The sequence below is a fragment of the Planococcus sp. APC 3906 genome (genome assembly GCF_030407685.1).
Lineage (GTDB): Bacteria > Bacillota > Bacilli > Bacillales_A > Planococcaceae > Planococcus > Planococcus koreensis.
Genome location: NZ_JASDCW010000004.1, coordinates 115,344 through 172,101, shown reverse-complemented (window position 1 = coordinate 172,101; position 56,758 = coordinate 115,344). Strand labels below are relative to the sequence as shown.

The window sequence follows — 56,758 nt, the reverse complement described above, 5'->3', positions numbered from 1 at the left end:
TGAAAATTTTAATTTTGCGGATACAGCTTTGAATAATTCACAGAACATCTATAGTTTAACTTTGTGAGGAAATCTTATGTATATTGTTTAGATGATGAAAATGTTAAAAGGGCTCCTATGTACATTGAACAAACTACACAGATTACTGTTGTAAGCGCAGCAACGTCATTTAATGCTTACCATCACATACTTAGCGTTTATTAAGATAGACAGTTGATAGTGTTGTCTCTTCATTGCTGTTCACTTGATTAAATTTGAACGAACCGGTTTATTGTTGAAATCTAGTAAGTTAATTTGAAAGTAAACAATTCGTATAAGTACACTTAAACGAACAGCAAAGGAAGTGACCTCAATAAAATCACTTCCCTATCGATAATTCCTCATATATTAACTTCATACACTATAAGAATTCCTTGCATAGTTATTTACACAAGATATTTAATGCTCTCCAATTCATTAAAGGTTAAATGTAACTTAACTGCACTTTTATTACTTTCAAATTTATTAAACACTTATATCTATATATTAACATTAATTTCCACAAAGTTAGAAATCACCTGAGTAACTTTTATACTAAAGATAAAACCGTTCGTAAAAGTACACTTTTCCGAACGCCCTGAAAACTGCCAAAAAAGAGGCAAAAGAACGTTCGTAAACGTGCCAAAACACTTTACGAACGTTCACCAATCCCCCATACTTTTACGAACACATTCACTTAACCCAAAACGACTCCATTTAAAAAACACTCTGGCAAAATGCGCCAGAGTGTTTCTTTGATATGATTACGCGCTTGCTTTAAATACGGTAACGCGGTTACGACCTTGTCGTTTGGATTGGTACAATGCTTGATCGGCTTCTTCAATCATGTCTTCGAGGCTTTTCAGATCCATAGGACAGCTCATGCCCATGGAGACAGTCAATGTCCCTTCAGGCTGTTTGGCTTCTCCTTCAAATTGATAAGCTTCGACATTTTGTCTGATTCTTTCCGCCATCAATGCAGCTTCTTGGGTATTGTTTGGATTGTTCAGGCATACGATGAATTCTTCTCCGCCGTAGCGCGCGACAAAGTCTTCTTTGCGCGTCGAATCTTTGAGGATTTGCGCAATGGAACGCAGCACAGCGTCGCCTTTTTGATGTCCGTGCGTGTCGTTGTAGACTTTGAAATAATCGACATCCAGCATGACGATCGCCAGCGGTGTCCCATTATCGACTAATTTGCCCACATGGTTTTTGAAATAGCGGATGTTCGGCAAGTGTGTCATGGGGTCTTGATTGGAGTAGAATTCCAATTCTTTCCGCAAAACAAGATTGCGGTTTTCACCGTTGAGGATCAACCCCATTGCCAGCACGGCAATCGCCGCAAAAAAGACCATGCCTAACGTGACAATAGTATTTGCCGGGGTCGCGAGGTACATCCAAATCGATTTAATCGCTTCAAAAACAACAAAGGCGCCCATCATTCTTTTGATGTTCAAGATGACAAAAAATTGGTTAGCCGGTTTTCTGTCATGGAAAAGGCCTCCGATTAATACCGGCAGCAAGATCGACTGGATGATGCCGATCACCACGGTCGGCCCACCCATCGAACCGCGGTAGAATGCGGGCAACACCGCTGACAACAAGCCCGCTTGCCAACCGCCTACGTATGAAATGAAGAATAGCGGAACTTCTCTCAGATCCAAGCGCATCCCTTCATACATGAACGGGTTATACATAATTGAAAATGTCAGAAAGCCGATAAAGATGGAGATGGCCCATCGCTGCCTGACAGGATTTGTCCAGTCGAGGAATAAAGTCTCTTTCGTTTTTAAGCCCAGGTACATGAGCGCGATAATCAGCGCCATGTTTTCAAGAAAGAAAAAAAGTAAAGCAGTCATCAATACAACTCCCATGCAGTAAGTCTTGTTCAAGTTGCGGTCTTGATTGGTTCACAATTAGTTTAATAGAGGGGTATTTTTATGTATTGCTTTGATAGCTTGTCCGGCGCTCGGGCCTTTCGCTGACCGATGCAAGTTCAATCGCTGCGCAGTAGAAATGCAGTGAGTTGTCTTCGTAATCTCCCACTTCAAATCGCGTGTCTTCCCATCCGAATTCGGTTAAATCCATCATGTATATGGAGATATCAAACGTTCTGCCAATCCCTGAAAGATCCAGGCTTAGGGGATTAAGGAAGTGCAGCAGCACATCGAATTCCCGCTCTTCTTCCTCGTAAAGAAAGTTGATGGCTAAAAGGGAATGCGGTTCGCCGAAGTCGATGGTGAATTTCAATTCAAAGTTTGTGATCGATTGGAAGCCTCCAAAATAAAAGTCTTTAAGATGCTCATTCAGCAAGCCAATATTGCGGATTTTACTTGTGGCTTTCCGTTCTTCTACTCTATTTCTTACTGGGGTATCCAGTTTTTCTTGATTTCCATTGCCTTCTTCTTCGGTGTCATCCTTGAAAAAGAGAGCCAAGATTTTGTTAAACATGCAGGCACTCCTTATCATTTTGGCTTGCGTTTATTGATCTGCTTTTGCAGGTAATGTTCAAACGACTTCTGCGCTTTTTCAGATACCAGCAAGCGCTTAACGTACATGCGGTTCTGGAGTTTCTTCCTTACATGGACGTTGCCAAAGAAAAGGCTGCGGTATTTTTCATCTGTATAGAAGCTGTTGAACCATTGTTGTCCATTAAGCTCTTTTATATGGCTGTCTATTTTTTTAGAGTCCAATCCCGCAAAGCTGCCGGTTCCTGATACAGCCACTTCAAATAGGAAAGAGATAAATGTGGAAAACAAAACAAATCCCCCAGTTTCAACATCTTTTTAATTACCTTATAGCATACAAGAATCCCTAATATTAGCAACTTTTAGCTGCATATCGATTAATTATATAGGAAGTTTTATTTTACAGATAGAGGTAGCGGAAAAATCAATGCGTTCATTTACTCCTAGGCAGAATGATTGTCGCTTTTATTGCGACAAGATAGTATATAGTAATAATAATATAGCTAGAAAATGCTGCGGCATGGCGTTTCAAGGAGGAACAATGAAAAAAATTCAGTTTGGGATCAAAGAAAACTTCGTCAATTTCGCCTTGCTCGTCGTAACCAATTTCTTTGTCGGCTCCATGGTCGGGCTGGAGCGGACCATTTTACCGATCATCGGTGAAGAAGAATTCGGTTTGGCTTCAACAAGTGCGGCATTGTCATTTATCATCAGTTTCGGTTTTTCAAAAGCCATCATCAATTATTTTGCAGGCGCTATTGCAGACCGGCTTGGCCGCAAGAAAGTGCTATTGCTCGGCTGGAGTTTCGGGCTGCTCGTTCCGCTAATGGTCATTTTTGCATCTTCATGGTGGATGATTGTGGTGGCGAATATTTTCCTCGGCATCAACCAAGGGCTTGCCTGGTCAATGACCGTCAATATGAAAATTGATATCTCCAAGCCGTCACAGCGCGGTTTGGCTGTGGGGCTGAACGAGTTTGCGGGGTATACAGGCGTTGCAGCGATGGCTGTTGTTTCCGGTTTTATCGCATCCAGCTATTCTCCACGCCCAGAGCCTTTTTATCTAGGCATTGGGATTGTCGCCATCGGCTTCATCTTGTCATTACTTGTAAAGGACACGAAAGAATTCGTCAAGCTGCAATCCGCCAAATCGCCTGCCGCACCTAAAATGACTGCTGGCGAAGTGTTTATGGAAACGACGTTCAAGAACAAAAACTTGGCCAGTGTCACTTTTGCGGGTCTCAGCACGAATTTGAAAGACGGCATGGCGTGGGGGCTATTCCCTATTTTCTTCGCCGCTTCCGGCCTTGGGGTCCCCGAAATCGGCCTTATTGTCGCGATTTATCCAGCGTCTTGGGGATTTTTCCAATTGTTCACCGGTGCGCTCAGCGACCGTTTCGGACGCAAATGGTTCATCGTCGGCGGCATGTGGCTGCAGGCGCTTTCACTTTGGCTGATTTTGGCCGCTTCCACGTATTCCTTGTGGATTGCCGGGGCTGTGTTGTTGGGTCTCGGAACCGCGATGGTCTACCCGACGCTGCAAGCGGCTGTCAGCGATGTGGCGACACCGGAATGGCGCGCCTCTTCGATGGGCGTTTACCGGTTCTGGCGGGACAGCGGCTATGCATTCGGCGCTTTGTTCGCCGGAATCTTAACGGATGTCATTAACATTGAATGGGCAATCGGTTTGGTTGCCATTTTGCCGTTCAGCGCTGGGCTGATTGCGGCTTTCCGTTTGTCGGAAACCTTGCCTGCTGACAAGAAATAGAAAAATCGTAAAAGGCCGGGCAAAGGGGTAATTCCCTTTGCCCGGCCTTTCTATGTACATTCATTTTAGCTGTAGATGCTGAATGCTTTTTATTTTTCATTAATGCATGTGATCGCTAAAAACAGCCCGTCGTACATCGGCTTCACTTCGAGGACCGTTAATCCGGATTTACGAATCAGCGCTAAAGTGTCTCGATTGAGATGGCAGCCGCCAGCCACTTTCTGCCACAATGGTGTCATGGCATCTTGCAGGAAGCCTATGGGTTTTTGATCCATCCGGACGTGTTCGAAAAAGTATAATTTCGCACCATTTTTGGCACAGCGCTGGATTTCACGCAATGCTTTTTCCGGTTCGGGAATCGTGCAGAATACCAATGTCGCTACGACTGAGTCAAAAATATCATCCCCAAACGGCAATGCTTCAGCTTTGGCCGCGTATGTTCGGATCGGCACTTCAGCTTCCGCTGCGCGTTGCTGGGACCGGCTCCGCATCGCTTCATCCGGCTCGATTGCCGCGACCGAATCCGCTTTTCGGTAGAATGGAAAGTTGATGCCAGTGCCAGAGCCGATTTCAAGCACCGTTCCTTGCGCATTGCCCGCGATGGATTTTCGGATTTGGTAAAACCGGCTCTTTTCAAAAGGTTTCATTGCGATATCGTAAAGTTTCGGAGTTAGATTTCCCATATCCGCCCGCCTTTCCGGTTCATTGGTAATGTTCGTGCAAGGCCATTTTGAACTTTGGTTTTAACGTGATTTCAATCGTATTGTAATAGCTTTCTGATATCGCATGGATAATCCGCAATGATGCAGGCATATCTTCTACAATTTCCATCTTTTCGACTGATCGCAATTTGATGGTCGATACGGCTTCTTGGTCGTCTTTTTCCGTGACGATCAATGTGAATTCATTGTAAAACGGAGACACGACGGCCATGATGGACTGCCTTTCATTTTCGGCAGTGAATGTCGAGGTGTCGTAGTAAAATTCCACCAGCTCATCGCTTCGTTTCGGCGGCGCTTCGAATAGCGCGGTTAGTTCAGATTCCTTTGGCATGTCCATTGACAATCTCCCCTGTTTCTTCGTTAAATTCCACGATGTAGCTTGGGCTGCAAAGCGCTTATTATCTCTAAGATACGCTATTTTCCAGTTCAATTCCTGCAAAAACCTTTATACTGCTGAATTCCGCGGCTGCTGGCTAAGTTTCGAACAATTCCCCACTCAATGCCGCGACATAACGCTTCGCTGATTTCTGGGCTTTCTCTGCCGCTCTAGCTTCTATGATGCGGTGGAACGCGTCGTATATGCGGTCGAATTTCATTTCTAGCATCTGGTCTGCCATGCGCGAAACAGTGGACGCCGGCAATGGGATAAAATTCGGGTAGCTGTACATGAACGTCAGCCAATCACGGTCTGCAGCAACCCTCACAATGTCGCCCGTCAGCAGTACTCCTTGGCTGTGATTGCCGCCGTGCCATTCCAGCACTGCCGCCCCTTTAAAATGTCCGCCGATGCGGTGAAGCGTGATATCACTGTCCAACTCAATGGATTCGCCGGACCAGAACTCGATCCGTTCACTTGGGCGTGTGACCCATTGCTTATCGTCCTCGTGGATGTAAATTTTGGCATCAAATGCTTCGGCCCACTCGACTTGTGTTGAATAATAATGCGGATGGGACAACGCAATCGCGTTTATTCCTCCGAAATCCTGAATTTCCGCAATCGTTGCCGGGTCCAGGTAAGTGACACAATCCCATAACAAATTGGAAGTTTTCCCTTCAATCAGGTACGCCGTTTGCCCAATCGCAAAATCAGGTGTCGTATGGATGCTGTGGAGGCCCGATTCTTCCGGATGTATCACGTTGACGTAATTGCCTTGCTCTAGCATGTCCTCCAATGTTAGCCAGTTTTGGCCTTTCGGATTCACGTATTGGCGCTCTTCACTGCAGATCCGGCAATGATCGGGCGATTGTTCGGCCGCTTCGTACTGCACGCCACAGGTGGTGCAAATGTAATTGTTCATGAGGATCATCCTTTTCTTTATCATCTTCTAAACTGTTTCCCATAAAATTTTAGACAAGCTATGTAAATCATCGCGTTGAAATCCTATACTATCCTTAAAGCGATTACTCGGGGGTGAGTGCATGATCACGCGAAAAACGATATGGTTTTTAGGACTGTCGCAGCTGATTGGCTGGGGTGTCTCCTATTACCTCATTGCCGCATTCGGTGCCAGGATTGGAGCGGATATGGGATGGAGCGGCACACAAGTCTACGGCGGATTTTCAGTGGCGCTTGCCGTCATGGGCCTCACTTCCCCTTGGATCGGACGGTTGATCGATTTGTACGGCGGACGGCCAGTCATGTCTGCGGGTTCTTTGCTTCTGGCAATCGGCTGTTTCGGCATCGCTCTTTCCCATTCACTCGCAAGCTATTATTTGTCGTGGATTGTGTTGGGGCTCGCGATGCGGCTCTCACTTTATGATGCCGCATTCGCCTCGCTTGCACGAATTGCCGGTGCCGGGGCAAAACGCCCCATTTCCCAAATCACGCTTCTAGGCGGCCTTGCTTCCACCATTTTTTGGCCGATCGGCTTTTTTCTGGCAGAATCCATCGGCTGGCGCGCTGCGCTCTATGTCTATGCCTTATTTGCACTATTGACCATCCCGCTCCATTTGGCGATACCAAACGGCAAGTTTACCGACAGCCAAAACGAGGGCAGCAGTACGCTTCCTGCCATGAAACCGTTGGCTGCCGATGGCTCAGAAAGGGTCACTGCCGGTACCGTTTACGCGTTCATCTTCATGGTGCTGAATTTCCTGAATTCCGGCATGTCGACCCATATGATCAATATACTGTCCGGCCTAGGCGTAGTGGCGGGCATTGCTGTTTGGGCGTCGACGCTTCGCGGCATCGGCCAATCGTTCGCGCGGGTCTGTGAAGTGCTGTTCGGCAGCCGGGTCCATCCGTTGACTTTGACGGTTCTAGCCTCAGCCATCCTGCCGATTTGTTTCTTGTTCGGTCTGGCAAGCACCGAGATTGTAATCAGCGCATTCATTTTCGCGTTCTTATTCGGTGCCGGGAACGGCTTGATGACGATTACACGCGGTACGTTGCCGCTCGCCCTGTTCGACCACAAAACCTATGGTACATTCGTCGGCAAATTGCTGGTGCCAAGCTTTTTGGTATCGGCTGCGTCCCCCCTTGCTTACACCGTGGCCATAGACCGCTGGGGAGAAACCGCGGCGCTGCTGGCTTCCCTTCTGCTGGCTGGGCTAGTGTTTGCCTCTTCTTTATACCTGAAAAAGCGCTTTCCTGTTCCAGAATGAGTTTATACAGCCGTTATTTTTCCCCTGCCCAAATAACAGCGAACAGTACGAGCATAACAGCAGCGCTGAGGATTTCATGCCAATACGCTTTTTCCGGACGATGCAGCAGCCATTGTTCGATCGCGTGGTTAACGCCGAGCAAGAAAGGCAAAGCAAATAGCGGAATGATCGCGACGATGCCTGGGAAATTGCTTATGTCATTTTCGACGAATAAAACCATCATGCCAATCACAAACAACAGCAGCAAGCCACCATCGATGGCGATAAACAGCTTCTTCCTGTCCTGATGGAATATGCTGCCAGTGTCCGCTTTTATTTTCAATTTTTTCTTTAAAATAAACTGGCTGGCTAAGAAATACAAAGCCAAAACTGCGATAACGGCAACAATTGTACTGGTGTTCACCTAATTCCTCCGTTCTAAAATCAATTTCATCTTTATACATTCTCTTCCGACAGCCAGTTTCCTTCCAAAAAAAGCACTCAGTGAAATTTTCACTGGGTGCTTTGCTGATGGTTCACTTTAACGAAGCAAGGGATCTTTTGAAGCGTTCAAAGGTTTGTGGACCGTATTTGGCCGGGTCACTGCCAAAGAATGTTTCAAAAGCGAAGTTCTCCGCTCATGCCGCGTCGCACTCCCTTGAAATCATGATGAGCTTCAGGTAAGAAATGAAATATGCCTCATTGAGATTCCCGCCGTGATTGACAGTCATCCGAATTCCTCCTTTAACAGCATGCTGCAGATGCGCTGTTAAGATTTGTGCTGCAGACGCCGGTTTCGGGCAACTCCAGTTCAACGTTTGCAGCGGACTCGAAGTCGCCGGTCAGATGCGCAACGATTGACCGCACCTGTTCGTAACCGGTTGCCATCAAGAACGTCGGCGCGCGGCCATAGCTCTTCATCCCGACGATATAGAAATCTTTCTCCGGCTGCCGCAATTCCTTTTCGCCGTGGGGGCGGACGGTTCCGCAACTATGGAGATTCGGGTCGATCAGCGGCGCGAGCGCTTCAACGCTTTCGGTCGCCGGGTCGATGCTTATGCGGATTTCACTGAGGAGAGAAAAATCCGGCCGGCTTCCCGCATTGACAATGATATGATCAATGCCGCTCAGAACAAATGGCTGGCCTTTCATTTCGCCTTCCAGCGAAATGGCTTCCCTTTTTTTTCAGCATGCTGAACATGGAAAGGCGTGTAGACGTTTATGCGGCCGGAATCCACCAGCTCATGGATGCGCGAACCAAGTTCGCCGCGTGCTTCCAATGCATCTTTTTCCTCTCCGCCGTAAGCTTGCTGGACGTTGTTCTTGCGCAATATCCAACTGATTTTTACATCATCAAATTCCGCCAGCTCCAAAATCGTGTTGATCGCCGAATGGCCCCCTCCCGCAACCGCAATATGTTTCCCTGCGTATTGTTGCCGGTTCGGTCCCTTCACATCGGCTATGCCGTAATGAATTCGATTATGCAACGCTTTTTCCTGGCGAGTCCAGACACCGGAAGCGTTGAGTGGATTGGGCTGGCCCCAAGTGCCGCTTGCATCGATGACAGCTTTTGCTTCAATCCGGCGCGGCTGTCCTTGTGCATTTTCAATGTAAAGGATGAACGACAGCGATTCCCGGTTGGCCGTCTTCATCTTGTCCTGCCCTTTTCTGCTGATTGCGACCACTTTCGCATCGGTCCAGATGGATGGAGCGATTTCAGGCACATGTGCAAGTAGAATCAAATAATTCTCTGCCAGTTCTTTCCCAGTAGGAAGTTCTTCATCTTCCGGTGCGGACCAGCCGCTGCGCTCCATCAATTCCTTTGCGGTTTTGTCTATGTTATAGCGCCATGGCGAAAACAAACGCACGTGTCCCCATTGCAAGACATGATGGGCAATCGATGGCCCCGCTTCCAACAGGATGAACGGTTCACCCGCTTTCACCAGATGTGCGGCTGCCGCCAATCCTACAGGGCCTCCTCCGATGATCGCAACCGGCAGTGATCGATTGTCTTTTTTCGGCAACGTGAAATGGATGGGAGTTTTTGAAACAACTGGGTTACAGCAATTTTTAAAACTGGACATGTTCTTTACCTCCTTTAATTTACGGACCGTTAAAACTTGATTTTTGCAAGTATTAATTTTGCTTAAAAAATCGGTTTGCAGCAGACACTCGATTTAGCCATTGCCTGATTCAATAATGCCATCGACCGCAGCACCGTTTCTTTTTCAAAGTCGTTCATATGTGAAAATATTTCTTCCAGATGGGCTTCCATTTCCCTTTGGATTTCTTGTGCCACTGTAGCGCCTTGTTCGGTCAGCGACAAGAGATAGATGCGCTTATCCCCTTCAGAAGGCGACTTCTTCACCAAGTCCAATTTGATCATGTTCTGGATTTGGCGGCTGAATGTTGATATATCTGTGCCCAACGCATCAGCGACTTCCTGCATTGGTGCATGTTGGCGCTTGCTGATTTCATATAGGATCTGGCTTTGAACCATGGTAATGTCCAAGCTTCCTACTTCACAGCAATTGCGGTTCAATAGCCCAAAACGTTTAACCATCGTCTGGAACAATTCTCTTTTCGTTTCCATGTTGTTCACCTCAGGTTTATTCTACATTTATTATTTGCATTTTGCAAGTATATTTAAATGACTTTCTATACTCCGAAAAACTGCCTCGCTTGCCGCGGGCAAGGCATGGACCGAAGCTAGCGAGGCCCATGTCTTTGCGACGAAGCGCAAAGCGCTGCAACTGTTTTTATGTCTCGAAGCTAGCGCAGCGATGCAGAGACAGGAGCAGAGCTCTTTTTGTAGGCGTCTCGGCAGTTTTTCCCCGTATCTACAAGATAGCTGATTTTATCAAGTACTTATCTAGCGTAAAAATGTAACGGGGTTTCATTAAAGCTAGAGCAGTGTTGCAACGGTTTTTCATGTCTCGAAGTTAACACAGCGTTGTAGAGACAGAGGCAGAGACAAAGAAATCCTCTATGCCATTCTCAAAGCGATTTGAGCGGAGTCCAAAGAATCTCTTCTTTTATTCAACTATTATAGAGATCGAAGAGAGTACCATCTAAATTTAATTATCAACCAAAAAAATAGCCAGTTGCTGCACTTAACAGCAACTGGCTATTTCTCATTCTTCTCTTCTGCTTAACAGCAACCGGGAGCACCGACCATGGTCAGGCCAGACTGTTCGCCTGTTGTTTCAAAATCCAATGTCATGTCTTCAGTCGCTGATAGGGCTTGTGGGGCAATCGCGATTTTGATGCCGTTGATTTCGGAAACTTGGTCGTCCGTTTCCGGAGCGTCCAGCGATAAGCCGATTGACGGACCGCAGCAGCCGCCTTCAACGGCGTACATGCGGATTCCTTCGGCTTTATTGTCTTCAAGGACTGTCTCGATGTATTTTTTTGCTTCGTCAGTAATAATCATCGTCCATCTCTCCTTACACGTTTATGCTTCTGGGAAAATCCGTTTCAAGGATTCTTTGAATTCTGGTCTTACGTTGATTTTTGAACGGATCGCCGTTGCGTCTTTCTCAGCTTGTTCAATAGTATCTGCTTTTCCGAGGGCCAGCAAGGTGCCGACTGCTACCGTACCTGCGCGGTTGCTTCCGCCGCCGCAATGGAAAAATACTTTTTGGCCGCTGTCATAGGCTTTTTTAACTTGGTCGATCGCTTTTTTGATAGACTCGTCTTGATGCTCTTCTGAGTCTTCAATGATCGGACAGACGATGCGGTTGTAATCCGTATCTTCTTGCGTAGCTTCGGCGCGCAAATCGATGACGACGTCCACTTTTTCGTTATCAGCCGCTGCTTGTGCATCTGCCGCTCCGCCAACATAAATCTTGTCTTTAACCAATTCCTGATACGCTTTTTCCATTGTCCATTCCGCCTTTCGATTCTCAAGTTTTAGTTGCTGAATTCCTTCAGTTTATCATAGCCGATTTTTTCTTCAGCAAGCCACGGAATCACAGCGTACTTGGCTGCAAGCTCATCCACCACTTTTTGAATCCACTGTTTTTCAGAAGCGGCGCGCCCTCTTAATACTGGATCTTCGGTTTTAGCGGCATAAAGGCTTTGATTGATGATCCACCACTTCGGATTGATCTGCGCCCGTTTTAAATCTTCCTGCAAACGTGCCGCTTCCAGCACGGGTGTCGCTTCCGCCAATGTGACGATGACGACGCCGGTTTCCTTCGGATTGCGCAGACGCGGCAGCAGCTTTTTCACGCTGTCTGGCACGTCTCCCGCCGAACGGCTCATTTCCTTGTGGTACGCTTCGGTTGAATCGAGCAATAACAAGGTATGGCCGGTTGGAGCAGTGTCGATGACGACGATTTCATCGTCCGCTTTGTCGACAACGGTGGCAAACGCCTTGAACAAGGCGATTTCTTCGGTACACGGCGATTCCATGTCTTCTTTCAAATAAGCAAGTTCTTCTTCGGTCAGGCCGTCACCGGCAGCTTGGAGAACTTCAGCTTTGTAATTAGCGACTTCTGCCGCAGGATCGATGCGGCTGATGGACAAACGCTCATTGACTTGCCCGCTGCCGAATGTGTAGCCTAAATGGGCAGCTGGGTCGGTTGTCGTCAAATGGACGCGATGGCCCCTTTCGGCAAGCCCTACAGCAATGGCGGACGCCACTGTCGTTTTGCCCACTCCGCCTTTGCCCATCGTAAAGATGACGCGGGTGTTATTGGCTTCGAAATCAGCGATGACGCGGTCCAGTCCGGGCATTTCTGCCGTTTCTGACGTATTCGCTTCTGCAGCTGTTGTTATGCTGTAAAAGCTGAATAAATGGCGCAAGTTGTCGGCTCCGGTCAATGAATACGCTACGAATGGCAAAGCATATGTCATAACTTGCTTTAAAAGGGTTGGCGCATCTTTCAATGCACGGCGCTGCCGGTCATAGAATGCGCTGGAAACAGCGTCTTCCGGATGCCGCGTTTGGAGAACGCCATTGACGATCAGGAGTTGGTTTTCAACGCCGATTTCTTTCAGCTCATGGGCTGCGCGGGCTGCTTCATTTAACGATGACACATCCGGCCGGGCAACAAGCAGCAAGGTCGTCTTTTTGAAATCCGATAACGCGGCAACTGCTTTTGCGTACATTTCCTTCTTGCCTTCAAGTCCGGCAAGCGGACCGAGGCACGAAGCACCGTGTGTACTCGTTTCCAAAAAACCGCTCCATGCGGACGGCAATTGCAAAAGCCTTAAAGTATGGCCTGTCGGTGCTGTATCGAATACGACATGATCATATTGTTCGAGCACCGCTTCGTCTGACAGCAGGCGAGAAAACTCGTCAAACGCGGCAATTTCCACCGTACAGGCACCGGACAATTGCTCTTCCATCGTTGCGAGCACCGCATCCGGCAATTTGCCGCGGTACGGGCCGACCGTTTTTTCACGGTAGCTTTTCGCAGCTGCTTCCGGATCGATATTCGCAGCCGACAAATTTGGTATCGCCGGGATTTCGACAGGTTCGCCCGTCAATTCCACACTCAGCACATCCTGCAAGTTTGAAGCAGGATCGGTGCTCACCAACAGCACTTTTTTCCCTTGGTCAGCGAGCGCAACTGCAGTCGCACAAGCGACAGACGTTTTACCGACGCCGCCTTTGCCGGTATAAAAAAGGAAAGGAGTCAGTTCGACATTTTTCGGATTGAATAACGGGTACATGAAACTCCTCCTTAGAGTGAAAACTTGATGGATTGTTTCACTTTCGGTTTTTCCTGCAACTGTTCCGGCGTTAGGCCGAACCATTGCGCGAATTCATCATTTGTCGGGTAAGCCGCCACTTTGACAATTTCGCCGTTCAACAACACCAACGGCAACGCTTCCGGCCCTTTATCGGCCAATGCCTGGTTGACTACCGCATTTTCCACAAATGCAGCCGGTTCGTTCGCTAAATTGAAACGCTTGATATCAAAGCCTTTTTTGTCAAGTGAATAAACAGCTGATGCCAGCCGCGTCAATTCCGGGTCCACACTTGGTCCGCAGACGCCTGTCGAGCAGCACATCGCTGGGTCGTAAATTTCTATTTTGTTCATCATTGGCACCTCTTTCAGCTTAGGATGTCCATGGCTTCAGCTTATTTCCGGATTTATTCGCCAGTGTCCGCGAATTTCTGAATGCGTGCACCGATGTCGTCGCTTACGCGCTGAAACACAGCCCATTTTTCTTCGTCCGTCCCTTGCGCTTTTGCCGGATCTTCAAAGCCCCAATGGTCGCGCTTTACATGCGGCGGCGTCATCGGGCATTTGTCTGCTGCGTCGCCGCACAGCGTCACAACAAAATCCGCATTGTTCAAAATGTCTGTATCGATGATATCGGATGTCTGGTTTGAAATATCGATTCCCACTTCATTCATCGCTTTAACGGCGTTCGGGTTCAAGCCATGCGCTTCAATTCCTGCGCTCAGGACGCGCCATTCGTCGCCTAGAATCTTTTTTCCCCAGCCTTCAGCCATTTGGCTGCGGCATGAATTGCCTGTGCATAGAAAATACAATGTTTTTTGTGTCATGTGAAAATCCCCTATTCTGTCAGTAGTTTTATATGGAGCAATTGATGCGGAGCCCTTGCTTTTCGAGCTCTTTGAGGCGGCTGTTTTGATCTGGAACGAATTCCAGGACCTTTAAGACGAGCTCATACATTTCACTCGACGTGTTCAATGAATAAAAAATCCATTGGCCTCTTCGGTTTTCCTTTACGAGCCCCACATCCCGCAATTTGCGGAGATGCTGGCTGATGGCGGATTGGCTGATTCCAAAGATTTCCACGAATTCACAAACGCAGCATTCATTGTTCTCCAGCATTTTCACCATCGACAGCCGTGTTTTGTCGCCGAGCAATTTTAGGGCCATGCCGGTCTTCTCGATTTCCAGTTCTTTCACTTTTATTGCCATGACGGTTCCCTCCTTTGCCGATTGCTCGAATTGATGAATCAAACTCTATTTTCTCTAATAGCATATCAGCATATGCTTATATGTTCAAATGATTCTTTTTTGTCTAATAAAAAAAGAGCTCCGCGTTGGAACCCTTTCATCCATTATATTCTTTCAAGCAACCCGGAACGCCGTTATAATCAAAGAAAAAAGCTTTTTGAAAGGAGTTGAGCTTGTGATGAACTTACTGAATTTATTCCGCCGGCCGCGGTTTTTGAAAAACCTATCGCCGCAGGAATTGCTTTACCGGATGGAGAAATACCCCAAACCGGTGATCGTCGACGTCCGCACAGCGATCGAATTCAAAAAAGGGCATATCGAGGGAGCCAGGCATTTTCCGCTTGGCAGTGAATCGAAAGCCGCCCAGAAAATCATCCCGATCACGCCGGTCATCTTGATATGCAAAACCGGCCACCGCAGCCAGGCTGCCGCCCACACCCTTCAGCAGAAAGGCTTTACCGACCTTTACCAGCTGGAAGGCGGCATGGACCGCTGGCGCAAGGAAAAGCTGCCGGTTGAAAAGTGAACGCTCAGCCGTTGTCGATTACTTTCAGGATGCGCGCTGGATTGCCGCCGACAACGACGTTATCGGGTACGTCTTTTACGACGACCGCGCCGGCAGCGACCACGACATTATTGCCGATGGTGATCCCTGGCCCGATAACGGCATTGCCGCCAAGCCAAACATTGTCGCCGATTGTCACCGGCTTGCCGAATTCACGTCCGGAGTTCCGGGCGGCCGCTTCGAGTGGATGTGTCGCTGTATAAATGCTGACTTTGGGGGCCATCATGCAATTGTCGCCGATAATGACGTTGCAGACATCGAGGATGACGCAATCGTAATTCGCAAAAAAATTCTCACCGACGTTGATGTTGCTGCCGTAATCGCAGTAAAACGGCGGCCGGATGTGGAACAGCTCGCCCGTTTTGCCGAACAGATTTTTCAGCACTGGGCTGCGGTCTTCGACCATTTCCTGATTGAATTCAGCAGTGGCTTGGCGAGCTTTCCGGTGAAGCGCTGTCAGTTCCGGGTCTGTCGGATCGTACATTTCCCCCGCCAGCATTTTCTCCAGTTCCGTTTTCATCGATGATCCCGTCCTTTCGTTCCAGTGGGTAATTGAACAATTTCTTTTTATCGGGTTTGCCGAGTGCCGTATATGGAAGCTCGCTGACAAAAGCGACAGACCGCGGCAGCTGGACCTTTGCCAAGCGAGGCTTGAGCCATTCCAGCACCATTTCTTCGGTCAAATGGGCCGCCGGAGCCGCCTTCACGAATGCTTTCAGAATCTGCCCGTAAGTTTTATCTTCCACTCCTATAACAGCCGCATCAATGATGAGGGGATGGCAAGCTAGCGCTCCTTCGACCTCGAGCGGATAGATGTTCACGCCTGCCGAAACCACCATATCATCTTGGCGTCCGCTTAAATAATAAAACCCTTCCGCATCTTTCCACGCCAAATCACCGGTTGCAAGCCACGTATTGTTCTTGCCGCTCATTGACCAGCCGTTCCGGGTACATAAGGCACCGATTTGGCCAGCAGCAGCCTCTTGTCTATTATCCATGATCCTTAAACTCGCGCCTTTTATCGCTTTTCCTGCCATGCGGATATCGCGGTTCAAGTCGCTTGGTCTTGCAATGATGTTCAGGCCCGCCTCAGATGTGCCGTATAAATTATAAAGGACATCCCCCAGTTCAACCTTTGTTTTTTCAATCAATCCGGGATTCAGCTTTGCACCGCCGGAAGCGATGCATTTCAAGGAAAGAAGGTCCCCTGCATTATGGTTGAGCATTTTTTCAATCATCAGCGGCACTGCAGAAACGGCTTCGATTTGGTGTCGACGGATTAACTCACAGGACTGCCCAGCGTCAAAACGCTCTTGGATAACTGCTGTTTTTCCAAGCGCCAGCACCGAAAACAAAAAAGCGATGCCGTAGCCATAGTAAATCGGCGATGCGATATAAACAGAGCGGCAGCTGCGCAAATCCAACTCATCCAATAAGGCGGCGAACGGATTCAGGAAATTGAATAGTGAAGGTTTGTGTTCCGCTTCTTTCGGCTTCCCGGTGGTGCCTCCTGTCAGTAGCACGATTTTACTGCGCGACGAGCGTTGGAGACAGACTTCCGGACGCTTTAATCGTTCTTTTAAGTGCTTAAGTGAAGTTTTTCCGCTCCCCGTGCATTTCACAATCTTTTTCCGGTGCGGCGTATGCGTTATTAAGCGCTCGAACTCTTCATCGAAAACAATCAAATCGAAATTATGTACAGCCGCGATGGCATCGAATTGGTTTTGACTCATGCCGGGATTCAATAGGTAAATGGCGGTGCCAGTTTGGGAAGCCGCAAAGAGTGCCTGCACAAATACGGAGTGGTTGCAGCATAGAAATGCTGTTTTTGTGTGTTCTGAAGCGCCAAAATCCGTTGACAGGATCAGTGCCAGCTTTTCGCTGCCCAATAGCAATTCCCGATACGACAAGACTTCTTTGCTGTCGATTAACGCAGTTTCGGCGCCATGGCTTTTTTCAGCCATCCGCAATAACAGCATCGCATTGATGCCGTCTTGTTTTATGGTCCGGAGAAGGTGGAAGACACCGGTGAAGCTCAAGTAACCGAGTTTGTATAAAATTTGAAACAACCGGAATACCGCCATCTAATTCCGCCTTCCTGGCATTTGATGGGTAAAATTGACGCTGCCTGCACCGGCCACAGCCACCACGGGCGCCATGTGCGTTTTTTGCTGTATAACATGCTGCCGATCAATCGGGCAGCCGGGGGGGCTTCCATAGCCGGAACTTTTCGGTAGGCTTCGGTCGGTTCGATCATTGGCGTCCTTACCAGCGGCAAGTATACCGTTGATGCTGCAATGCCCTTGCTGTTCAATTCAGGCGCCGCTGAGCGGAACCATGCATCAAATGCCGACTTCGAAGCTTGGTAAGCAGCCCAATGGGGCATCGGTGTCATCAGAGCATTGATGGTCGAGACGTTGACGACATGGCCTCCGCTTTGCTTCAAAAGTGGAAGCAAGGACATGACAAGCCGCACGGGGGCGAAGTAATTGATCGCCATTGTCCGCGTAAAATCATGGTCGCGCCCCAACGAATGGAAAATGGGACGATGGATGGATATTCCGGCATTGCTGACGACAAAATCGAGTGTGCCAAGCCGATGGACAAAATCAAGGAAAGCGTCAAGCTCAAGGTCTACTCGCAAATCGGCAGAGAATATTTCCACTTTCGCAGCCATCGCTTCAATTTCCGCCTTCATCATGCTCAGCTTTTCCGCCCGCCTCGCCACCAAGATCAGGCGGCAATCGGTTTCGGCAAGCAGATATGCCTATTGCTCACCAATGCCTGAACTTGCTCCGGTGATCAAAATGGTTTTTCCGGCACATTCTTGCTGCAGTTTAATGAAATGGAACCGATGGGTTTTGAACATAAGCTTTTCAAGAATGACGTTATTTTTCATTCGCTTCCCCCTTTTCCGTTATTGTGTGCCAATCAATCCATAAAATGACAAATTATCTCTGTTTTCAGTTTACCATGGAAAACCGGTGTGCCCAGCCAAATTTTCGCAATAAAAAAGCAGCAGAAGCGGATGCTCTGCTGCTAGTCTTTATTGGCTTAAAGGAATCAATGTTTGCCGACGGTTTCAAGTGCTTTTTGGATTGTCGGATATGTGGTCAATTTATCTGTTCGGTCTTCCTGCATGACCAGCTCGAGTGCGGCTTTCGGCGAAATACCGGTGATGCACAATTCACTGCCCATGATTCTTAGCGCGTCGCGGATCTGGACAAATCCTAAAAGCGGCACTGAATCTTCCCATGACAGACCTGTAATATCGATAAGGACATTTTCGATTCTGTTTTCCTGGACATACTCGCACACTTTCACTTTCAACAAATCAAAACGATGTATGCTCATCGTGCCGACGAGCGCGACCGTTGCGATTTTTTCCTGGATCGATAAAATCGGCAGCATCATTTCTTCAATTTCTGCTTGGCTTGCTTGGAGTTCATCAAATTGAGCACGTTCCAAACTGATGTCCGTCTGCGTGCCGATGAAATACAAAGCGCCATCAATCTCAACCGGTTTGATGAACAGGCGGTTCCAAAATGCGCTGCCGTCTTTCCGGTAGTTTTTCAATGTCACAATCAACTCTTCTTTTTGGCGGACCGCCTTGCGGATTTTTTCTTTCGCTGCCGGTTCTGTATCTTTGCCTTGTAAAAATCGGCAATTGCGCCCCAGTACTTCTTCACGCGTATAGCCTGTCATTTGTTCGAAGGTTTTGTTCGTAAAAATTACAGGATTGTCTTCCTGCGAAGGATCGGTCACGATGGTCGCAACACGGCTGCCGTCAAGCATCGCTTCCAGCAGTTTCACTTGTTTCTCGAGGTCAAGGGTTTTCATTGAACACCTCTATCTTTCATAGTTTCAGTTTCCATAAAATATATAATAGCATAACTGGCTGAAGCAGCGCCAAATTTAAGGGGAAGCACAGGCAAAGCCCGGTCCACGTCATTTCACTTTGACGATAATTTTCCCGCGTACATGGCGGGTTTCACTCAGAGCATGTGCTTGCTTCACCCCTTCAAGTGTAAATGGCAAAACATCCGCCAGTTCAACTTTCAGTTCGCCTGCAGCTGCTAAGCCGGCAAGCTCTTCCAATTGAGCGAGTTTGATCTTACTGTTAAGGTAGCTTGCTGTGATGCCCATTCTTTTCGCCTTCTCCTGGTCAGGCTTTTCGGCAACGGAAACGAGCCTGCCTCCCTGTTTCAAAACCTTATAACTCCGTTCCAGGACATCGCCTCCGATAAGATCAATCACGACATCAACTCCATCGGCAACGCTTTGAAAGTCCTCTTTCCGGTAATCAATAAACGCATCCACTCCCAAAGCCAAAAGGAAATCCTTATTGCGGCCGCTGGCGGTCGTGATCACGTGTGCACCCGCCCGTTTTGCCAGCTGGACAGCAAATAGCCCGATCCCTCCCGCTCCACCGTGAATCAGGACGGTCTCACCCGCAGCTAAATTCGCTTTTTCAAAAAGCAGTTGCCAAGCCGTCATTCCCGCAAGTGGAATTGCAGCGGCTTCTTCGAATGACAGTTCCTCCGGTTTTTTCACCAGCTGTGACTCCTCAATCGCAATCATTTCCGCAAACGCGCCAGGCTTTTTCAAATCTGCACGTGCGAGCACTCGATCACCGACCCTAAAATCTGCGACCTGCGCCCCTACTTTTTTCACAACCCCCGACACGTCCCATCCGAAAACAATCGGCATGTCAAAAGGCAAATAATCCTGCAAATAACCGGCTCTGATTTTCCAGTCAATCGGATTCACTGCAACTGCATGGACTTCCACTAAAACTTCTTGCCCTGCGATGTCCGGCTCCGGCAAATCCGCCACTTTAAATTGCTCGATATCGCCGTATGCTTCAATAATGATGGCTTTCATTGTCCCCGCCCCTTTCAATCTCTAACACATTTCCAGCCTTCCGCCTTTATGGTAATTAATACGACATCGGCGGCTTTCTTCCTTTATTCTTACAAAACTGAATTGCTGATAACGGCAAATAAAAATAGCAGTTGACAACGCTATCAATTGAGCGTAATTTAATCCTTATCCAAATTCGGTTTTTTCTACTTACCTGATTCGCTCTAGTAAATAGCTTCACCACTTAAGGAAGTGTCCGTTGTGCTGACGATTACCAAAAAAAGAATCAAGATTCCACCGCCGTTACTGATTTCCGGCAGCTTCCTGTTGCTGATTCTCATTGGCACAATCCTGCTGAAGTTGCCGATTGCCACCACAGAGCCGATTTCTTGGACCGATGCGATTTTTGTTGCAACTTCCGCTACGACTGTGACGGGCTTGAGCGTATTTGATCCCGGAACGGTGCTGACTGCTTTCGGCGAGGCCGTCCTGCTCGTATTGATCCAGTTCGGAGGCATCGGTTTGATGACGTTTGCCGTCGCGATCCTTATCATGTTCCGCAAAAAAATCGGGTTTCAAAACCGGCTCTACCTGCAGGAGGCTTTTTCGCAAAACACCGTTGGCGGCATCATCAAATTGGCGAAATCGATCATCATTTTCGCTTTTATCATCGAGGCGATCGGGATTACAATCCTCACCCTTTACTGGATGCCGGAATTCGGCTTCAGCAAAGCCTTGCATCTAAGTATTTTCCATGTCATTTCCGCTTTTAATAACGCCGGCTTTTCTCTGTTTCCCGATAATTTAATCGGCGTCCAGGATCAGCCATTTGCGCTGTTCCTGCTGTCCAGCCTGTTTATCGTCGGCGGAATCGGTTTTACAGTTGTCCTCGACTTATACCAACATAAATCGTTCCAGCGCTGGTCATTGCATACCAAATTGATGGTGTCGGGTACGCTATTGATCAATTTAGCAGCGACAATCATGGTTCTTGTTCTTGAATACAATAACAAAGCGACAATCGGTGCCATGTCCTTGGGCAATAAAATCTCGGCCGCTTATTTTACGGCTGTCACGCCAAGGACTGCAGGCTTTAACGTGGTCGATTATAGTGTCATGGAAGATCCGACCTTATTGCTGACGATGATCCTGATGTTCATCGGGGGAGGCAGCGCGTCTACTGCGTCGGGCATCAAGCTTACGACGTTCATCGTTGTCATCTTGGCTACGCTGGCTTTCCTCCGCTCACAGAGGGAACCAGAAATTTTCGGCCGCTCGATCCGCATGGAAATAACAATCCGTTCACTCGCCATCTCAACAATCTCGATCTTGACGGTGTGGATTTTCATTTTCCTTTTGACGATTTCAGAATCGCTGCCGTTCCTGCCTTTGGCATTTGAAGTCGTTTCCGCCTTTGGGACGGTGGGCTTATCGATGGGCGTCACCGGGCAATTAAGCGATTTGGGTGAGCTGATTTTAAGTGTCCTGATGTTCATCGGCCGCATCGGCCCGCTGACTTTGTTTTTCCTATTGCTCAAACCGAAAAAAGAGAACTTCCGCTACCCTTACGACCAAGTCTTCACAGGTTGAAAAAATCCTTGCAGCTATCTGCAAGGATTTTTTCTCTTTACTGCTTTATTTGGCTGTTTAGCATTCCGGCACCGGGGCACGTCTGCCTTCGATCAAGTCCGGTCCATCCGTCGACAAGACTTTGATAGTCCGGTAAATTTCATTTAGAAGCTCGTTCAATTCTTTTTCGTCTTTGCAGACGATATTGAACCTGCCGAGCATTTGGCCGTAATTCCCTATAGCTTCGACTTGGTCCCCTTCTTTTTTCAACTGGACAAAAGACAGGACCCCTGGCATTTCCAGTATGCTTTCCAGGCCGACGATTTTCTCAATCTGCCCAGCATTCAAAAGGAGCGCCAAATTGCAGGCAGAAAACTTCGTGTAGCCATTGTCAAAGCGTTCGACCGGATAGGCAGCCAGATCTCCGCCAGTCTGGAAGTCCAGCATCATTTCCAATAGGTTAATGCCCGTTTGCTTTTCTATGATTTGGTAGTGCTGTTCACCGCTCAGACGGAAACCCATTTCATACAGGTAAAACTCTCCGTTTTCATAAAGCGATTGGATAAAAAGCAACCCATTATCGATGCCCATTCCTCGGATCATGTCTCTGACTTTGCCATCCAGTTCACCCACATAATGATTCAAGTGCTCGGAAGGGAAACGTGTCTCGGTCGGCAGCGGAGGAGAACCGTCGGCCACTTTGTGGACGTACCGGTCTGTCATGGCCGTTAAGACGATGTTTCCGTTTTTCACTGTATAATACATTTCAACGCCATGCGAATTATCAATGAACCGCTCAACAATTACGGTCCCGGTTTTTGAGCGCTCCTGCGCTTTTTGATACCCCTGTTTCAACTCCTGGAGCGAATGGCATACCGTAATTCCTTGGCTTGCATAGCTATCAACCGGTTTGACGATAACAGGGAAGCTTTCTGCATTCCCTTCGCCGCGGAGTAAGGCATCGACATCATATTCTTCGATTACGGGCACATTGAATTTTCTGCAATGATTTTTGAACCGTGCTTTGTCCGAACAGATTTCCAGCTGCTCTTTTGTCGCGTAATACGGCAAGCCAAGGCGTTCACATAATGCCTGCGCCTGCCATGTATTAAAGTCATCAAACGCATTGATGACTCCGTCGATTTTTTCTTCCGTTGCCATCTTCGCTAAACGATCGAGGTCGCCGGTGCTGATATCATATGCTTTATCGGCAAAAGCTTTCGCGGGTGCTGCGGGTTCGCGGTCTGCAATTATCGTATAAAACCCCATGTTTTTCGCAGTTTTCACTACATCGATCATGTGGGTATAAGCTCCAAGAATCAATATTTTTTTCATGTGGCACCACCCCGTCTTTTATGTATATCCTTACTTTAAAGAGCTTAAGTGAAATTTAAATGAAAATTCCTTTTTTTGTACTTAAACATAAATAAAGAACCTCTCCAAATTCCAAGTTCTTTTTGGCGTTCAAAAAGTTAAAAACATAGCAATCGCATATAAATTAGCAAAAGAAAAAGCACTGCAGAACGCAGTGCTCAGACTGTAGAAAAAGTCTACTCAAAATGAATAACTGTGTATACCCCAACCGTTCTGGCCACTTCGCTTTCCGTGGGCTCAGCTTCAGCCTCCTCGTCACTGACGTGCCTGCGGGGTCTTCAGCCTTCGCTGTCCCACAGGAGTCTTCGTGGCCAGTCCGGTTGTCAGCATGTAGCTTTAATTAAAGAGAGTAACCAACTACTCCGCTTTTCGTAAGCAATCTCTCAAGGATTCGGAGCGCAATGCGGCGAAAAGCAAATATGTGCTCCTGCATCGCTGCGCTAGCTTCGTCGCAAAGACCATGTCCGAACTTCTTTCGGACACGATCTTTCCTGCGGAAGAACGGAGTGATGAGACCCCGCAGGAAAGGCATTGGCCGCAGCTTGCAAGGCCAAGTCTTTGCGACGAGGAGACTCAGCGCTTCGTCCGCGGAAAGCGTCCGCATGGAGCGCAGAATCCGGTATACCTAAGATGAAATGATTTTATATTCTTTAATTAACATAAAAATTCATTTGTCTAATGCCTGAGCACTGCAGAACGCAGTGCTTCATTCTTCTCAATCGCACCTTTTTGTTTCAACACCATGTTTCAAATAAATCTTGTTAAATATTCGCCAAATATCTTGTTCATAACTTTGGGGGTGTTTTCTAAATAGACATTGATTTGTTCCAGGTTCGATTCGACGGGATCGGCGTTGCTTTCGTCTGTTGGAAAATCGGATATCCCTTTGATGATGATGCATTCGACATCGTTCTTTTTGCAAATATAAGCAATGGAGCCCGCTTCTGTATCGGCGATTGTGATGCCGTTTTCGATAAGCTCTAAATAATCCTTCCACATCACCACGGCTTTATCAGCGGTGCCGATCGTGCCAGTATAAAAATCAGTTCCATATTTCGATAAATCAATATCGACGATGAAGGATTGTTTAATCAACGGCTCGATTTCTTTTACGGTGCAATCGTATTGAACGGCTTTATCAGGTACGAAAATGTCTAAATTGCTGAACTGATCGTCTATTCCTGCGCAAGTTCCGGCAACGATTACTTTAGTCAAATTGAAATTAGAAATCATATACTGATTGCCGCCGACGCCATTCACTTTTCTTGCGCCTGTCCGATAAAAAACAAGTTCGGCACCCTCAATTGTTCTTTTGAAATACTCACCATAAGGATAACCGAAACGTTCATGGTCTTTTATGCCGAAATATTCCAGTGACGCTCCATATTCCCACTCTGTTGCTATACTTATTCCGATCATTGATTTATCACCCATCAATTATAATTTGTCCTTACTGAAGGTCTATACATGGTTTGCATTCTATTTTCATCCTATCCTTCTTTACTCTGTCCATCAATAATTGCTTTTTAATATGTTTGCACTTTTTTCACATTCTTCATTTGTCGAATACGAACAGCTAAATTTTACCCTAATTATTTAGTTGAATTAGCCCTCGCCTTATCCTATATCGAAAAAAACAAGCTAACTCATATCCGAATTAGCTTGCTTTTTCTATTTCGTATTCCAATGGAGAACCCTTTATTCGCCAAGGACGGTCTTTTGCGGAAGTGTTTTCTTATAGTTTCTCCACATCAAGGGTATCGTATGTTTTTTGGTCGGTAATGATGTAAAGCCTCGCATCAGAAGGAATAACCTCATCCAGCCTTCTGACAATGCTGAAGTCCGAGCCTTCAGCAATCAGATTTGCCCCTCTTTCACGCAGTGAGTCAAAAGCGTCGCGATAGGTTTTCCAGGACACCGAAGGCTTTATCTCCCAGATGTTTTCCCCATAAGTATGGTTTAGCAATTCCATGAGCAAGCGGGTCGATCCATGATTTAACAGAGCTTTAGCCATTAGGTGCGGGAATCCTTCATTGGACAACACGAATTCATTGACCCCGGCATGCATGAACATGTCGACATGGTTTTGGTTGACGATTTCCGCGATTGTGTAGATATTGACTTCATTTTCTACTGCGTACCGCTCAATAGAGGACGCAACCAGCAATGTTTTCCCATCCATCAGCACATCGCTGTGATTGCCGGATGCAAAGATGGAAACCGAACGTGTCTTGTCGATTCCCGCTTTGCGAAGAATTTTCTTATCTGTCGGATCCCCTTGAATATAATGGAAACGCTCATTCTTGAAGGGTGCTTCTTTCAAAGAATCAATGAGAACGACATCCGATGTAACGTCACGGCTCAGCAAAATTTCTTCAATCGTCTGCTGCACACTTTTTGACCAGCCGATAATCAAAAAATGGTCTTTTCCCGTATAATCCAGTTTCCCTTCCATCTTAAGCCTCCCGTAATAAGTAAAGAAATCAACAATTTTTCCGAGGATAATCCCGATTAACCCGATGCCGAATAGATACAGAAAGATACCATAAATCATCCCCGGAGTGGTTCGTGGCACATAGTCCCCATAACCGATTGTTGTCACGGTTGTCATAACCCACCAAAACGCGATAAACGGATTCTTGAAATTATCTGGTTCCAATAGATAGACAATAAACGCGCTGACTACATAAAAAATGAAAGAGAACAAGACAAGCTTTGCTGTATTTATTTTTATGATTTTCCGCATGATTTCAAACATCTTTCCACCTCAGACCCGTTTTGCATACTGCCATAAACTAAGTCTAGCTGTTTTCATGCTGAAATTCCATGCTCTTTTGTGCCTGATGCTATTTCTTCATCTTAAAAACTTTATAAGCGATTCCGGCGATTGCTATGGCTAAGATGGAAATCAAAATCGTGCCCATCAAGCTTCCCTCTTTCGATTCTGGCTGCGCTGTTGTATCAGAAACTGCCGCTTTTTCGATTGGCTCAGTTTTTTCCACCGGTATGTCTTCTTCAGCTGGACTTTCTTCGATAGCTGCTTCAGATGAATCGATTTCCATTGCTACTTCAAACCCGACTTCGCCTTTAATCGGATGGCCATCCGCTCCGATGATGGTCCATTGAATCTCATAAGCCCCGTTCGGCAACTCCTTTTCCGACAGCTGGCCTTGGAGTGTATCACCGGAAACCATGATTTCATCCAATGTGAATGTTTGTCCTGCACCTGCTAAAACCATTGTGCTGCCGGCTTCAATTTGCGTTTCGAAAATCAACGTGATTTCTTTCAACGGCGCTGATATCTTTTCACCCTCTGCAGGATTTGAAGAAGACAGCCCGGTATGCGCTTGGGCAGAAAGCGGTCCAGCAAGAATAAGCAATATGAATGCGGCCAAGATTTTTTTCATCGTATATCTCCTCAACTTTCATTTTTATCTACCTAGCTAACGCATGAAACCTGATTTTAGATTACAGGTTTATTGGTAGAGTTTTAGAAAGTAAAGCAGAGATGCGGAGAAAATCGGCTTTGCCTGTTATTAGATTGAGGACAAGATATGATCGGCTTACGTATGTAAAAGACTCCAGAATTCAGAAAACTTTTCTTCATCCATTTTGAAAAACAGCCCTATGTTTCCGTAATAAATATAGCCGCCTGTCACTAACCTCAAGTTGACCTCAGATCCATCTGTTAAATGGATGGCCACTTCTCTAAAGTCATCGTCCTTTATGGTTTGCTGATCCATAGGGTCTTTGTACTTTGCGTCCAAGTATGGCACCGTTTCATCCAGGTTTCGGATAAAGGAGTCAAGAGCCTTCCCGCCGTCCACTGTCTGGAAATTGCCTTGGTCTCGATCCATATCAGTGAATCCTCTGTATTCCGCCGAAACGGCATTGCCTTTCAGTTTTAGCTTGCTGAAAAAATCCTCTCCATTGGCCACTGAAATGCCATTCAAGTTTTCATAAAAATGAGCTGCATAGCCATCATCAGAACTTTCATATGTCATCAGGCGGAATCCGCTATCATAGCCTCTGACCTCATAGACAGCCACACTGCCGATCGACGAAGCAAACTGTTTTGCATACGTTATTTGGCTTCTCTCTTCAGTTATGCTGTCCCTTGTGACACCGAGTTTTTCTCCACGCAGAAGGCTCCCATCTTCCGCTCCAATTTCAGTTTCACCCCGCGTGTACAGTTTTCCGTTGTAAACAATCAATGCCATGACGAGCCCATACGGATCTTCTTCTGGAATTTCAATTGCCGGAATTTCAACAATTGCCTGCTCCTTTACGGATTCCGCCTGTTTTTCCACTGCGGCATTTTCGAAATTCAAAAAGCTTGCAAAGGAAATCCCCCCAATCATCACAAGAATGCCTGCCGCTGCAGAAAGACCTTTTTTCGTTCTCTTCTTTTTGCGTGCTTGGATCTCAGACTGAGCCGCTGCCACACCTAACCGACTCTTTGCATGCAAGTTTTCGGGAATTTTAATCTCGTCCATTTGTTGCCGGATTTTATTGTCCACTTACACCATTCCTTTCTCAAACTCAGTCCGAAGCTTATGCAACGCTCTATAGAGAATCGACTTTGCAGTGCCTAATGGGATTTCCAATAGCTCCGCAATTTCTTTGAATGTGTGATTTTTGTAAAAGCGCAGCATTACCACAGTTTTTTCTTCAGCCGCCAAGTTGTCAATCAAGCCCTTCAATGTCAGGGCCATTGGAAGGTCCTCGCTTTCCAAAAAAACATCCCCTTGGTTTTCCATTGCCGGGGTGCTCCTGTTTTTGTTCTTTTCCAGAAAAGTGATGGCGCAGTTGATGGTAATTTTCAGCAGCCACGTTTTAAAGAATTCAGGATTTTTCAATGCCTTTATATTGCTAAAAGAGCGGTAAGCGACTTCCTGAACGATATCCAAGGCGTCTTCTTCATTTTTCACATAAATATAAGCCATCCGGTAAATGTCTTTTTCGTAAATTTGGAAGAGCGTTAAAAAAGCTGCATCGTCCCCTTTTTGCGCTTTCTTGATTAATTGCAGAATTGGAATCCCCCCTTTTTGCGAACCGTTACTAATTAGACTGAATGAAATGATATTTGGCCTTAAAAATTTTTAAAAAGTTAATAAAGCAGCAAAGAGCAGCAATTGCGATTAGCGCAATTGCTGCTGGTTTTAATGACCCGTGGGTCAAAAACAATTAGTTTACCGGTGCAGTATTATGTCAAATTAAAATTCCACATAAAACGGATGGGTGCTTTCAGCCAGGCAATACTCGATGCGCTGGCGGAAATTCTTCCACACTACCATTTCTAACGCTTCCTTTAATGGAAAATATCCCACTTCCAGGCTTTCAGCGGAAGTGGCAAGTTCTCCGCCAGCATGTTCCGCTAAAAACAAGGTGTTGCATATCGAACCGCTGACATTTTGGAATAAGCCGCAGAACTTGAGCGCTTTAATATCAATGCCGGTTTCCTCTTTCGTTTCCCGGATGGCCGCCGCTTCCAACGATTCCCCTTCTTCGACTTGGCCGCCCGGCATTTCCCAGCCTCTTCTCGGACCTTTGATCAACAATAATTCCCCTTGCTCGTTCAGGACAATTACAGCTGCTGAAACAATATGCTTCGGCGGCATCCATTGCCCTTCGGTTTCCTGCTCTTTTGCGAACATTTTATCCTCTCCCATCAAAATCATTTGAATGCCATCAGCGTATTTCTCTGTTTATGTATGTATATAGACCATATTTTATCAGTTCACCATGTAATAATATACAATAATTTCCTTATCAACCTAAATCATTGAAATAAAAAACCCCGCAAACGATATGGTTCTCGTCATTTGCGGGGCTTTGGCTTGCTATACGGTATCTATTTAAAATTTATTGCCTTTATCGCCGTGGCGCTCCAGCAATTCAGCGAACGACAAATTCTTCTCTCGTTCTTTGCGTTCAAACAATTCCTGCGCGTGCTTTTCTTCTGCACGCTGCTGTTCTTCTTTGACCAGCTCTTTTTTAGCTGCCAGCAATTTTGCCATCGTATCCTGTGGCAACATGCTGTCGGCCTGCTCTTTTTTCTTGCCCATGGCTGTTCCTCCTTATGGACGTTTGACGATCGTCGCAACACCTTGGCCTCCGCCGATGCACAATGTCGCGAGGCCAGTTTTTGCATCGCGCTTCTGCATCTCATGCAGAAGCGAAACGAAAACGCGCGCGCCGCTGGCACCGATCGGATGGCCAAGCGCAATTGCGCCGCCGTTGACGTTCAAAATATCGTGGTTGAATTGCAATTCACGGTCAACCGCAATCGACTGCGCAGCGAATGCTTCGTTCGCTTCGATCAATTCGATGTCGCCGATGCTCATATCCGCTTTTTTCAAGACATTCTTCACAGCTTGTACCGGTCCGATACCCATTACCGCCGGGTCAACGCCTGCATGGCCGTTCGCGACAATCGTTGCCAGCGGCGTCAAGCCCAATTCTTCCGCTTTCGCTTTCGACATGACAATCACGGCAGCAGCCCCGTCATTGATACCGGATGCATTGCCCGCTGTGACGCTGCCGTCTTTCTTGAACGCAGGACGCAATTTGCCGAGTTTCTCAGCCGTCGAATCGCGTTTTACATACTCGTCTTCTTTAAAGACGATCGGATCGCCTTTGCGCTGTGGAATCTCCACAGGCACGATTTCATCTTCAAAACGGCCCGCGTCGATTGCCGCCGCTGCACGCGCTTGTGAACGAGCTGAAAACGCATCTTGCTCTTCTCTCGAAATATCGTAGCGGTCGCACAAGTTTTCAGCGGTGATGCCCATATGGTAATTATTGAACGCACAAGTCAGCCCATCATGGACCATGCTGTCGACAATCGTCTGATCGCCCATGCGATATCCCGTGCGTGCTTTTGGCATCAGATACGGGGCCAAGCTCATGTTTTCCATGCCGCCTGCCACAACAATATCCGCATCCCCTGCGTAAATCGCCTGGTACGCCAAATGGATCGCTTTCAAACCCGAACCACAGACTTTATTGATCGTCATCGCTGGCACCGTTTCCGGCAATCCGGATTGGATCGCTGCTTGGCGAGCTGGGTTTTGCCCGAGGCCTGCCTGCAGCACATTGCCCATGATCACTTCTGATACTTGCTCAGGCTTCAAGCCCGCACGCTTTACAGCCTCTTTGATGACAATCGCGCCCAATTGGGTAGCTGGCACGTCTTTCAACGCCCCCTGGAACGAACCTACCGCTGTACGGACAGCGCTTACAATTACGATTTCTTGTGACAAAATGATTTCCCCCTTGTTGGTCATTTGCAAGTTGCTCTTTTCTCCTACTCCTGGATACAATGGTATTGGGAGGGATACTATGTTCAGTTTACCAAATAAAGCCACGATAATCGAGGTCGGCCCTCGGGACGGCCTGCAAAACGAAGGAAAAATCGTTTCAACCGAATCCAAGCTTGAATTTATCGAAGTCTTGCAAAAAGCTGGCATCCAGGAAATGGAGCTGACTTCGTTCGTATCGCCGAAATGGGTGCCGCAAATGGCGGACGCCAAAGAAATTTTGGCGAACGTGGAGAAAACCGGCCGTCAATTTGTTTTGACGCCGAACGAGAAAGGGATTTCGTTGGCCCTTGAGTCGGGAGCCAAAGCATTGGCCGTTTTCGTGGGTGTATCGGATTCATTCAATAAAAAAAACATCAATAAAACAACGGCCGAAAGCATGGCTGCTTTGGAGCCGCTCATCCTAAAATTGAAAGAAGATGGCATTTTTGTCCGCGCCTGCATCTCTACTGCGTTCTACTGCCCGTTTGAAGGCGCAGTTGATCCGGAGAAAACCGTCGCACTTTGCCGACAATTCGTCGACTGGGGTGTCGATGAATTGAGCGTTGCCGATACAATCGGCATGGCGAATCCGGTGGAAAGCTATGAATTATTCCATCGCTTGAAAACGGAATTTCCGGATGTGCTGATGACTGCACATTTCCATGACACGCGCAAAATGGCACTCGCCAATATTTTCGCGTCGCTGCAAGCAGGCGTCGACCGTTTTGACGCATCAGCCGGCGGACTTGGGGGCTGCCCATTTGCACCAGGTGCGACAGGCAATGCCGCAACCGAAGACATCGTCAATATGCTTCACCGCATGGGCATCGACACCGGCATCAACTTGGATCTTTTATGTAAAGCAGTTGCCAAAATCGAGCCCCATGTTTCAAATCCGGTGGATACCGGCATGTACCGCCTCTACAAAAATAAAAAATAGGGGGTTTTGGCAATGAGAAGACGCATCCTTCAAGTTTCCGCAGTTGTCTCAAGCGCATTTACTTTGGCGACAGCCGCTTTTGGCATCGCCGCAAGCAACAGGTTGATGTATGTAAAGAAAAAAGATGAAGACTTGATACTGGAGCGTGAAACCTCTGCCAAACGCTACGATGAAGTGTGGTACGCCAATGTGCCAAAAGGCGAACAGTGGATTGAGTCCCAAAATGGCTACCAAGTTAAAGCCATCTTCCTGGAACCCCATGCCACAAAACGCTACGCCGTCATTTGCCACGGCGTCACCGAATCGAAAGTCAACTCATTCAAATATGCCCGCATGTTCGAGAAACTCGGCTTTAACTCGGTCGTCTACGACCACCGGCGCCACGGCGATTCCGGCGGCAAAACAACCAGTTTTGGCCATTATGAAAAATTCGACCTGAAAGCGGTCGTTGAAGCATTGAAGCTCCACGTAGGGCCGGGGCTCACCTTCGGCATCCACGGCGAATCGATGGGTGCCGCGACAACGCTGCTTTATGCCGGCATGCAGGACGATGCCGATTTTTACGTATCGGACTGCGCCTATTCCGACATTTCGGAACAAGTGCTGCACGTCATGCGCACCACTACCCGCCTCCGTACGCCGCTGGCATTGAAACTCGCCTCGTTTTTCATGAGGCTGCGCGACGGCTACCTGATCAGTACCGTGACACCGCGGGAAGCGGTTAAAAAAATCATGAACCCGGTTTTATTCATCCACAGCCTGCCGGATGACTTCGTACTCCCGCAGATGACGATGGAAATGCATGATTTGAAGCCGGGCCGGAAAATGCTGAAGCTGTTCGAAGAAGGGGCGCATGCACAATCCTTCAACCTGCATCCGAAAGAGTACGAAGAAACCGTCGCCCAGTTTTTGCGGGAGCACGCATTGCTTGAACCGGCTATAGAAGAAAAAGTATAACGAAAAACGCCAACCCTTAAAGGGCTGGCGTTTTTTGATGTATTTACCTAATGTCATGAAAAAAGCACTCAGGGAGCGCTTCTTATTTTTTAGTTGGTGGTTTAGTTGATGCTTTATTCATTTGTTGCATCATTTGATTGATTTTTTTCTGAGACGGTTTTTGTCCCATTTGCATCATCATGATACGCAGCATATCTTCGTTAATCGGTGGATTGTCTTTCAAATATTTCATCATGTATTGACGTGCGATGAAAAAGCCAAGCGCAACACCCGCGATTAAAGCGACGATAACGATTACGATCCAAATCCATGTAGCCATTCTTGTTACCCCCTTCGTGTTGCATAAATAAGTAGTGCACCACAATGGATTATACTATATATTTCCGGATGTGACTATAGACACGAAATAATATTAGGCAGAAACAGATTCTAATAAATGTTTGAATTTTATTCGAGAAGTGTAATATATAATTTATCTAGCTTTAATCCGATATTCCGCAAAACAGCTACGCTTGCCGCGGGCGAGCGCCAAGCCTCCTCAGTCGCTTCGCTCCCTGCGGGGTCTCGGCTGTCTCGCTTTCCCGCAGGCAAGACATTGGCCGAAGCTAGCGAGGCCATGTCTTTGCGACGAAGTGCGCAGCACTGCAGGAGCAGTACGGTTTTCTCCGCTGTTTTGCTTCATATCTGGAGAACACGAAAGAAACTGCAGAAAGTAAATCTTTTGTTTTCTTCAGTAAAAGAAATAACTTGTTATAAAAAAATATCTTTGAATGAAGCGGAAGGCGGAGACTGAAGCCAGGACCGCGGAACGCGTCCGCCTGTCTCTGCATCGCTTCGCTAGCTTCGAGACATGAAAGTGCGTTGAAGCGCAATGAAAAGCTATAAATACTTTAAATTAAAAAAGACGGAAACAAGTTCTGTTTCCGTCTTTTGCTATTCACATTTATTAGCCTAATAGAGCTTTGACTTTTGCTACTACGTTTTCAGGAGTGAAGCCGAATTCTTTCATGATGCGGTCGCCAGGTGCGCTTGCACCGAAACGGTCGATTGATAGAATGTCGCCTTCGTCGCCTGTGTAGCGTTCCCAGCCGAATGAAGTTCCCATTTCGATAGCCAGGCGCTTTTTGACAGTTGTCGGGATGACAGACTGTTTGTATGCTTTTTCCTGTTTCTCGAAACGGTCCCATGATGGCATGGAAACAACGGATACAGAAATGCCTTCTTCAGCCAACTGCTTTTGGGCAGAAACTGCGAGGCTGACTTCAGAACCGGTTGCAAGCAGGAGCGCTTGTGGGTTTTCAGCAGGCGATACAACGTAAGCCCCTTTTTCCACACCGCTGTCAGCCAATTCGCCGCTGTGTTCAAGGACCGGCAAGTCTTGGCGTGAAAGCACCAATAGCGTCGGGTGGCCTTTCGCAGTGACAGCAAGCTTCCATGCTGCTTTGGTTTCGTTGGCATCAGCCGGGCGCACAACGCTCAAGTTTGGCATAGCGCGTAGTGAAGCCAAATGTTCGACTGGCTCGTGAGTCGGGCCATCTTCGCCTACTGCGACACTGTCGTGTGTAAAGACGTATGTGACCGGTAATCCCATTAATGCCGCAAGGCGGATTGCTGGGCGCACATAATCGCTGAACACGAAGAACGTTCCCCCGAAGACGTTAAGTCCGCCGTGGAGAGCCATACCGTTAAGGGCAGTTCCCATTGCGAATTCTCGGACACCGAACCAGATGTTGCGTCCAGTTGGATTTTCCGCATCAAAGTCGCCGCCGCCTTTGATGGTCGTTTTGTTCGAACCAGCCAAATCGGCACTTCCTCCGAAGAACGATGGCACGGCTTTTGCAATGGCATTGACCATGTCGCCTGAAGAAGCACGAGTCGCTTGTTTTTTACCAGCTTCGTAGACAGGGAAATCTGCATCGAAGTTCTCTGGCAATTCGCCTTTGATCGCTTTTTGCAGCTGCTGAGCCAATTCCGGATGTGCCGCTTCGTATTTAGCGAACAATTCGTTCCAAGCTTTTTCAGCGTTGCCGCCAAGCTCTTCAGTCGCTTTATTGAATGTTTCATAAACTTCTTCTGGAACATAAAAATCTTCGTCAAAAGTCCACTTGTAATATTCTTTAACAAGTTTCATTTCAGCTTCACCCAGTGGTGCTCCGTGAGCATCCGCTTTACCGGATTTGTTTGGCGCGCCGTAGCCGATGACTGTTTTTACTTCGATCAATGTCGGTTTGTCCGTTGATTGTTTCGCTTGCGCAATTTTTTCAGACAAATCGTCCAGCTTGTTGCCGTCGTCTACGCGCAGGTAGTTCCAGCCATATGATTCAAAGCGCTTTTGGATGTTTTCAGAGAAACTCATGCCAAGATCGCCGTCAAGGGAAATATCATTGCTATCGTATAAAACGACCAATTTGTTCAACTTCAAATGCCCAGCAAGTGAAATCGCTTCGCCTGCGACACCTTCCATCAAATCTCCGTCTCCGCAAAGAGAGAAGGTATGGTGATCGATGACATCCATATTGTCTTTATTATATGTAGCTGACAAATGGCGCTCTGCCATAGCCATGCCCACTGCCATGCCGATTCCTTGGCCAAGTGGTCCAGTTGTCGCTTCTACGCCAACTGTGTGGTGATATTCCGGATGTCCCGGTGTTTTCGAATCCCATTGGCGGAAGTTTTTGATCTCGTCCAATTCAAGCCCGTAGCCGCTCAAATGCAGCAAGCTGTATAAAAGCATTGAACCATGCCCCGCTGACAGTACGAAACGGTCACGGTTGAACCAGTTCGGATTTTTCGGGTTGTGGTTCATGTGTTTAGTCCATAATGTATAAGCCATAGGAGCTGCTCCCATTGGCAATCCCGGATGCCCTGAGTTCGCTTTCTCAATCGCATCGATGGAAAGTGTACGTATAGTAGTTACCGCAAGTTGATCTGCATGGTTTGACATAAAAACATCCTCTCATTAACAATTTTAATCCTATTCTAGTGTAGTCAACAATAGGCAAGAATACAACTAGAAATGCGCAATAGCCGAGCGCTGAAGTCTAGGCACAACAAAAAAAGAATAAGTATTAATTTAAATACTTATTCTCCCGAATATTTTTGACTTTCTCCGGCGTAACATCGTTGCCTTCCGGATCAATCACTTTTACGTTTTCAATTGTGCCGCGCATCGTTTGGCGGAAAGTCGACAAGTATTCCTGGCGCAATGCAGATTGTTCTTTTGCCTCTTCAATGGACAAGCCCGCGGTCTTGGATTTTCGTGATAATTCGTTAATGCGTTTTATTTTATCTGGTGATAACAATAGAATCCCGCCTTTCTTCTACCATATCGTACAAAAGAAGCGGGATTTCTGCAATATATTAGCCTTCTTTCATCTCAAGGAATTCCCTGTAGCGTCTGTGGACGGTTGCTTTGCTTGCCTGATAGCCGAAGCCTTGCAGCGTTACCGCAATTTCATGGAACGTCAGCCCATTCTGTTTCAGGCTGACAATCTGGTCGATCGGCAGGTCTAAGCGCTCGCGGCCATCAGGGTTGCCCCGGCCTTTAAGATTGCGTTCAGGCTTGTAGCCATTTTCAACAGCGCGTTTCATGCCGCGTTTGATCTTGGCATTATGTATTTTGCGCTGGTACTCTTCAACAACCGCTAAAATCTCCAATACCATGTCATCCATATCGTTCAATGCGATGGGTCCTTGATCGGTCAATGTAAAAACCTCCACGCCATATTTTTTCATGACATGAAGCAGCGCGATTCGTGCATGGCCACGGCCAAGGCGGGTTTCATCCTGGATGAATACCGCTGAAACTTTATCGGTTTTAATGACGTTGAGCATCTCCAGAAGCCCTTCCCGGTCCATTTCGTAGCCGCTGTGCTGATCTGTAAAGATGTCTGAAACCATGTATCCTTGTGCAAATGCGAATTTCAATAATTCTTCTTCCTGCCGTGCAAGTGAACTTTCCTGTGTGTCTTTCGTGGTGCTGACGCGGCAATAAATTAATGCAGATTTCTTCATTCTGCATCACCCGCCAGTTTGGTGGTTTCGTCTGGGGCGAATTTCAGTTGTTCGCTGGGGATTTTGATCGATTGTCCGGCTATGATCTTCGGAGTGCTTAAGCCGTTCTCCTTCATGATTTCTTCAATCCACTCCTGATGGGGAGTATTGCCGCTGAAAGATTCCGCAAGTGTCCATAAAGTATCGCCTTGTTCAACTTGCACCAGGCTCATTTGGCCTTCCTGCGCATTATGGGTGAACACCGAATAAAATGAAAAAGATAGGATCAGAAGAAATAGTACTGTCAGGTAAGAATTTTTTTGGATGAATGTCATAAGAACCGCCTCCTAAGAATGTGTGTTCGGAATGTATGTTCTTACTTTAATGCGAACAAGTGTTTTTGTCAACAAATAAATTCGAACCTATGTTTGCATTTCATATCCCAAGTTGGTATACTATTGGTAGAAAACATGCTGAACTACTAAAAAGAGGTGAAACTGTTGAAAAAAGTATCGAAGCGCCAAGAAGATATTTTGACATTCATAAAAGATGAAGTCCGGGCTAAGGGCTATCCGCCATCCGTACGTGAAATCGGAGAAGCAGTTGGCTTGGCATCAAGCTCGACTGTCCATGGCCATCTTGCCCGCCTTGAAAGCAAAGGCTTGATCCGCCGCGACCCGACAAAACCGAGAGCAATCGAAATTATCAGCACAGACGATTCACTGATCGAGAAAAGCCCTGTCCTTCATGTACCGCTCGTCGGTAAAGTAACTGCTGGCGTTCCGATCACTGCGATTGAAAATGTGGAAGAATATTTCCCGCTCCCACAAACCTACGGAACAGAAGACGACCATATTTTCATGCTTGAAATCATGGGAGAAAGTATGATTGAAGCTGGCATCCTGAATGGTGACTATGTCGTAGTTAAACAACAGCAAACCGCTAACAACGGCGACATCGTTGTGGCGATGACCGCTGATGACGAAGCGACAGTCAAACGATTTTTCAAAGAAGACAATTATTTCCGCCTGCAGCCTGAAAACTCATCGATGGATCCAATCATCGTAGACCAGGTCTCCATCCTTGGAAAAGTGGTCGGCGTATACCGCCAATTACATTAATCACATACACAAGCATAAAAGCGCCGAGAGAAATTTCTCTCAGCGCTTTTTTAATTGCCATTATTTTTTTTGGCCAGCCAAAATCAGCATCAGCGGAATGCGTTCCCGCCGTTCAAACTCAGCATCGGAATCAAAATTGGCCCGCACAGGATGGCCCTCTTTGAGTGCCGTTACAGTAAGCGCTGCATTCGCAAGCGCTGTGAAATAGGTTTCAATTGTCCGGTGATGCTTGACGACCGTCTTTCCTATCCAAGGTTCTTGGCGTTTGCCTTCCTTGAAATAATCATCCACCAGCCAATCGCCTCTAAGCTCCCCTTGGTCTTTGCTGGTAAATGCTGCTGTGGTAACCGGGTGCTGTACAGTGAAAACGAATTTCCCGCCCGGCAGCAGCGAGCGGTGGACTTCTTCAAACAAGCGCTCGATATCTGACAGGTAATGGATGACAAAACGGGAGACGATCAAATCGTATTGCGCACCGTTTGCTTTAAACAGCTCAAGGTCTGCTGTTTCGATTTCCCCTCCCAGAGACGCTGTGGCTTTGGTAGCCAATTGCGCCATCTCTGTAGAGCCTTCAATCCCTGTATACGATGCCGCCCCTGCCGCAAGCAGCTTTTGGCCGAATGAGCCGTCTCCGCAGCCCAGATCCAAAATTTCTTTGCCTTTGACGTCGCCAGCCAGCTTCCAAATTATCGGTTCTTCAATCGCGTTGTTTGGACTTTCTTTGCGGTTGCGCCGCTTTAAATAACGATTCAAAAAATCTTTTTCATCGTAAACACTTGAACCTCTGTATTCCATCCATAGCCAGCTCCCTGCCATTAATTTTCTGCATAAAAAAAGCATCCGATAAAACGCGATGCTTCAGGCCTTATAATTCATAGACCATGATGTATTTTACTTGAGTGATGGTGATACGGTATAGGCGATCGTTGTCCTGGTCAGTAATTTCAAACGTGCCATGGGTAGGAATATTCCGCAATGCTGATTCCTTATCTTCTGCATATGATGTCAGGACAATAGTATTGCCTTGGTCAAAATAAAATTCCACTTGAAAAGTTTTCATGCATAGGGCCTCCTTAAAATCAGATTATTTTCGCTTCTGTCTATCATACACCATGAAAGGGGTGTGTTGTGCATTCTTTTTTTGAATTCAATCGCATAAAAAAATAGGGAAAACCCCGGATACGGACTCTTGGGGAGCCGAATCCGGGGTACCGGTTTTCCGAAGATCGTATTCAATTTTTGCTTTCTTGCTTTTGCTGTTCCGAAATCCACCAATCGATATGCCTCAAGTCAAAAAAGATTGTATTGGCGTAGGACTGGCTATGTGGAATCTGCCTTTTTGCAATGCCTTCATTAATCTGCTCTTCAGTCATCGGGCACCCTGCTGATTCTAAATACTTCAGCAGATCTTTTACCCCTTGAATTTTTGTCAAATTAATCACCCCCCACAAAATCTTCTTAAGCACTAAGAAAATTCAGTACGGGTTATTAATCCTATTTATGAATTCTATTAAATAATACCCCGGTGCCCATTGCGCTAAACGCTTCATAATAATAATTCCGGAAAAAATTTTAAAAATAAAAATACATTTTATGTATTTTAATTAGTTAATTAGCTTTACAAATGCTAAAAAATTAGTAAAATCAAATTATAAGGGGAGTGAGAGAAAAGATGGATAATCTTTTAGCAAAACAGAATTTAAATGCACAGCAATTGACGTTATTGAATGGTGAATATGAGGACAAGAAAAAGAGCACGGCGGCAGCCTATCTTCTCTGGTTCTTCTTGGCGCCGATCGGTGCACACAGATATTATTTGGGAGACATCGGTGTAGGAATTGCGATGACATTAACATTAGGCGGTTTTGGAATATGGGCATTGATTGATGTTTTCTTTATCGGCGGGCGTTTGCGCGCAAGAAACACAGAAATTGAAGCAGATCTAATCCAAAAAGTTTTGGCTACATCACCTGCAGAAAGAATTGCATAATTATTAAAAAACCGCCAGCGCAATTTGCGCTGGCGGTTTCATTTTGCTTAATACATTTTCAGGTATTGCTCGCGCTCCCATGGGTGAACCGCAATGCGGAACATATCCCACTCGATTTCTTTCGCTTCTACAAAGTTGTTTGTGATGTGTGATCCAAGTGCTTTTGTCATCACTTCGTTGCTTTGGAACTCTTGCAGAGCTGCGTACAATGTTGGCGGAAGATCTTGGATGCCGACAGCTTCGCGCTCTTTTCTGTTCATTGCGTAGATATTGCGGTCTACAGCTTTAGGCGGCGTCATTTTCTTCTTGATGCCGTCAAGGCCAGCAGCCAATAATACAGCCATTGCCAAGTAAGGATTTGCAGCAGGGTCAACAGAACGTACTTCTACGCGTGTCGACAATCCGCGTGATGCCGGGATGCGGATCAACGGGCTGCGGTTTTGTCCAGACCATGCAACGTAGCAAGGTGCTTCGTAGCCAGGTACAAGGCGTTTGTAAGAGTTGACTGTCGGGTTCGTAATAGCTGTGAACCCTTCAGCGTGCTCAAGAATTCCTGCAAGGAATTGGTAAGCTGTTTCGCTCAACTTCAATTCGCCGTCTTCATCCAAGAAAGCATTTTCGTTGCCTTTGAATAGGGAAACGTTCATGTGCATCCCTGATCCGTTGACGCCGAACAATGGCTTCGGCATGAATGTTGCGTGCAGGCCGTGTTTGCGTGCAATGGTTTTAACCACTAATTTAAATGTTTGGATATCGTCGCATGCTTTGACAGCATCCGCGTATTTAAAGTCGATTTCGTGTTGGCCAGGTGCTACTTCGTGGTGGGATGCTTCGATTTCAAAGCCCATTTCCTCCAGCTCAAGCACGATGTCGCGGCGGCAGTTTTCGCCAAGGTCCATCGGCGCCAAGTCAAAATAACCGCCATTGTCGTTCAATTCCAAAGATGGTTCGCCGCGCTCGTCTAATTTGAACAAGAAGAATTCCGGCTCAGGCCCAAGATTGAAATGTGTAAAGCCAAGCTCTTCCATTTCTTTCAGTACACGCTTCAAGTTATTGCGTGGATCTCCATCAAACGGTGTTCCGTCTGCACGGTAGATATCGCAGATTAAACGTGCAACTTTACCTTTGCCTGTGATCCAAGGGAAAACGACCCATGTGTCAAGATCAGGGAATAGGTACATATCTGATTCTTCGATTCGTACAAATCCATCAATAGAAGAACCGTCGAACATCATTTTGTTGTCTAAAGCCTTATCCAATTGGGATGTAGGGATTTCAACGTTCTTAATGATACCCAAGATGTCTGTGAATTGCAGACGGATAAAGTTCACTTCTTGTTCTTGCACCAAACGTTTAATGTCATCTTTAGTATACTTGCTCATGTTCGCTTCACTCTCCTATGATTGTTTATGTAACCCGGTTCATTTGAAGAAACGGGATAAATCCCCTTGCCTGATGCCGCCTCTGTCGAATGATTTTGAGTTCAGCATTTCATCCCTCAATATCTTCCGCAGCTCGGCGTCCGTGATTGTCTGTGGCGCTGTCTTCTCAATAGTAGGTTGTGACCGCAGGGCATAAATCTTTTTGATGCCCGCGATATTAATGCCTTGGTCCAGAAAATCCTTGATTTCCAGAAGAGTGTCCACGTCGTTTAATGAAAACATCCGCTTGTTCCCTTCCGATCGCGCTGGGCTGATCAACTCGTGCTCTTCGTAGTAACGGATTTGGCGCGCTGTCAATTCCGTCAGCTGCATTACTATACTGATAGGAAGAAGCGGCATCGTCCTGCGAACCCGGTGTGTCATGTTTTTCACCCATTTCACTAATTACTGCTCCTTTAGTGTAAAGGATGTCAGATAACTTGTCAAACGAATGTTAGGTTTTCTAACATAAAAAATTTCCGCACGGTTATGTGCGGAAATTTATGTTAAATCAGATTGGATTTCTTTAAGGTTTCAATTGAGTTCAAGACAGCTATTTTCACATGCTCGTAAGTAAGCCCGCCTTGTACAAAAGCGGTGTAAGGCGGCCTGATTGGGCCATCAGCGGTCAATTCAATGCTTGACCCTTGTACGAACGTACCGGCTGCCATGATGACATCGTCTTCATAGCCTGGCATATAGGCAGGTTCGGGTTTGAATTGCGCATTGACCGGCGAACTCGCTTGGATCGTTTGGCAGAAAGCCACCATTTGTTCAGCGGAATTGAATGATACGGATTGGATCAAATCTGTCCGTTTCGCTGAAAAATGCGGAGATGTTGCCATTCCGACGGATTCCAGAAGCGCGGAAGTGAAAATCGCGCCTTTCAATGCCTGCGACACGATATGGGGAGCCATGAAAAACCCCTGGTACATATCCGGCAATGCATTCAGTGATGCGCCTGCCTCTCCTCCTATACCCGGAGAAGTCATGCGATAACCGCATTTTTCCACTAAATCTTTTCTGCCGGCAATATAGCCGCCAATTTTAGCCATACCGCCGCCCGGATTTTTGATAAGCGAACCGGCTATCAAATCAGCACCCGCTTCAATCGGTTCTTGTTCTTCGACAAATTCTCCGTAGCAATTATCAACAAAAACAATTGCGTCGGGTTTTATGGCGCGGATTTCAGCAATCATCTCAGCTATCTCGGCTATGGTAAAAGACGGACGGTTATCATAGCCTCTTGAACGCTGAATGGCGATCACTTTCGTCCGTTCGTGAATGGATTTTTTTGCATTTTCCCAGTCAACGCTATTGTCTTCAGCCAACGGTACATGCTGGTAGCTGATGCCGAAATCCCGCAGTGAACCGGTATCCTGTTCTCCGCCTGACACGATGGAGTCCAAGGTGTCGTATGGTTTTCCAGTCAGATAAAGCAGTTCGTCGCCCGGCCGTAAAACGCCGAATAACGAAATCGTGATGGCATGCGTCCCGGAAATGATCTGTGGCCGCACCAATGCCGCTTCGGCTTTGAAGACAGCCGCATAAACGCGTTCAAGTGTATCGCGCCCTTCATCGTCATAGCCATAGCCCGTGGAAGGATTGAAATGGTGGTCGCTGACTTTTTGCGAATGGAAAGCTTCCAACACTTTTTTCTGGTTCAAAAAGGCGATGTCATCCGCTTTTTGCAGCTCGTTTTGAATTGTATTTTCTATTGCACGTATGGTAGTTTGCATCTAATTCTCCATTCTTTTTTGCTCACTCCCTATTATGCAATTAAACTTGAAATTGCGTCAAATTCTGCTACAATTCATAGAGTTGAACATTTCGGGAGGATGCATCATATGGCTTGGGAAGTATTAAGTGCCATCGGGACGATCGCTTTTGCGGTGTCTGGGGCTATTATTGCAATGGAAGAGGAATACGATATTTTCGGGGTCTACCTGCTGGGGATTGTAACGGCATTCGGCGGCGGTGCAATCCGGAATTTATTGATCGGCGTGCCCGTATCAGCCTTATGGGAGCAGGAAATGATGTTTCAGCTTGCCTTATTGTCCGTTACCCTCGTTTTCCTTTTTCCGAATAAGCTGTTAAGCCATTGGAACCGCTGGGGCAATTTCTTTGATGCCATCGGGTTATCCGCATTTGCTATACAAGGTGCACTTTACGCAGTGAATTTAGAAATGCCAGTATACGCGGTTGTCGTCGCAGCCGTTTTGACGGGTTCCGGCGGAGGCATGGTCCGGGATGTCCTGGCCGGCCGCAAGCCGCTTGTCCTGAAAGCGGAAATTTATGCGGTGTGGGCTGCGATGGCGGGCATACTCATCAGTTTTGATATGGTGCGCACAGACTCGATGCTGTATATCCTGTTTATCTGCATCACCGCATTGCGCATTCTCTCTTTTACCTACAGATGGCGCCTGCCGACACGTAAAATCCTGACAACCCATTCACAATAAAAAGACCGCCCGGCTTCTAAAAGCCGGGCGGTCTTTTGCGTTTTACGATCAGGCGTGTGTTTCGCCTTTCCAATCCAGCATCCCGCCATCAACGTTGACGGCTTCGATACCGCCGGATTCAAGAATTTCGCACGCTTTCGCGCTGCGTTTTCCTGAGCGGCAAATGACATGCACTGCTTGGGAGCTGTCAACTTCCGACAAGCGGTCCGGCAATGTGCCAAGTGCAATGTGCTTAGCGCCCGGCACCATGCCAGCCGCCACTTCGTCATCTTCGCGCACGTCGATCAGCTGAACCTTTTCGCCAGCTGCCAATTTTTCCTGCAATTCATCAGTAGAAATCGATTTCATTGTTATTGCCTCCCATTAGTCTTGTTAACGGCTTATAAGCCCTTTGCATATTTGCTGAAAGATTAATCCTGATGTTCGATCGCAACCGGTTTCGACGGTGAAAAAGTCGAAATGGCATGCTTGTAAATCAGCTGCTGCTTGCCTTCGGACTCAACCAGCACTGTGAAATTATCATAGGATTTAATCGTGCCTTTCAATTGAAAACCATTCAATAAAAATACAGTTACGTAAATATTGTTTTTGCGCAGCTGGTTCAAATAAACATCTTGAATGTTTACTGGCTTCATGAATATCCCCCTCATAACCCCTAGTCTTTATTTTTTCCCGCAATTATTTCTATTCGACGGGCACGGTCTTTTTCCTGCATGAACGCTTCAATTTCCTGAATGTTTTTTTCCAGATCGGCTAATGCATCAATCCAGAAAATAGGCAGCTTGTTTTTGAAATAAGTGAATTGCCGCTTCGCGTATTTCCGTGAATTTTGTTTTAACTGGCTGACCGCTTCCCCAAAATCCGCCGTCCCTTCAAGAAACCCATATAATTCCCTGTAGCCGATTGCTTGGATCGACTGGGTATCGCGGACGCCGCGGTCGCGCAGCGCTGCAACTTCATCCAGAAGACCCTGCTCCAGCATCACATCGACGCGCTCATCGATGCGCTGATACAGGACATCGCGGTCGATATCGAGTCCGATGATAACCTCATTGTACATCGGGGACAACGCCAGGCTGCGGTCTGCTTGCTGTTCGCCGCTTTCCAAAATTTCAAGTGCGCGGATGACGCGCCTTGTGTTGTTCGGATGAATATCCGTTGCCGGGTCCCTTGCCATCAATTTATCGTGTATATGCTGCGGACCATACTGTTCAAGCTCTTCATATAATGCAGCCCTTACTTTTTCATCAACTTGGCCGTCCGTAAAGCGGTAATCGAATAAAACCGCCTGGACATAGAGGCCTGATCCGCCTACAAGGATGGGCAGTTTGCCCCGCGATTGGATTTCTTCGATTTTGCCGCGCACTAGACCTTGGTATTCTGCCACCGAAAAAGATTCTTCCGGTTCCTTGATGTCGAGCAAGTGGTGGGGCACACCTTGCATTTCTTCAACGCTGATTTTCGCTGTGCCGATCGACATGCCGCGGTAAACTTGCATCGAATCGCCATTGATGATTTCACCATTGAAGCGTTTAGCAAGCTCCAGGCTCAGCGCAGTTTTGCCGGAAGCCGTAGGGCCCACTATGGCAATTACATCAATCATTTTCCAACATCCAATCTGCAATAATTTCGTAATGGACTTCTTTATCAACTTCATTCAGCAATTCGTGCCGTCCGCCTTCTGCCAAATGCACGCGGACATTTGTCATACCGGCATTCTGGTATTGTTCAGCCGCCTGGAAGATGCCTTTGCCATTGCCTCCGACCGGGTCAGCGGAACCGCTGATCAGCAATAAAGGCAAATCTTTGCGGATTTTACCCACTTCCGCTTTGCGATGGATCAAATCAAGGCCGGTGAATAAATCTACGTAGAATTGATTTGTGGATGGCGCACCGCACATCGGATCCGCTTCGTATTTGGCTACCTCGGAATTGTCCCGGCTGAGCCAAGCATATGCGGATCCTTCGTTTTTAAACGGTTTATTAAAACTGCCAAACGTCATTTTCCCAAGCACTTCGCTCACTGCTGTCTGTCCTTGCGCTTTCGCAGCAGCTAAAGCGAATGCCAGCCCCGCTTTGCCCGAAAAGCCCGGGTTTCCACCGCTTCCTGACAACACAACGCTGCTGATGCCCGCGCTGTGCAATTGGATGAAACGGCGAACTACAAACGACCCCATGCTGTGGCCGAACACGATGAGCGGAAGATCTCCAAATTCATCTTTTGCATGATCGATCATTTCCTTGGCATCATCGACTACCCGCTGGAAACCGTCAGCTTCAGCGAAAAATCCGATGGTCCCGCTGCGTTGAGCTGTTTTGCCATGCCCGCGCTGATCGTGTGCTGATACCGCAAATCCTTTCGCTGCCAGAAACAACATGAATTCCTCGTAGCGGCCGACATGCTCCGCCATGCCGTGAATCACATGGACATGGCCGATGGGAGAAGGCGGGCATACCATTTCACAATAAACTTCATGGCCATCTGACATTTCTACATAACTTTTGTTGATTTTCATTGCAATGCCCCTCTCACATATCGGGTCGCCCGCTGGATTTCTTCGTTCAATTCATTGCGGTATTGCGTTTTCTGTTCTTCGCTGTAATTCAATTCGCTGGCCATGAACGCCAGCACACTTTCCTTATAGCGTACGACATCCGCGATATGGAAATAAAGGTCACCCGTTCGTCTGACAAAAAAGTCTGCAGGGGTGAAAGCCATCTCATCTTCAATCATGTATTTCAGGATGGCTGCCAACGACTTTGGCAGCCCCTGGGGATTGTTGTCAGGCATTTGCTGATAATAGCCGAACACTTTGCCGGCGTTTGTTCCGAAAAATTGCGCCAGCATCCGGCCTTCTTCTGCTGACAAGCCGAATTGGCCTGCAGACAATGCCGTTTGGCTGACGAATCCGCCAAAGTTTTCCGAGCCGCCAAAATCGCCGCCCGATAACGGCAAATGCTTCGTAATGGAACTGTCGTATTTTTTGCCGGTTTTCTTTTCCAGCTTTTTCGCTGTTTTGTCTACAATCGTTTCCGCCATTTTCCGGTAGCCTGTCAATTTGCCGCCGCCAATAGAGATCAGACCGTTGTCCGATTCCCAGATTTCATCTTTCCGGGAAATTTCGGACGGGTCCAAGCCTTCTTCTAGGATAAGCGGCCTAACGCCTGCCCATGTCGATTCGATGTCGCTTGGTGCCAAGCGGATTTCCGGAAACATACCGCTCACCGCTTCGATCAAGTAGGCGACATCTTCTTTCGTAGCACTCGGATCGATCGGATTTTGCTCTAAAAAGGTATCGGTTGTGCCGACATAGACTTTCGTATCCCGAGGAATCGCGAAAACCATACGCTTATCCGGCGTGTCAAAATAGACGGCATGGCGGAGCGGGAATTTTTTCTGATCGACGACGATATGCGTACCTTTCGTCAAGCGCAGCTGTTTGCCTGTCGCCTTTGCATCGAGGCTTCTGACTTCATCCACCCAAGGACCCGATGCATTGATCGTTACCTGTGCATCCACTTCGAACCTTTGCCCATTCACAACATCAAGGATTCGTGCGCCAGCGACTTTGCCGTTTTTATAAAGGAAATTTTCCGCCTTTGCATAGTTCAGGCAGACCGCTCCGCCCTCCGCCGCTTTCTTCAAAGTTTCCAGCGTCAGGCGCGCGTCATCTGTCCGATATTCGACGTAATAGCCACCTCCGAGCAAGCCTTCCTTTTTCAGCAAAGGCTCTTTTTCCAGCGCTTCTTCCGGCTTCAGCATCTTGCGGCGTTCGCTTTTTTTGACGCCCGCCAGAAAATCATAGACCCGAAGGCCAAGTGATGTCGAAATGGGCCCAAATGTTCCGCCCTTGTGGAACGGCAGCAGCATGCGCTGAGGTTCTGTCACATGGACTGCATTTTCATAAACGATTTCCCGTTCTTTGCCGACTTCCGCAACAAGCTTCACCTCGAACTGCTTTAAATACCGCAGTCCGCCATGAACCAATTTTGTCGAACGGCTGGATGTGCCCGCTGCAAAATCCTGCATTTCAACCAATGCGACCGACATGCCGCGGGACACCGCATCCAGTGCAATGCCCGCTCCGGTAATGCCGCCCCCGATCACCAACACATCAAACTGGTATTTGGAAAGCTTGCCGATTTGTTCCGGCCTCTGTTTCGCTGAAAACATCTCTATTCCCCCTCATTCAATGACACTGGCCGCAGCTATGCCTTTGTTCACATTACCCGTTTAAACATTTTTTCAACATCATATGTTTTAAAATGAACAATTACCGGTCTGCCATGCGGGCAGGTAAACGGCTGTTCGGCGTTTTTCAAGTCTGCCAGTAAGCGTTCCATTTCATGCTTCTGCAAATAATGGTTTGCTTTGATCGATCTTTTACAGCTCATCATGATTGCCGCTTCTTCGCGGATTTTCTTAACATCCACTTTACGGTCATCGAGCACTTGCTCAATGATTTCTTCGATGATTTCCTGCTCAAAGCCTTTCGGAAACCATGTCGGATGCTCGCGGACGATAAATGACGTGTCGCCGAATTCTTCCATGAATACGCCGCTTTCCGCCATCACTGCCAAAGCATCTTTCAGGCGCAGCGCCTCATCGCGGCTGTAGTGGAACGTTAATGGCAGCAATAAAGCCTGGCGCTCGGAAGAATCGATGTCACCTACTTTTTCACGGAAAAATTCGTATTTGATGCGTTCTTGCGCAGCGTGCTGATCGACGAGGTAAAACCCATCGGAACTTTGCGCCACGATATAGGTGCCGTGAATTTGGCCGACTACTTCCAGCTCAGGAAACTGTGGGCCCGTTTCCGGTTCTTCGAAATCGGCGGGTTCGGCTATCGGTTCTGGATATGGTTCTGGTGTATAAGCTGTTGATGCTTGTTGCGCCGATTCGTCACTTGCAGGCTCGCCTTGCTGCATTGCCGGCTGTTCTTTCGGCTTTTCCATTGTGCGCGGAAAATCATGGGCTGGCGGCTCGATCGGTTCTTTTACTGTAAATGATGTTTTCCATAAATCCAGCTGCTTTGTCGGCGCCTGTTTCACCGCTTTCGGCTGCTCGATAACCGGCGCTCTGACTGCTGAACTGATGGCTTGGCGTATTGTTGCATGCACCAATTCCATCAACTCCTTTTCCTTGCTCAGCCGAATTTGCTGCTTGGCTGGATGGACATTGACATCCGTCAAATAAGGATCTCCCTGGATATTTAAAATGACGAGCGGCTGACGTTCCAACGGCAAGAACGTATGGTATGCCTTATGCACAGTATTGGCAATGGCGTAATGCTTGACCCACCTTCCGTTGACGAACAACGAAATATAGTTTTTATTGGCACGGGTGATTTCCGGCAATGACGCATACCCGGAAACCTTGTAATCCTGGGTTTCCCCTTCAAACGGAATCATTTTTTTAGCAATTGAAACGCCATATATATCGGAAATGACACGCTTGATCTCTCCGCTGCCGGAAGTCTGGAGCACTGTTTTGCCCTCGTGCACCAATTTGAAGGCGACGCCTGGGTAGCTGAGCGCAAAGCGGTTCATCAAATCGATGGAATGACCCAGTTCAGTTTGCAGCGTTTTCAGGTATTTCAAGCGGGCCGGAGTATTGAAAAACAATTGATCGATGCGGATGTCGGTGCCTTTTCTCAAAGAGCCTGGACGGTGCTCGACCAAGCGTCCGCCTTCCAATTGGACGAATGTGCCGGAGATGCCGTCTGATGTATGAAGAGTGACTTTTGACACCGACGCGATACTGGCAAGCGCCTCGCCACGGAAACCGAGCGTCCGGATGCGGAACAGGTCATGCTCATTCGTGATTTTGCTCGTAGCGTGCCGCGAGAAAGACAATAGAGCATCTTCCGCGTCCATGCCTGCCCCGTTGTCGATGATCTGAATGGAAGTCAGTCCAGCTTCGATCAATAACACTTCAATCGCTGTACCGCCTGCATCAATGGCATTCTCCACCAATTCCTTGACGACAGAAGCCGGCCGTTCGACCACTTCCCCAGCAGCTATTTTATTGGATAATGGTTCATCCATTAATTGGATTATTCCCATAAAGTCACTCCTTTTCGCTTAGCTTTGCCTGCAGGTCATTGAGCAATTGCAGCGATTGCAAAGGCGTCATTGCGGAAATATTAATGTCCGAAATCGCCTGCAGCACTTCTTCGCCCGCAGTGTCACGGTCATCGAAGAATGATAATTGCTCCACTTGGCTGACGTGTTTTTTGTTTTCCGCTTCGAAACTCGCCAGCAGTTCGCGGGCACGGGCCAGGATCGGCTGAGGCAACTCCGCCAATTCCGCAACATGGATGCCGTAGCTTTTGTCTGCCGGCCCTTTTTTCACTTTATGCAAAAACACCACTTTGCCGGATTGCTCCATTGCCGCGACATGGACATTGCTTAGTTTGTCGAGCGACTGGTCCAATGCCGTCAATTCGTGGTAATGCGTCGAAAACAAGGTATTGGCACCGATGTGTTCGTGGATATACTCAATCATCGACTGGGCGAGCGCCATGCCATCATAGGTCGACGTCCCGCGGCCGATTTCATCGAATAACAACAGGCTTCGGCTGGTCGCATGGGTAATGGCGTATTGCGATTCAAGCATTTCGACCATGAATGTACTTTGGCCGGAAACCAAATCGTCTGCCGCTCCGATGCGCGTGAAAATCTGGTCGACAATCGGCAAGTTCGCCGATTCGGCAGGCACATAGCTGCCGATCTGCGCCAACACGATCGTCAAGGCAACTTGGCGCATATATGTACTTTTACCGGACATATTCGGCCCTGTGATCAACAGCATATTCTGGCTATTGGTCAACACACAATCATTCGGCACATAATGCTGCTTGTTCAGCATTTTTTCAACGACCGGATGTCGGCCTTCGATAATCGAAATTTCCCGCGTGTCATTGAATTCAGGCTTCACAAAGCGATAATTTTCCGCGACGTTGGCGAAGCTCATAAAGACGTCCAGTTCGCTGAGTGTCGAAGCTAAATCCTGGATGCGGGTAATAAACACTTTGACTTCTTCCCGGATCTTGACGAATAATTCATACTCCAGGTTCAAGCTTTCTTCTTCAGCCGTCAATATCAAGGTCTCTTTTTCTTTCAATTCAGGGGTAATATAGCGTTCGGCATTCGCCAGCGTCTGTTTGCGGTCATAGCGATCCAAGTCCGCCAAATGCATATTCGCTTTCGATATTTCAATATAATAGCCAAAAATGCGATTATAGCCGATTTTCAATGATTTAATACCGGTTAATCGTCGCTCTTCTTGTTCGAGCTGCGCGATCCAGTCTTTTCCATTTCGCGAGGCGTAGCGGTATTCATCCAGTTTTTCGTGGAAACCGTCCCGAATGACGCCTCCTTCTTTCACAGACAAAGGTGGATTGACGCTGATAGCTTCAAGCAATTCGCCCACTTCTTCACAGCGGTCCAGTTTTCCGCTGAACTCTTCAAGTGCGCCGTAGCCTGAATTGGCAAGCTCTGCGATAATGGACGGGACTTTCTCAAGCGAGCTCCGCAGCTGGGCTAAATCACGGCCGCTGGCACTGCCAAAAGCAATCCGCCCGCTCAACCGTTCCAAATCGTACACTTCTTTCAAAAGCCCCTGCAATTCCACACGCGCAAAATAATTGCCGATCAACGCTTCGACCATTGTCTGGCGTTTTTCAATCGCACTGCGGTTTGCCAACGGCTGATGCAGCCATTGTTTCAGCTTGCGGCTGCCCATCGCTGTCACTGTTTCATCCAAAAGCCACAGCAAGGTGCCTTTTGTTTCCCCGCCGCGGATTGATTGCAGCAATTCCAAATTTCGCTTGGAATGGAAATCGATCGATAAGAGCTGGCTGTTTTCATTGAAGACAAAAGGCTGGATATGGTCCAGCGATTGTTTCTGGGTGCGCGAAATATACGTCAGCAGACGCAAAATGCTTTGCTTTAAATCATCCGGACACTGGGCGGTCAGGCGTTCATCCGCTTCGTAAATATGGTCCATCGGTTCAATCGACAAAATGAGCTGCTGGGTCTCTTCGTTCAGCAATAAAAACAATTGCTCGGAGACGACCAGCTCACGGATGTTCAGCGACTGCAATTCCTGCAACAGCGCTTTTTCCGTGCCTGCTATGTAGACAGCTGCCGCTTCGCCTGTGCTGACGTCGACGTAAGACAAAGCGAAGCCTTCTCCTGTCTGTTCAGCTGCTGCGAGAAATAGATTCGATTTTGAATCGACGCTTTTGCCTTCGGTATAGGTTCCCGGCGTGATGAGGCGCACAACTTCGCGCTTGACCATGCCTTTCGTCGTTTTCGGATCTTCCACTTGTTCGCACATCGCCACTTTATGGCCTTTGGAAATAAGCTGATCAATATAGTTCTGCGCCGCGTGATGGGGCACGCCGCACATCGGAATGCGGTCTTCGCCTGTGCCGCCGCGGCTCGTCAATGTAATCTCCAGAATTTGCGACGCTCTCAATGCATCGTCATAAAACATTTCGTAAAAGTCGCCTAAGCGAAAAAACAGGAACGCGTCCTGGTAATCGGATTTTACTTGCAAATATTGTTGCATCATTGGTGTAGGAGCCATTTTTAATACCTCTTTCAGAACTTTTCGTAGTCTCACCATTATAGCAAAAACAACAGCAGAAAAGAAAAAACTGAAAGAGCCGCAGCTCTTTCAGTTTCCCTTATTGCAAAATCGTCCGGCGCACAAAGCGCAGCCCGATATTGAATGTAATTGTTATGAGCAGCTGCCCGGTGAATCGTTGCGTACTTTCGATCCGGTTTCGCCGCGCAGCAAATCTCCGCCTGTCGCAGTGATGATGTTGTTCGTCACGCGGTTGGCGATTGCCGTCGAGACCATTTGCAGCAATGCATTGACGTCGCTTTGCGATTGCTTGAACTCCTGGACAATCGGCACTTCATCGATTTCTTCTTCGATTTTCTGGATCTTGCCTTCGATCAATCCAAGCGCACGTTCTTTTCCGTAATGCTGGAAATTGACTGCTTGTTTTTGCAAGCTCTTCATGCTCGCGATTTTCTCGCGGACTTTCTGGTTTTCGTTTATTTGCGCTTCTGCACGTTTGAAGAATTCAACTTCTTCTGTATCAGCAATCATATCTGCTACTTCGCGTGCTTTTGCGATAATTTCATCTTTTGTATAAGCCATTCTCGTAGACACCCATTTCTTGGCTGGCAACGCTGTCCATTAAACCACCGTTCAACAGCCTTTATTTATTAGATTTATTGTACAGGTAAAAGCGTCCGTTCGACAAGAGTTCCGACTTGCGAAAACTCCGCTGCAGCACCCTTTCTCGCCTGCTTTGTTCTTTCATTCATTATACTGAAAAGCACTGGGGCTCTACAAGGCACAATGGCGAATTGTCGGAGAATGGACACGAAATCTTAGTTCTGGAATGGGTAATCGTCGTTGATGTAGATGCGTTCGTATGAAATCGCTTTGCCGCTTTGGTCATCCACTTCCGTGAAAAATCCGCTGACGACTGAACGTCCGCGCTTCGGCACTTCAAAGCGTGTCGGCATGTTCGTCCGGAAACGGTACAACACCGATTCCTTTGTCATTCCGAGCACTTCATCATAGGGGCCTGTCATGCCGACATCCGAGATATAAGCGGTACCGTTCGGCAAAATCCGCGCATCCGCGGTTTGGACATGGGTATGCGTTCCGACAACAACGGACGCACGGCCATCCAGATGCCAGCCCATTGCGATTTTCTCGCTCGTCGCTTCGGCATGGAAATCGACGAAAACCAGCGGCGAAATCTCTTTCGCTTCAGCGATCAACTCATCCGCCTTTTGGAACGGATCGTCATGCGGCGGCAAAAAGACACGGCCATGGAGGTTGATGACGGACAGCGTCTGGCCATTTTTTGTAACCGTCGCCATACCTCTGCCCGGTGCTTCCGGCGAGAAGTTCGCCGGGCGGATCAAGTAATCGACTTCATCAATAAAATCAAAAATCTCTTTCTGGTCCCATGTGTGGTTCCCCATCGTCACCATATCGACGCCCATGAACATCAGGTCTTGGTAAATCGACTTTGTAATGCCGCGCCCTGCCGCAGCGTTTTCACCGTTGGCAATGACGACATCCGGTGCGTACTTCCGTTTCAAACGAGGCAAATAAGATTCCAGCGCGTCCCGTCCGATCGAACCGACGATATCACCGATAAATAAAATTTTCACAACTATCACCTTTTCCCATAAGAAAAAGGCTTCTTTGAATAGACATTCATCGAAGCCCCAATCCTATTATTTTGCGTATTCAACTGCTCGTGTCTCCCGGATGACGGTCACTTTAATGTGCCCTGGGTAGTCAAGCTCTTCTTCAATCCGTTTACGGATATCGCGGGCAAGCCTATGGGCTGTCATGTCGTCGATTTGTTCCGGGCGGACCATTATGCGGATTTCGCGTCCCGCTTGAATGGCGAATGATTTCTCAACGCCTTCGTACGATTCGGAAATCTCTTCAAGTTTTTCAAGTCTGCGGATATAATTTTCCAATGTCTCACTGCGTGCACCCGGACGTGCGGCAGACAAAGCATCTGCTGCAGCGACGATAACGGAAATGATCGACGTCGCTTCCGTGTCCCCGTGGTGGGAAGCAATTGAGTTGATGACAACTGGATGCTCTTTGTACTTCGTTCCAAGCTCCACACCGATTTCGACGTGGCTTCCTTCAACTTCGTGGTCAATGGCTTTACCGATATCATGAAGAAGGCCGGCACGTCTTGCTAGTGTGACGTCTTCGCCAAGCTCCGCGGCCATCAAGCCGGAAAGGAAAGCAACTTCAACCGAGTGCTTCAGGACGTTTTGGCCATAACTTGTGCGGTAGCGCAAGCGGCCAAGAATTTTGATCAAATCAGGGTGCAAATTATGGACGCCGACATCAAATGTCGTTTGTTCACCGATTTCACGGATCTGCTCGTCCACTTCGCGGCGTGATTTCTCAACCATTTCTTCGATGCGTGCAGGGTGGATACGGCCGTCGGATACCAATTTTTCAAGAGCCAACCGGGCTGTTTCACGTCTGATCGGATCGAAGCCGGAAAGGATAACCGCTTCTGGTGTATCATCGATGATCAAATCGATGCCTGTCAGCGTTTCAAGCGTTCGGATGTTTCGTCCTTCGCGCCCGATGATCCGGCCTTTCATCTCATCATTTGGCAAGTTCACCACAGAAACAGTCGTTTCTGCGACATGGTCAGCAGCAAAACGCTGCATTGCCAACGATAGGATATTCTTCGCTTTCTTGTCCGATTCTTCTTTGGCACGCGCTTCGGTTTCTTTCACCATGACCGCAATATCTGTTGAAAGTTCATTTTCAACTTGCTGCAGGATGATCGATTTCGCTTCTTCGCGTGTCAATGAAGAAATGCGTTCCATCTCGGACTGCTGCTTCTGGACTAAATCCTCTGCTTTGCTCTCCATCTGTACAATATGCTGTTGTTTTTCTGCGAGAGTTTCATCCTTGCGTTCAAGGCTCGCTTCTCTTTTGTTTAATGCATCATCCTTGCGATCCAAATTTTCTTCTCTCTGCAACAACCGATTTTCTTGTCTTTGAAGTTCCAATCGGCGTTCCCGAATTTCAGATTCTGTTTCAGTACGCAATTTATGATTCTCGTCTTTCGCTTCCAATAAAGCTTCTTTTTTCAGCGCTTCTGCTTCTCTCTTCGCATCTTCAACAATTTGCTCCGCAGAGTTTTTAGCGCCTGCTATATCGGAATCGTTTTGTTTTTTAAGAACAAAATAGCCAACAACTACACCGACGATGATACCAAGCAAAGCGAAGATGATCTCAGAAATTCCCATTCGAACACCTCCTCTTGCTATTCTTTTTCTACAGTTTCAAAAAATGAATTAAAGTAAAACATTTACTTGCATCAATCGTTGTAAAAATGCGTCACCGCACTAGTTAGATGCGTAGATACAACTTAATTGTATAGTTGGTACTAAGAAGTGTCAACCCATGGAAACTCCCAGAAAAGCGCAGGCGCCCGTTTGGTTCCGACAAGCGCTGGAGGCTTTGCCGGGGACGGCGCTTTTTGCCGTCATTGGCAAGGCCGAAGCGTCTCGAGGAACTGGGCGCCGGAGACTGGACACCACGAAAAGCGCAGGTGCCCATCTAGTTCCGACAAGCGCTGGAGGCCTTGACTGGGACGGCGCTTTTTGCCGCCACTTTAGAGGTAAGCAATTTAAAAAGCCACAGAAAAGCCGCCAAGCGAATGCTCGGCGGCCGTCTTCAAGAAGCATAGCTTCCCTGCTTATTCTTCGTCAATCAAAAGATTGAACTCTTCCGGCTCATCAGCATTTGCGGCAATCGTATACGTTGCTGCAGCCATGCCCAAAGATTCACGGACTTTGTTGGAGATTTCGTTGCGGATTTCAGGATTCGCCATTAAGAACTGCTTAGCGTTTTCACGGCCTTGCCCGATGCGTTCTTCTTTGTACGAATACCATGAACCACTCTTCTGGATGATTTCCAGATCAGAACCGATATCGACGATTTCACCTTCGCGTGAAATCCCTTTGCCGTACATGATGTCCACTTCCGCTGTACGGAACGGTGGAGCAACTTTGTTTTTGACAACTTTGATCTTTGTTCTGTTACCGATGATGTCATTGCCTGATTTCAATGCTTCAGCGCGTCTGATTTCCATGCGTACTGAAGAATAGAATTTCAAAGCACGGCCGCCTGGAGTTGTTTCCGGGTTACCGAACATCACACCGATTTTCTCACGGATCTGGTTGATGAAAATAACAATCGTATTCGACTTGTTGATAATACCGGATAATTTACGCAAAGCTTGGGACATTAAGCGAGCCTGCAAGCCCATATGCGAGTCGCCCATTTCGCCTTCGATCTCAGCTTTTGGCACAAGTGCCGCTACGGAGTCAATGACTACGATGTCAACTGCACCGCTTCGCACTAATGCTTCCGTAATTTCAAGCGCTTGCTCACCTGTATCAGGCTGTGACAGCAATAGCTCATCGATATTAACACCAAGATTTTTTGCGTAAACCGGATCAAGCGCATGCTCGGCATCGATAAATGCCGCTGTGCCGCCTGCCGCTTGCGCTTCCGCGATTGCATGAAGCGAAACGGTCGTTTTACCTGAACTTTCAGGTCCGTAAATTTCGATGACCCGCCCGCGCGGGTATCCGCCTATTCCCAGCGCAGTATCAATCGCCAATGATCCACTTGAAACCGATGATACATTGCGGTCGCTTTTCTCGCCTAATTTCATGACCGAACCTTTACCGAATTGCTTTTCTATTCCTTTTAACGCCATATCCAATGCTGCTTTACGATCGCTCAAAAAAAGTCCTCCTCTTAATAAAACCAATTTTTCTACCTGTTTCTAGTATACTAGGTTATTGAGAAATACACAAGAGAAATGCGAACGTTTATTCGTGTTCGTGTTTTAAATATGATTTTTGATTTAGCTATAGAGGCCAAAAAATGCGTTTGAAAGGAAAAACGCACGCAAAATTAAATTTTGCGTGCGTCTCCTGCGGCCAGTGTTCGTATAACATAGTACAAAGCCAATTTGACGGCTCTGAGCCTGTTTGAATTGCGCATGCCAGAAAGCTGGAGGCGATAAGCCTTTGCTCCGTTTTCATCAGCTATGCCGATCCAAACTGTCCCTGCCGGCTGCTCACCGTG

General features: G+C 47.4%; 61 protein-coding genes and 1 pseudogene (1 of these 62 running past the window's edge). 9 read left to right on the top strand and 53 right to left on the bottom strand.

Annotated features, from left to right (window positions below; genetic code table 11):
• Window positions 1–782: 782 nt before the first annotated feature.
• The 3 genes from QMA09_RS04370 to QMA09_RS04360 form a co-directional block, all read right to left on the bottom strand.
• Entirely contained in the window at window positions 783–1,877 is a 1,095-nt protein-coding gene (locus QMA09_RS04370) for a GGDEF domain-containing protein (RefSeq protein ID WP_290212143.1), read from the bottom strand.
• A 79-nt stretch (window positions 1,878–1,956) separates the two neighbouring features.
• On the bottom strand, window positions 1,957–2,469 hold the full coding sequence (locus QMA09_RS04365; protein WP_290212142.1) for a hypothetical protein: 513 nt from the start codon (window positions 2,467–2,469) through the stop codon (window positions 1,957–1,959).
• Between the two features lie 14 nt (window positions 2,470–2,483).
• Window positions 2,484–2,777: a hypothetical protein gene (locus QMA09_RS04360; RefSeq protein WP_290212141.1), complete on the bottom strand. Its 294-nt coding sequence runs from the start codon at window positions 2,775–2,777 to the stop codon at window positions 2,484–2,486.
• A 250-nt stretch (window positions 2,778–3,027) separates the two neighbouring features.
• Between QMA09_RS04360 and QMA09_RS04355 the strand changes: the two genes are divergently transcribed.
• A complete protein-coding gene (locus QMA09_RS04355; protein WP_290212140.1) occupies window positions 3,028–4,254 on the top strand; it encodes an MFS transporter in 1,227 nt (408 codons plus the stop codon).
• Between the two features lie 89 nt (window positions 4,255–4,343).
• Here the strand turns inward: QMA09_RS04355 and QMA09_RS04350 are convergent, their stop codons facing one another.
• The 3 genes from QMA09_RS04350 to QMA09_RS04340 all read right to left on the bottom strand — a co-directional run bounded on the left by QMA09_RS04350 (window position 4,344) and on the right by QMA09_RS04340 (window position 6,274).
• Window positions 4,344–4,937 (bottom strand): class I SAM-dependent methyltransferase, encoded by a 594-nt coding sequence (locus QMA09_RS04350; protein ID WP_290212139.1) that lies wholly within the window; start codon window positions 4,935–4,937, stop codon window positions 4,344–4,346.
• A gap of 19 nt (window positions 4,938–4,956) precedes the next feature.
• Window positions 4,957–5,313: a hypothetical protein gene (locus tag QMA09_RS04345; RefSeq protein ID WP_290212138.1), complete on the bottom strand. Its 357-nt coding sequence runs from the start codon at window positions 5,311–5,313 to the stop codon at window positions 4,957–4,959.
• Between the two features lie 136 nt (window positions 5,314–5,449).
• Entirely contained in the window at window positions 5,450–6,274 is an 825-nt protein-coding gene (locus QMA09_RS04340) for an MBL fold metallo-hydrolase (protein ID WP_290212137.1), read from the bottom strand.
• Window positions 6,275–6,395: 121 nt separating this feature from the next.
• Between QMA09_RS04340 and QMA09_RS04335 the strand changes: the two genes are divergently transcribed.
• Window positions 6,396–7,580 (top strand): MFS transporter, encoded by a 1,185-nt coding sequence (locus QMA09_RS04335; RefSeq protein WP_290212136.1) that lies wholly within the window; start codon window positions 6,396–6,398, stop codon window positions 7,578–7,580.
• A gap of 13 nt (window positions 7,581–7,593) precedes the next feature.
• Here the strand turns inward: QMA09_RS04335 and QMA09_RS04330 are convergent, their stop codons facing one another.
• From QMA09_RS04330 to QMA09_RS04290, 9 genes and pseudogenes are all read right to left on the bottom strand, one after another.
• A complete protein-coding gene (locus QMA09_RS04330) occupies window positions 7,594–7,983 on the bottom strand; it encodes a DUF4181 domain-containing protein (RefSeq protein ID WP_290212135.1) in 390 nt (129 codons plus the stop codon).
• A gap of 320 nt (window positions 7,984–8,303) precedes the next feature.
• A pseudogene (locus QMA09_RS04325) lies at window positions 8,304–9,643 on the bottom strand (NAD(P)-binding domain-containing protein).
• Window positions 9,644–9,705: 62 nt separating this feature from the next.
• Window positions 9,706–10,152 carry a MarR family winged helix-turn-helix transcriptional regulator gene (locus tag QMA09_RS04320; protein ID WP_290212134.1) on the bottom strand — a complete coding sequence of 149 codons (447 nt, stop codon included), beginning with the start codon at window positions 10,150–10,152 and terminating at the stop codon, window positions 9,706–9,708.
• Between the two features lie 558 nt (window positions 10,153–10,710).
• Window positions 10,711–10,992, bottom strand: coding sequence for a HesB/IscA family protein (locus tag QMA09_RS04315; protein ID WP_135503666.1), 282 nt, complete (start codon window positions 10,990–10,992; stop codon window positions 10,711–10,713).
• Between the two features lie 21 nt (window positions 10,993–11,013).
• A complete protein-coding gene (locus tag QMA09_RS04310; RefSeq protein WP_290212133.1) occupies window positions 11,014–11,442 on the bottom strand; it encodes a protein-tyrosine phosphatase family protein in 429 nt (142 codons plus the stop codon).
• Window positions 11,443–11,471: 29 nt separating this feature from the next.
• On the bottom strand, window positions 11,472–13,241 hold the full coding sequence (gene arsA / locus QMA09_RS04305) for an arsenical pump-driving ATPase (RefSeq protein ID WP_290212132.1): 1,770 nt from the start codon (window positions 13,239–13,241) through the stop codon (window positions 11,472–11,474).
• An 11-nt stretch (window positions 13,242–13,252) separates the two neighbouring features.
• Window positions 13,253–13,612 (bottom strand): arsenite efflux transporter metallochaperone ArsD, encoded by a 360-nt coding sequence (gene arsD / locus QMA09_RS04300; RefSeq protein ID WP_290212131.1) that lies wholly within the window; start codon window positions 13,610–13,612, stop codon window positions 13,253–13,255.
• A gap of 53 nt (window positions 13,613–13,665) precedes the next feature.
• Window positions 13,666–14,085, bottom strand: a complete 420-nt coding sequence (arsC, locus tag QMA09_RS04295) for an arsenate reductase (thioredoxin) (protein WP_290212130.1) — start codon at window positions 14,083–14,085, stop codon at window positions 13,666–13,668.
• 28 nt (window positions 14,086–14,113) lie between these two features.
• A complete protein-coding gene (locus QMA09_RS04290; protein ID WP_290212129.1) occupies window positions 14,114–14,467 on the bottom strand; it encodes an ArsR/SmtB family transcription factor in 354 nt (117 codons plus the stop codon).
• 217 nt (window positions 14,468–14,684) lie between these two features.
• Here QMA09_RS04290 and QMA09_RS04285 point away from each other — a divergent pair, with 217 nt between their 5' ends.
• A complete protein-coding gene (locus QMA09_RS04285) occupies window positions 14,685–15,032 on the top strand; it encodes a rhodanese-like domain-containing protein (protein ID WP_290212152.1) in 348 nt (115 codons plus the stop codon).
• Window positions 15,033–15,036: 4 nt separating this feature from the next.
• On the opposite strand, the gene QMA09_RS04280 is transcribed toward QMA09_RS04285, so the two are convergent.
• From QMA09_RS04280 to QMA09_RS04255, 6 genes are all read right to left on the bottom strand, one after another.
• Window positions 15,037–15,591, bottom strand: a complete 555-nt coding sequence (locus QMA09_RS04280) for a sugar O-acetyltransferase (RefSeq protein ID WP_290212128.1) — start codon at window positions 15,589–15,591, stop codon at window positions 15,037–15,039.
• The gene (locus tag QMA09_RS04275; RefSeq protein ID WP_290212127.1) at window positions 15,491–17,155 is read right to left on the bottom strand and encodes an AMP-binding protein; all 1,665 of its coding nucleotides are present in this window, start codon (window positions 17,153–17,155) and stop codon (window positions 15,491–15,493) included. Before QMA09_RS04275 ends, QMA09_RS04280 begins: the two co-directional genes overlap by 101 nt.
• Complete coding sequence (locus QMA09_RS04270) at window positions 17,107–17,832, bottom strand: SDR family NAD(P)-dependent oxidoreductase (RefSeq protein ID WP_290212151.1); 726 nt, start codon at window positions 17,830–17,832, stop codon at window positions 17,107–17,109. Before QMA09_RS04270 ends, QMA09_RS04275 begins: the two co-directional genes overlap by 49 nt.
• A gap of 6 nt (window positions 17,833–17,838) precedes the next feature.
• Window positions 17,839–17,970: a hypothetical protein gene (locus QMA09_RS04265; RefSeq protein ID WP_290212126.1), complete on the bottom strand. Its 132-nt coding sequence runs from the start codon at window positions 17,968–17,970 to the stop codon at window positions 17,839–17,841.
• 164 nt (window positions 17,971–18,134) lie between these two features.
• The gene (gene ytvA / locus QMA09_RS04260) at window positions 18,135–18,911 is read right to left on the bottom strand and encodes a YtvA family blue-light photoreceptor (RefSeq protein WP_290212125.1); all 777 of its coding nucleotides are present in this window, start codon (window positions 18,909–18,911) and stop codon (window positions 18,135–18,137) included.
• Window positions 18,912–19,019: 108 nt separating this feature from the next.
• Window positions 19,020–19,955, bottom strand: a complete 936-nt coding sequence (locus QMA09_RS04255; protein WP_290212124.1) for an NADP-dependent oxidoreductase — start codon at window positions 19,953–19,955, stop codon at window positions 19,020–19,022.
• A 240-nt stretch (window positions 19,956–20,195) separates the two neighbouring features.
• Here QMA09_RS04255 and QMA09_RS04250 point away from each other — a divergent pair, with 240 nt between their 5' ends.
• Window positions 20,196–21,524 (top strand): TrkH family potassium uptake protein, encoded by a 1,329-nt coding sequence (locus tag QMA09_RS04250; RefSeq protein ID WP_290212123.1) that lies wholly within the window; start codon window positions 20,196–20,198, stop codon window positions 21,522–21,524.
• Window positions 21,525–21,581: 57 nt separating this feature from the next.
• Here the strand turns inward: QMA09_RS04250 and QMA09_RS04245 are convergent, their stop codons facing one another.
• From QMA09_RS04245 to QMA09_RS04205, 9 genes are all read right to left on the bottom strand, one after another.
• Complete coding sequence (locus QMA09_RS04245) at window positions 21,582–22,838, bottom strand: ATP-binding protein (protein ID WP_290212122.1); 1,257 nt, start codon at window positions 22,836–22,838, stop codon at window positions 21,582–21,584.
• A gap of 786 nt (window positions 22,839–23,624) precedes the next feature.
• Window positions 23,625–24,296 (bottom strand): 5'-methylthioadenosine/S-adenosylhomocysteine nucleosidase family protein, encoded by a 672-nt coding sequence (locus QMA09_RS04240; RefSeq protein ID WP_290212121.1) that lies wholly within the window; start codon window positions 24,294–24,296, stop codon window positions 23,625–23,627.
• A gap of 316 nt (window positions 24,297–24,612) precedes the next feature.
• The gene (locus QMA09_RS04235) at window positions 24,613–25,635 is read right to left on the bottom strand and encodes an ion channel (protein WP_290212120.1); all 1,023 of its coding nucleotides are present in this window, start codon (window positions 25,633–25,635) and stop codon (window positions 24,613–24,615) included.
• Between the two features lie 88 nt (window positions 25,636–25,723).
• A complete protein-coding gene (locus QMA09_RS04230) occupies window positions 25,724–26,284 on the bottom strand; it encodes a copper resistance CopC family protein (RefSeq protein ID WP_290212119.1) in 561 nt (186 codons plus the stop codon).
• Between the two features lie 156 nt (window positions 26,285–26,440).
• A complete protein-coding gene (locus QMA09_RS04225) occupies window positions 26,441–27,397 on the bottom strand; it encodes a hypothetical protein (RefSeq protein WP_290212118.1) in 957 nt (318 codons plus the stop codon).
• Complete coding sequence (locus tag QMA09_RS04220) at window positions 27,398–27,823, bottom strand: sigma-70 family RNA polymerase sigma factor (protein ID WP_483313541.1); 426 nt, start codon at window positions 27,821–27,823, stop codon at window positions 27,398–27,400.
• Between the two features lie 270 nt (window positions 27,824–28,093).
• On the bottom strand, window positions 28,094–28,534 hold the full coding sequence (locus tag QMA09_RS04215) for an NUDIX hydrolase (protein WP_290212117.1): 441 nt from the start codon (window positions 28,532–28,534) through the stop codon (window positions 28,094–28,096).
• Between the two features lie 201 nt (window positions 28,535–28,735).
• Window positions 28,736–28,945 carry a YqkE family protein gene (locus tag QMA09_RS04210; protein WP_135503637.1) on the bottom strand — a complete coding sequence of 70 codons (210 nt, stop codon included), beginning with the start codon at window positions 28,943–28,945 and terminating at the stop codon, window positions 28,736–28,738.
• Between the two features lie 12 nt (window positions 28,946–28,957).
• Window positions 28,958–30,166 carry an acetyl-CoA C-acetyltransferase gene (locus QMA09_RS04205; RefSeq protein ID WP_483313540.1) on the bottom strand — a complete coding sequence of 403 codons (1,209 nt, stop codon included), beginning with the start codon at window positions 30,164–30,166 and terminating at the stop codon, window positions 28,958–28,960.
• A gap of 55 nt (window positions 30,167–30,221) precedes the next feature.
• On the opposite strand from QMA09_RS04205, the gene QMA09_RS04200 reads away from it, so the two are divergent.
• On the top strand, window positions 30,222–31,121 hold the full coding sequence (locus tag QMA09_RS04200) for a hydroxymethylglutaryl-CoA lyase (RefSeq protein ID WP_290212116.1): 900 nt from the start codon (window positions 30,222–30,224) through the stop codon (window positions 31,119–31,121).
• A gap of 12 nt (window positions 31,122–31,133) precedes the next feature.
• Window positions 31,134–32,078, top strand: a complete 945-nt coding sequence (locus QMA09_RS04195; protein WP_290212115.1) for an alpha/beta hydrolase — start codon at window positions 31,134–31,136, stop codon at window positions 32,076–32,078.
• A gap of 82 nt (window positions 32,079–32,160) precedes the next feature.
• On the opposite strand, the gene QMA09_RS04190 is transcribed toward QMA09_RS04195, so the two are convergent.
• The 5 genes from QMA09_RS04190 to yneA all read right to left on the bottom strand — a co-directional run bounded on the left by QMA09_RS04190 (window position 32,161) and on the right by yneA (window position 36,406).
• Complete coding sequence (locus tag QMA09_RS04190) at window positions 32,161–32,397, bottom strand: YneF family protein (protein WP_290212114.1); 237 nt, start codon at window positions 32,395–32,397, stop codon at window positions 32,161–32,163.
• 627 nt (window positions 32,398–33,024) lie between these two features.
• The gene (gene tkt, locus QMA09_RS04185) at window positions 33,025–35,022 is read right to left on the bottom strand and encodes a transketolase (protein ID WP_290212113.1); all 1,998 of its coding nucleotides are present in this window, start codon (window positions 35,020–35,022) and stop codon (window positions 33,025–33,027) included.
• A gap of 124 nt (window positions 35,023–35,146) precedes the next feature.
• Window positions 35,147–35,380: a DUF896 domain-containing protein gene (locus QMA09_RS04180; protein ID WP_135505315.1), complete on the bottom strand. Its 234-nt coding sequence runs from the start codon at window positions 35,378–35,380 to the stop codon at window positions 35,147–35,149.
• Window positions 35,381–35,438: 58 nt separating this feature from the next.
• Window positions 35,439–36,092, bottom strand: a complete 654-nt coding sequence (locus QMA09_RS04175) for a YneB family resolvase-like protein (protein ID WP_135505313.1) — start codon at window positions 36,090–36,092, stop codon at window positions 35,439–35,441.
• Window positions 36,089–36,406, bottom strand: coding sequence for a cell division suppressor protein YneA (gene yneA / locus QMA09_RS04170; protein ID WP_135505311.1), 318 nt, complete (start codon window positions 36,404–36,406; stop codon window positions 36,089–36,091). Before yneA ends, QMA09_RS04175 begins: the two co-directional genes overlap by 4 nt.
• Before the next feature lie 165 nt (window positions 36,407–36,571).
• Between yneA and lexA the strand changes: the two genes are divergently transcribed.
• Window positions 36,572–37,192, top strand: coding sequence for a transcriptional repressor LexA (lexA, locus tag QMA09_RS04165; protein ID WP_290212112.1), 621 nt, complete (start codon window positions 36,572–36,574; stop codon window positions 37,190–37,192).
• A 60-nt stretch (window positions 37,193–37,252) separates the two neighbouring features.
• On the opposite strand, the gene QMA09_RS04160 is transcribed toward lexA, so the two are convergent.
• The 3 genes from QMA09_RS04160 to QMA09_RS04150 form a co-directional block, all read right to left on the bottom strand.
• On the bottom strand, window positions 37,253–37,987 hold the full coding sequence (locus QMA09_RS04160) for a class I SAM-dependent methyltransferase (RefSeq protein ID WP_290212111.1): 735 nt from the start codon (window positions 37,985–37,987) through the stop codon (window positions 37,253–37,255).
• Between the two features lie 70 nt (window positions 37,988–38,057).
• Entirely contained in the window at window positions 38,058–38,252 is a 195-nt protein-coding gene (locus QMA09_RS04155) for a hypothetical protein (RefSeq protein ID WP_135505305.1), read from the bottom strand.
• A 172-nt stretch (window positions 38,253–38,424) separates the two neighbouring features.
• Window positions 38,425–38,625: a hypothetical protein gene (locus QMA09_RS04150; protein ID WP_135505303.1), complete on the bottom strand. Its 201-nt coding sequence runs from the start codon at window positions 38,623–38,625 to the stop codon at window positions 38,425–38,427.
• Between the two features lie 239 nt (window positions 38,626–38,864).
• Here QMA09_RS04150 and QMA09_RS04145 point away from each other — a divergent pair, with 239 nt between their 5' ends.
• Entirely contained in the window at window positions 38,865–39,182 is a 318-nt protein-coding gene (locus QMA09_RS04145) for a TM2 domain-containing protein (RefSeq protein ID WP_290212110.1), read from the top strand.
• A 47-nt stretch (window positions 39,183–39,229) separates the two neighbouring features.
• Here the strand turns inward: QMA09_RS04145 and glnA are convergent, their stop codons facing one another.
• From glnA to QMA09_RS04130, 3 genes are all read right to left on the bottom strand, one after another.
• Window positions 39,230–40,564: a type I glutamate--ammonia ligase gene (gene glnA / locus QMA09_RS04140; RefSeq protein WP_290212109.1), complete on the bottom strand. Its 1,335-nt coding sequence runs from the start codon at window positions 40,562–40,564 to the stop codon at window positions 39,230–39,232.
• Window positions 40,565–40,603: 39 nt separating this feature from the next.
• The gene (locus QMA09_RS04135; protein WP_290212148.1) at window positions 40,604–40,987 is read right to left on the bottom strand and encodes a MerR family transcriptional regulator; all 384 of its coding nucleotides are present in this window, start codon (window positions 40,985–40,987) and stop codon (window positions 40,604–40,606) included.
• 122 nt (window positions 40,988–41,109) lie between these two features.
• Window positions 41,110–42,342 carry a methionine gamma-lyase family protein gene (locus tag QMA09_RS04130; protein ID WP_290212108.1) on the bottom strand — a complete coding sequence of 411 codons (1,233 nt, stop codon included), beginning with the start codon at window positions 42,340–42,342 and terminating at the stop codon, window positions 41,110–41,112.
• A 108-nt stretch (window positions 42,343–42,450) separates the two neighbouring features.
• Here QMA09_RS04130 and QMA09_RS04125 point away from each other — a divergent pair, with 108 nt between their 5' ends.
• On the top strand, window positions 42,451–43,065 hold the full coding sequence (locus QMA09_RS04125) for a trimeric intracellular cation channel family protein (protein WP_135505296.1): 615 nt from the start codon (window positions 42,451–42,453) through the stop codon (window positions 43,063–43,065).
• Window positions 43,066–43,113: 48 nt separating this feature from the next.
• Here QMA09_RS04125 and QMA09_RS04120 read toward each other — a convergent pair whose 3' ends face one another.
• The 12 genes from QMA09_RS04120 to QMA09_RS04065 all read right to left on the bottom strand — a co-directional run.
• On the bottom strand, window positions 43,114–43,413 hold the full coding sequence (locus QMA09_RS04120; RefSeq protein ID WP_290212107.1) for a rhodanese-like domain-containing protein: 300 nt from the start codon (window positions 43,411–43,413) through the stop codon (window positions 43,114–43,116).
• Between the two features lie 62 nt (window positions 43,414–43,475).
• Window positions 43,476–43,700: an RNA chaperone Hfq gene (hfq, locus tag QMA09_RS04115; protein WP_135505292.1), complete on the bottom strand. Its 225-nt coding sequence runs from the start codon at window positions 43,698–43,700 to the stop codon at window positions 43,476–43,478.
• 20 nt (window positions 43,701–43,720) lie between these two features.
• A complete protein-coding gene (gene miaA / locus QMA09_RS04110) occupies window positions 43,721–44,668 on the bottom strand; it encodes a tRNA (adenosine(37)-N6)-dimethylallyltransferase MiaA (RefSeq protein WP_290212106.1) in 948 nt (315 codons plus the stop codon).
• Window positions 44,661–45,581, bottom strand: a complete 921-nt coding sequence (locus QMA09_RS04105) for an alpha/beta hydrolase (RefSeq protein ID WP_290212105.1) — start codon at window positions 45,579–45,581, stop codon at window positions 44,661–44,663. Before QMA09_RS04105 ends, miaA begins: the two co-directional genes overlap by 8 nt.
• Window positions 45,578–47,239, bottom strand: a complete 1,662-nt coding sequence (locus QMA09_RS04100; protein ID WP_290212104.1) for a glycerol-3-phosphate dehydrogenase/oxidase — start codon at window positions 47,237–47,239, stop codon at window positions 45,578–45,580. Before QMA09_RS04100 ends, QMA09_RS04105 begins: the two co-directional genes overlap by 4 nt.
• A gap of 47 nt (window positions 47,240–47,286) precedes the next feature.
• Complete coding sequence (gene mutL, locus QMA09_RS04095; protein ID WP_290212103.1) at window positions 47,287–49,131, bottom strand: DNA mismatch repair endonuclease MutL; 1,845 nt, start codon at window positions 49,129–49,131, stop codon at window positions 47,287–47,289.
• Between the two features lie 4 nt (window positions 49,132–49,135).
• Window positions 49,136–51,661: a DNA mismatch repair protein MutS gene (mutS, locus tag QMA09_RS04090; protein WP_290212102.1), complete on the bottom strand. Its 2,526-nt coding sequence runs from the start codon at window positions 51,659–51,661 to the stop codon at window positions 49,136–49,138.
• Window positions 51,662–51,814: 153 nt separating this feature from the next.
• Window positions 51,815–52,243: a YlbF/YmcA family competence regulator gene (locus QMA09_RS04085; protein WP_135505280.1), complete on the bottom strand. Its 429-nt coding sequence runs from the start codon at window positions 52,241–52,243 to the stop codon at window positions 51,815–51,817.
• Window positions 52,244–52,479: 236 nt separating this feature from the next.
• A complete protein-coding gene (locus QMA09_RS04080; protein WP_135505279.1) occupies window positions 52,480–53,277 on the bottom strand; it encodes a TIGR00282 family metallophosphoesterase in 798 nt (265 codons plus the stop codon).
• 66 nt (window positions 53,278–53,343) lie between these two features.
• Window positions 53,344–54,903: a ribonuclease Y gene (rny, locus tag QMA09_RS04075; RefSeq protein ID WP_135505278.1), complete on the bottom strand. Its 1,560-nt coding sequence runs from the start codon at window positions 54,901–54,903 to the stop codon at window positions 53,344–53,346.
• A 452-nt stretch (window positions 54,904–55,355) separates the two neighbouring features.
• Entirely contained in the window at window positions 55,356–56,411 is a 1,056-nt protein-coding gene (recA, locus tag QMA09_RS04070; protein WP_135505276.1) for a recombinase RecA, read from the bottom strand.
• 173 nt (window positions 56,412–56,584) lie between these two features.
• Window positions 56,585–56,758 carry the end of a competence/damage-inducible protein A gene (locus QMA09_RS04065; RefSeq protein WP_290212101.1) on the bottom strand. 1,080 nt of this gene lie beyond the right edge of the window, so the window shows 174 of its 1,254 coding nt (coding positions 1,081–1,254); its start codon lies beyond the right edge, outside the window — the gene reads right to left on this strand; it ends in the stop codon at window positions 56,585–56,587.

Bases quoted from the DNA above. Each gene is read 5' to 3' on its own strand.
- QMA09_RS04370 (WP_290212143.1), bottom strand. From the start codon at position 1,877: ATGACTGCTTTACTTTTTTTCTTTCTTGAAAACATGGCGCTGATTATC.
- QMA09_RS04365 (WP_290212142.1), bottom strand. From the start codon at position 2,469: ATGTTTAACAAAATCTTGGCTCTCTTTTTCAAGGATGACACCGAAGAA.
- QMA09_RS04355 (WP_290212140.1), top strand. From the start codon at position 3,028: ATGAAAAAAATTCAGTTTGGGATCAAAGAAAACTTCGTCAATTTCGCC.
- QMA09_RS04350 (WP_290212139.1), bottom strand. From the start codon at position 4,937: ATGGGAAATCTAACTCCGAAACTTTACGATATCGCAATGAAACCTTTT.
- QMA09_RS04345 (WP_290212138.1), bottom strand. From the start codon at position 5,313: ATGGACATGCCAAAGGAATCTGAACTAACCGCGCTATTCGAAGCGCCG.
- QMA09_RS04340 (WP_290212137.1), bottom strand. From the start codon at position 6,274: ATGAACAATTACATTTGCACCACCTGTGGCGTGCAGTACGAAGCGGCC.
- QMA09_RS04335 (WP_290212136.1), top strand. From the start codon at position 6,396: ATGATCACGCGAAAAACGATATGGTTTTTAGGACTGTCGCAGCTGATT.
- QMA09_RS04320 (WP_290212134.1), bottom strand. From the start codon at position 10,152: ATGGAAACGAAAAGAGAATTGTTCCAGACGATGGTTAAACGTTTTGGG.
- QMA09_RS04315 (WP_135503666.1), bottom strand. From the start codon at position 10,992: ATGATTATTACTGACGAAGCAAAAAAATACATCGAGACAGTCCTTGAA.
- QMA09_RS04310 (WP_290212133.1), bottom strand. From the start codon at position 11,442: ATGGAAAAAGCGTATCAGGAATTGGTTAAAGACAAGATTTATGTTGGC.
- arsA (WP_290212132.1), bottom strand. From the start codon at position 13,241: ATGTACCCGTTATTCAATCCGAAAAATGTCGAACTGACTCCTTTCCTT.
- arsD (WP_290212131.1), bottom strand. From the start codon at position 13,612: ATGAACAAAATAGAAATTTACGACCCAGCGATGTGCTGCTCGACAGGC.
- arsC (WP_290212130.1), bottom strand. From the start codon at position 14,085: ATGACACAAAAAACATTGTATTTTCTATGCACAGGCAATTCATGCCGC.
- QMA09_RS04290 (WP_290212129.1), bottom strand. From the start codon at position 14,467: ATGGCAATAAAAGTGAAAGAACTGGAAATCGAGAAGACCGGCATGGCC.
- QMA09_RS04285 (WP_290212152.1), top strand. From the start codon at position 14,685: ATGAACTTACTGAATTTATTCCGCCGGCCGCGGTTTTTGAAAAACCTA.
- QMA09_RS04280 (WP_290212128.1), bottom strand. From the start codon at position 15,591: ATGAAAACGGAACTGGAGAAAATGCTGGCGGGGGAAATGTACGATCCG.
- QMA09_RS04275 (WP_290212127.1), bottom strand. From the start codon at position 17,155: ATGGCGGTATTCCGGTTGTTTCAAATTTTATACAAACTCGGTTACTTG.
- QMA09_RS04265 (WP_290212126.1), bottom strand. From the start codon at position 17,970: ATGAAAAATAACGTCATTCTTGAAAAGCTTATGTTCAAAACCCATCGG.
- ytvA (WP_290212125.1), bottom strand. From the start codon at position 18,911: ATGAAAACCCTTGACCTCGAGAAACAAGTGAAACTGCTGGAAGCGATG.
- QMA09_RS04255 (WP_290212124.1), bottom strand. From the start codon at position 19,955: ATGAAAGCCATCATTATTGAAGCATACGGCGATATCGAGCAATTTAAA.
- QMA09_RS04245 (WP_290212122.1), bottom strand. From the start codon at position 22,838: ATGAAAAAAATATTGATTCTTGGAGCTTATACCCACATGATCGATGTA.
- QMA09_RS04240 (WP_290212121.1), bottom strand. From the start codon at position 24,296: ATGATCGGAATAAGTATAGCAACAGAGTGGGAATATGGAGCGTCACTG.
- QMA09_RS04235 (WP_290212120.1), bottom strand. From the start codon at position 25,635: ATGTTTGAAATCATGCGGAAAATCATAAAAATAAATACAGCAAAGCTT.
- QMA09_RS04230 (WP_290212119.1), bottom strand. From the start codon at position 26,284: ATGAAAAAAATCTTGGCCGCATTCATATTGCTTATTCTTGCTGGACCG.
- QMA09_RS04220 (WP_483313541.1), bottom strand. From the start codon at position 27,823: ATGGCTTATATTTATGTGAAAAATGAAGAAGACGCCTTGGATATCGTT.
- QMA09_RS04215 (WP_290212117.1), bottom strand. From the start codon at position 28,534: ATGTTCGCAAAAGAGCAGGAAACCGAAGGGCAATGGATGCCGCCGAAG.
- QMA09_RS04210 (WP_135503637.1), bottom strand. From the start codon at position 28,945: ATGGGCAAGAAAAAAGAGCAGGCCGACAGCATGTTGCCACAGGATACG.
- QMA09_RS04205 (WP_483313540.1), bottom strand. From the start codon at position 30,166: ATGACCAACAAGGGGGAAATCATTTTGTCACAAGAAATCGTAATTGTA.
- QMA09_RS04200 (WP_290212116.1), top strand. From the start codon at position 30,222: ATGTTCAGTTTACCAAATAAAGCCACGATAATCGAGGTCGGCCCTCGG.
- QMA09_RS04195 (WP_290212115.1), top strand. From the start codon at position 31,134: ATGAGAAGACGCATCCTTCAAGTTTCCGCAGTTGTCTCAAGCGCATTT.
- QMA09_RS04190 (WP_290212114.1), bottom strand. From the start codon at position 32,397: ATGGCTACATGGATTTGGATCGTAATCGTTATCGTCGCTTTAATCGCG.
- tkt (WP_290212113.1), bottom strand. From the start codon at position 35,022: ATGTCAAACCATGCAGATCAACTTGCGGTAACTACTATACGTACACTT.
- QMA09_RS04175 (WP_135505313.1), bottom strand. From the start codon at position 36,092: ATGAAGAAATCTGCATTAATTTATTGCCGCGTCAGCACCACGAAAGAC.
- yneA (WP_135505311.1), bottom strand. From the start codon at position 36,406: ATGACATTCATCCAAAAAAATTCTTACCTGACAGTACTATTTCTTCTG.
- QMA09_RS04160 (WP_290212111.1), bottom strand. From the start codon at position 37,987: ATGGAATACAGAGGTTCAAGTGTTTACGATGAAAAAGATTTTTTGAAT.
- QMA09_RS04155 (WP_135505305.1), bottom strand. From the start codon at position 38,252: ATGAAAACTTTTCAAGTGGAATTTTATTTTGACCAAGGCAATACTATT.
- QMA09_RS04145 (WP_290212110.1), top strand. From the start codon at position 38,865: ATGGATAATCTTTTAGCAAAACAGAATTTAAATGCACAGCAATTGACG.
- glnA (WP_290212109.1), bottom strand. From the start codon at position 40,564: ATGAGCAAGTATACTAAAGATGACATTAAACGTTTGGTGCAAGAACAA.
- QMA09_RS04135 (WP_290212148.1), bottom strand. From the start codon at position 40,987: ATGACACACCGGGTTCGCAGGACGATGCCGCTTCTTCCTATCAGTATA.
- QMA09_RS04130 (WP_290212108.1), bottom strand. From the start codon at position 42,342: ATGCAAACTACCATACGTGCAATAGAAAATACAATTCAAAACGAGCTG.
- QMA09_RS04125 (WP_135505296.1), top strand. From the start codon at position 42,451: ATGGCTTGGGAAGTATTAAGTGCCATCGGGACGATCGCTTTTGCGGTG.
- QMA09_RS04120 (WP_290212107.1), bottom strand. From the start codon at position 43,413: ATGAAATCGATTTCTACTGATGAATTGCAGGAAAAATTGGCAGCTGGC.
- hfq (WP_135505292.1), bottom strand. From the start codon at position 43,700: ATGAAGCCAGTAAACATTCAAGATGTTTATTTGAACCAGCTGCGCAAA.
- miaA (WP_290212106.1), bottom strand. From the start codon at position 44,668: ATGATTGATGTAATTGCCATAGTGGGCCCTACGGCTTCCGGCAAAACT.
- QMA09_RS04105 (WP_290212105.1), bottom strand. From the start codon at position 45,581: ATGAAAATCAACAAAAGTTATGTAGAAATGTCAGATGGCCATGAAGTT.
- QMA09_RS04100 (WP_290212104.1), bottom strand. From the start codon at position 47,239: ATGTTTTCAGCGAAACAGAGGCCGGAACAAATCGGCAAGCTTTCCAAA.
- mutL (WP_290212103.1), bottom strand. From the start codon at position 49,131: ATGGGAATAATCCAATTAATGGATGAACCATTATCCAATAAAATAGCT.
- mutS (WP_290212102.1), bottom strand. From the start codon at position 51,661: ATGGCTCCTACACCAATGATGCAACAATATTTGCAAGTAAAATCCGAT.
- QMA09_RS04085 (WP_135505280.1), bottom strand. From the start codon at position 52,243: ATGGCTTATACAAAAGATGAAATTATCGCAAAAGCACGCGAAGTAGCA.
- rny (WP_135505278.1), bottom strand. From the start codon at position 54,903: ATGGGAATTTCTGAGATCATCTTCGCTTTGCTTGGTATCATCGTCGGT.